The following is a 57,671-nucleotide window of genomic DNA, read 5'->3' as shown; positions in this document are numbered from 1 at the left end:
ACACCGTCGACACCACCACGATCGCCGCCGAGCTGACCTACCGCTTCGACGGGGTGTTCAGCCGCGACCAGATCCTGGCCGCCGTCGACCGCGCCCGTACCGCGATGGAACCGCACGCGACAGTCCGCACCTACCTGCCGGTGCTGATCAGCCGGTACGCCACCGAACTGCTGACCGCGGCCGCCCAGGCCGCCGGCACCGTCGCCAAGACCGTCCCGGAAATCCTGTTCGTCTGCGTACACAACGCCGGCCGCTCCCAGATGGTCGCCGCGATCGCCGCCCACCTCGCCCCCGGGAAAGTCCACTTCCGCTCCGCCGGATCCCACCCCACCGGCGACATCAACCCCGAAGCGATCCAGGCACTCGCCGAACGTGGCATCGGCCTCACCGACGCCTACCCCAAACCGTTGGCGAACGACCTGGTGAACGCCGCCGACGTCATCGTCACCATGGGTTGCGGCGACAGTTGCCCGTACTACCCCGGCAAGCGTTACCTGGACTGGGACGTCGCCGACCCCGCTGGCCAACCACTGTCGGTGGTCCGGGACATCCGCGACGACATCCAGGCCCGCGTCACCGCCCTGCTCCGCGAACTCACCCTCTGACCGCCCCCTGCCAGGAGTCACCCATCGTGTCCAAACCCAGTGTGCTGTTCGTCTGTGTCCACAACGCCGGCCGCTCCCAGATGGCCGCCGGCTACCTCACCCACCTGACCGGCGACCAGATCGAGGTCCGCTCCGCCGGCTCCCAACCCGCCGACCAGATCAACCCGATCGCCGTCGCAGTCATGGCCGAAGACGGCATCGACATCACCACCGAGCACCCCAAGATCCTCACCACCGACGCCGTCCAGGCCTCCGACGTCGTGATCACCATGGGCTGCGGCGACACCTGCCCCGTCTTCCCCGGAAAACGCTATGAGGACTGGGATCTGCCCGACCCCGCCGGCCAGAACATCGACGCCGTCCGACCGATCCGCGACCAGATCAAGGCCCGCGTCCGAGACCTCATCGCATCCCTGGGCATATCAAGCATCGAGCGCGCCGCGAGCGCCGCTCGGTCGGCGCCGTCATCTCGCAGCTCGCGCGCGAAGGCCTCACCGGAACCCGGCAACCACCGGTCGTTGACGACCTCGGGTTCGCCACGATCCCCGCGCGCGAGCTGGTGGTCTCCCCCGCGTTGGTCGACACATTGATCGAGGAATCCGGCGAGTGAGGGGGCTGCTCGATGTCAATGTGCTGCTCGCGATGCACGATGCGAGCCACACTCACCACCAGACGGCCAGGAGCTGGTACGCGCAGCACCGCGATGCAGGTTGGGCCAGCTGCCCCATCACCCAGAACGGGTTCGTCCGCATCCTCAGCCAACCTCAATACCCGGCGAACATCACCACAGCCGCCGCTATCGAGTTGCTGGCCAGCTCGTGCGCATCGGATGATCATCAGTTCTGGGCCGACGATGTCAGCATCCTCGATCCGGAACTTGTTGCACCGCAACGTATCCTCGGACCACGACAGCTGACGGGCGTCCACCTGTTGTCCCTGGCAGTTCGGCACGGCGGCCGGCTGGTGACCTTAGACTCCAGCATCCCGACCAGCGCGGTGCCATCCGCGGAACGCGAGCAATTGATGGTGATCGGCTGAGCCGTGCCGGCGCTCATCCTGCCAGCGAGTCGTCGTAGCTCGCAGTGAGCTCGCCGCCGGCGTCGCCGGTGTTCACCACGCCGGCCGGCTCGATCAGCATGGCTAGCACCTCACCGTCGGCCTTGGGGCAGTGCCGCACCCCGCGCGGCACCACGTACAGCTGGCCGGCGCGCAGCTCGACGGCACCACCGTCGGCCGGTTCCAACTGGATGGTGAGGTTGCCGGCGATCACCAGGAACAGCTCGTCGGTGTCGGCGTGGCTGTGCCAGACGAACTCACCGTCCAGCCGCGCCAGCTTGATCTCGTAGTCGTTGAGCCGGGCGATCACCTTGGGCGACCAGGTGTCGGAGAACTGCGCGAATTTTTCCTGCAGGTCGATCGGCTGGGCGGACGATGCGGCTGTTGGCTCCATGCCCACCACGCTATGCCGATACTGCAGTCCTGGCGCCGCGGCACCCCAGCGGGCCCCCGCAGACACTGCTCGGCGCGACACCGGGCGCGGTGAGTAGCGTGACCATGCTGCGCGCCTGACGCCCACCGCACCGCACCGCACCGCACCGCACCGGACCGGATGAGCGCACCACAGCAGCGCCCGCCATCCCACCGCGCACTCTCACCGCAGACAGGAGCACACCGTGACGCAGGACGATACCGCCGCCGCACCGACCGCTGATCCGTCCGTAGGGAGCCTGCAGGGCAAGGTCGCGGTGGTGACCGGCGCTGCCCGCGGAATCGGCGCGGCGACGGCCGCCGCGTTGCTCGCCGCCGGCGCCGGCGTCGCCGGGCTGGACCGCGAGTTCGACGCCGAGCCACTTCCCGGCATGCTGGCCGTCACCTGCGACATCACCGATCGCGCTTCGGTGGCAACGGCTTTCGCGACGGTGGCCAGCGAGCTGGGCCAGGTGAGCGTGCTGGTCAACAACGCCGGGGTGAACGCCAACTTCGACCCGGTGGCGATGACGGACGACGACTGGGACAACTTCTTCGCCGTCGATCTGCGCGGCGCCTGGTTGTGTTGCCAGCAGGTGCTGCCTGCCATGCAGCAGGCTCGCTCCGGCGCGATCGTCAACGTCACCTCGATCCACGCCAAGCTCACCTACGAAGGTTATTTCCCTTACGCCGCAGCGAAATCCGGGTTGGAGGGCCTCACCCGCTCGCTCGCCCTCGACGTCGGCAAGTTCGGCATCAGGGTCAATGCGGTGGCCCCCGGCTACACCAACACCAGGCTGGTGGAGAAGTGGCTGGCCGAGCAGGCCGCCGCCGGTGGCCCCAGCGCCGAGTCGCTCAGCGCCCAGCACGCGCTGCGCCGCATGGTCGAACCCGCCGAGGTGGCGGCGGCGATCTGCTTCCTGGCCGGCCCGGCAGCCACTGCCATCACCGGCACCACCCTCGCGGTCGACTGCGGCCTGTCTGCCCGGTTCGCATCCTGAGAGCTGTCTGGGCAGCAGCGCCTCAGCATCAGCGCCGCGGTTGTCGGTTCAGGGGAAGGCGGCTAAGCAGTTGTGGCAGTTGACTTTTCCCGCACCTGCCGCTGGATGCGGGCCAGCATGCCCGACATGCCGCGCAGCCGCAGCGGGCTGACCGCCGATTCCAGCGACAACCGCAGCGGGAAGTCCGGCGGCACCGCAAGTACCTCCTCGGCGCTCAGCCCGTCCAGCCCCTCGTGCAGAATGCCTGCGAATCCTCTGGTGGTCGGGGCTTCTTCCGGCGCCGAGAAGTACAGGCGCACAACGGCTTCCGGCCCGGTGCCGGCGACCTCGGTGAGCAGGAAGATCGGCGACTGGCATTCCGGAACCGGCTCAAGCAGCTGAGGGTGGTCGGCGTAGCGCTGCGGCAGCGCCGGCAGCTCCCGGCTGAAATCGAGCAGCAGCTGCAGCCTGTCGTTGTTGCCCAGCGCCGCGAAATCGTCCGCGATCTCCTGCAGGCCGGCGGGAACGCTCACCGGCGGGCCGCCGCCGGATCACCCGGTTCGTCGCCGGTGACGATCGGCACCCGCACCGCGTTCCCCCACTCGGTCCACGACCCGTCGTAGTTGCGCACCCGCTCGAACCCCAGCAGGTGCGACAACACGAACCAGGTGTGGCTGGAGCGCTCACCGATCCGGCAATAGGCGATGACATCGTCGCCGGGCGCCAGGCCCTTCTCGTCGGAGTAGAGCGCGGCCAGCTCCGAGCGGGACTTGAAGGTGCCGTCGTCGTTGGCGGCCTTGGCCCACGGCACCGACTGCGCGCCAGGGATATGGCCACCGCGCAGCGCCCCCTCCTCGGGGTAGTCGGGCATGTGGGTGCGCTCGCCGGTGTACTCCTGCGGGCTGCGCACATCGATCAATGGTGCCTTTTTGACCAGATGCGCCTCGACGTCGGAGCGGAACGCGCGAATCGCCGAGTCGTCCCGCTGCACCACCGGGTACTCGGTGGGCTCGACCTCCGGCTGCTCGGTGGTGAGCTCCCTGCCCTCGGCCTGCCACTTGGCCCTGCCGCCGTCCAGCAGCCGCACATCGGCATGGCCGAACAGGCTGAAAACCCAGAGTGCGTAGGCCGCCCACCAATTGGATTTGTCGCCGTAGACCACGATGGTGTCGTCGCGGCCGATCCCCTTGTCGGACATCAACTTCGCGAAGGCCGCCGAGTCCAGGTAGTCCCTCGTCACCGGATCGTTCAGCTCGGTGTGCCAGTCGACCTTGACGGCGCCGGGGATGTGCCCGGTGTCGTAGAGCAGAACGTCCTCGTCGGACTCGACCACCTTGACGGTCGGATCGTCCAGGTGCTTGGCCAGCCATTCGGTGCCGACCAGCCGCCGCGGATGGGCATACTCGGCGATCTTCGGATCGCTGTCGGTCGGGGTCGCGTTGGGTTGCGAATCCACCGGGTCTGGCTCCGGTGATCCCGCCGCCGAGCTTGCGGGCGAGCTTGACGTCGATCGTGGCGCGGTCATCTATCGGCCTCCGGAAAGTTCGCCGGCCGTTCGGCCGGTGCTGGGTGGCGCTGGTCGACACCGCCGTGCGGTGGCGCGGTGAACCTGCTCCGGCACCGCCGGTGCGGCAACGGATCGTCCACCCCAGCTATTCAACACACCCTTGCCAGGTCAACCGACGTGGGGCGCCACCTTGTTCCCTGCGTTCCCAGCCAAGTTCCCGGCGAAGTTCCCGCCGAAGTTCCCGGCCACGTTTCCGCCAACGGTCCCGGACGCCGTCTCGTAGCTGGCGCCGCGCCGACCCGCGGTGCCGTCGCCGCGGTAGCCGGTACCGCTGCCCGGCGCCGCGCCCGATCGCTGCGTCGGGATCAGCCCATGATCGACCGGGGCGGCCGACCTGAGCTGCGCGGTGATCCGCAGCATGGCGCCGGCGAGTACCGTCACCGCGCTGCTGATCCGGTCGGAGCCGATCGGCCCACGGGTCGGCGCTGCCGCTGCCGGGGTGCCCCCGAGCATGCCGTCGGTGGTCCCGTCGGGCTGGTCCAGCCCGGCAAGGGCGAGCCAGCCGACATCAGCGCGGCGCGCGAACGCGGAGACCGCCCCCTGGTCGTAACCGGCCAGCCGGATCGGCTCCTGCCCGGCCGAGGAGATCGCGTCGACGACGGCGGCCGTCAGCCAGTCGGCGCAGTCGGCCATCGGCGTCTGCGCCTGCACCCTGGTCGAGAGCCGCACCCCGCGCCGGTGCGTCACCTGGTGCCAGCGTTGCAGCAGCTGCTGCCAGCTCGCCCGCTGAGCGGCGTCGGTGCGCTCGCAGACGTCGATCAGGAAGCGCGCCCGGCCCGGCACCAGCCCGGCCGGTGGGCACGACTCCACATCGCTGACGGCGATCCGGCCGGATCCGGTGGCCCCCAGTTGCTCGGCGACCGCGATCAGCTCGGCCACCGCAGCCACCGCGTCCCTGCGGTACCCGGCCGGCGTTCCCACCGTCGAGGCGATCCCGACAACCTCCACCTCGACGGTGCTGCGGGACGCCATCAGCAGCCCGACCCCAAGGGTGTGGCCGGAGACGGCGTGCCTGAGCTGGGCGTCGATGTCGACGAAGAGGAACGCGGCCGGCGCCGGCCGCTCCACCGTGAACTGGTCGGGGTCGAGCGCGAACGCCGTTGCCGCCTCCCGCACCGTGATGCCGTCCAAGTCCTGCAGGTCCAGCCACTCGCGTTCGAACGTGCCGGACGCGGCGTGCGCGGACAGGTCGGGCCGGCCGAAGCGGGCCCCGCCCGGGTCGGCAAGGGCGATCACCCCGACGGCCGCCGGGTTCGGCAACGCAGCGCCAAGCCGGCCAATCGCCTCGATCGCCACGGCGAGCCCGAGCACCGCGTCCTGGTGCGGGTCGCCGACCTGCCCGAGGTGGGCGCCGAGCAGCAGTTGCGGCGTGCCACCGGCGCTGGGATGGCGCCCGATGACGTTGCCTAGACCATCTTCGGCGACCACCAGCCCGGCCTCTGCCATCCATTGCGCGACAAGCAGGTTGGCGGCGTTGTGCTCAGTGGTCAGGTATTCCGGACCGCCACCCGGGGCGATGGCTGCCCATTCTTCCAGTCGCCGGTGCACCGCACCGACCGCGTCCAGCGCATTCTCGGAGCGCGCATGCCTACCCATCGTTCACTCTCCGACCGGTGATTCACTTCCGCCGGACCGGCGAGCATCGTTGCGCGGCAACGAGTTTCCCGACTGCACAGCGGCTTCCACCGTCAAGCGGCCCGGCCGTGACCCAGCGTTTCGCCGGGCCCGCCGACCGTTCTTACGACATATCGGGCCGCTCGACGTTGCCCTACTCTAAGCGTCTGCAGCGCTGGTTGCCGAGTGCGCCGTACCACTTCACGCAGCGACAGAAACCGGCACGAATCAGACACGATCGGTGCTCGGTACGTCGCCTCGTTCACCCGTGTGGCGGGCGCCGTCAGCGGGTGCGGTCGAGAACGAACGGCACAAGGGCGGCGAGCGCGTCGACGGCCGGTGACGGGGGCAGCTCGTCCAGCGCCGCGCGCGCCCGGGTGGCATAGCTGCCGAGGGTTTGCCGGGTGCTGGCCATACCGGCGCCGGTGCGCAGCTGCGCCGCCGTCTCGGCCACGTCGGCGTCGTCGGTGAGCGGGCCGGCCAGCCGCTGCCGCAGCAGCGGGTCGACGTCCGGCTCGGCCAGGGTGTACAACACCGGCAGCGTCGGCACCCCGGCTCGCAGGTCGGTGCCCGGTGTCTTGCCGGAGTCCGCCGAGCCGAGATCGATGATGTCGTCGGAGATCTGGAACGCGATACCGATGGCCCGGCCGAAGCGGCGCAGCGCCGCGATCTCGGTGTCACTGCAGCCGGAGAACATGCCGGCGTACCGGCCACAGGTGTCGATCAGCGACGCGGTCTTCTCGTCGAGCACCCGCAGGTGATGCGCGATCGGGTCTTCGTCCGGACGCGGCCCGACGGTCTCCCTGGTCTGCCCGGTGACCAACTCGGCGAAGGTTTCGGCGATGATCCGCACCGCCTCGGGTCCGAGCCCCGCCACCAACCGGGAGGCGTGCGCGAACAAGAAGTCGCCGGTGAGGATGGCGATCGAGTTGTCCCAGCGCGCGTTGGCCGACTTCGCGCCGCGGCGGACGTCGGCCTCGTCCATCACGTCGTCGTGGTACAGCGTCGCCAGGTGGATCAGCTCCACCACGGTGGCGGCGGTGATCACGTCGTCGCTGTCCGGTTTCGGGCCGACGCCGGCAGCGACCAGAGTGAGCATCGGCCGGAATCGCTTGCCGCCGGCCTGCATCAGGTGCGACGCCGCCTCGGTGACGAACCCGAACTCGCTGGCCACCTCGCGATGCAGCAGCTCCTCCACCCGGGCAAGCCCCGACGTCACCCGCGCGGTGAGGTCGGGGTCGGTCAGCTCGATGCCGGCCAGTGCGACAGGGGCGTTCACGCCCCTCACTGTAATGGTCGACACCCGGCCGCCTTTCCCCGCAAGCGCGGGTGAGCAGGGCCGCAGCCGACCCGCGGGCAGAGTGTCCGAAATGGCCGGGGCGGCGGCCCGACGAGTCCGGTCGCCAGCACCCGACCAGCCTTCGGCGGCACCCGATCAGCCTTCGGCAACCCGCCGCGGCCGCGGCAACAGCAGGGCCATCACGGGTGTCGCGACGGCGGGTCAGTACAGGAAGCCGGAGGTGATCTCGGTCAGGTCCAGACCCCAACTCGGCACGATGCCGAGCGCCAGCGTCAGGATCACGCAGACCGTGATCACCGCGGCGGTCAGCGCGCCGGGCGCGATCACCACCGTGCGGGCCTGGGTGCGAGTCGCGGTCAGGACGCCGGCGGCGGACTCCCCCGCGGCGCCGGATCCATCGCCGCCGGCCGCTCCGGACGGCAGCGTGACCGTGCCGGACGGAGGGTCGGAGAAGTACATCAGCACAACGATGCGCAGGTAGAAGAAGGCGGTGATCGCGGTGGCCACCATGGCCACCACCACCAGTGCGCCCATTCCCTCGGCCGCGGCCGCCGAGAACACGCTCAGCTTGCCGATGAAGCCGCTGGTGAGCGGAATCCCGGCGAACGACAACAGGAAAAGGCTCATCGACGCAGCGAGCAGCGGCGACCGCTTGGCCAGGCCAGCCCAGTCGGCAACGGAGCCGGCCTCGGGGCCGACGCCGCCGGGTCCGTCCGGATCGGCGCCGGGGCTGGCGCGCCGGACGATGGTCAAGATGGCGAAGGCGCCGATGGTGGCGACGCCGTAGGTGAGCAGATAGAACAGTGTCGCCGATGCACCCTTGTCCGACACCGCCATCACGCCGAGCAACAGGAAGCCGGCGTGCGCGATCGACGAGTACGCCAGCATCCGCTTGAAGTCGGTCTGGGTGATGCCCATGATCGCGCCGATCGCCATCGAGGCGATGGCCACCCACCACAACACCGGACGCCAGGTCCACGTCATCGGCTCGAGCGCGACGATCAGGATCCGCATCATGGCGGCGAACGCAGCGGCCTTGGTGCAGGCGGCCATGAAAGCCGTCACCGGAGTCGGCGCGCCCTGGTACACGTCCGGCGTCCAGAGATGGAACGGACCGACCGACGCCTTGAACAACAATCCGACGAACAGCAGCGCAATCCCGGCCAGCAGCAACACATCCGAGCCGGTGCCGAGCTGCGCCACCCTGCGGATGTCGGAGAAGCCGATGCCGCCGGCGTAGCCGTACAGCAGCGCGATGCCGTACAACATGATCGCCGAGGCGAAAGCGCCGAGCAGGAAGTACTTGACCGCCGCCTCCTGGCTGATCAGCCTGCGCCGCCGGGCCATTCCGCTCATTAGGTACAGCGGCAGGCTGAGCACCTCGAGCGCCACGAACAGCGTCAGCAGGTCCGAGGCCGCCGGGAACACCAGCATGCCGCCGATGGCGAACAGGGTCAGCGGGAACACCTCGGTGTGCATCGGCAGCACCCGCCGGGCCGCCGCCGCTTCCTGTTTCGAGCCGACCCGCACCGCGGCCTGGGCGACGATGGCCCCGCCGGGCTCGGACACCCGGTCGGCGATCAACAGCACCGACAGCACCGCGAGCACCAGGATCACTCCCCAGCTGACGTAGCTGGCCTGGTCGACGGCGATGGACCCGGCGAACGTCACCGCGTAGTGCCTGTCCACCGCGCCCCAGACGACGGCCACCGCGGCCGCCACCAGCGTCGCGAGGGTGACGAAAAGCTGGACGGGGTAACGGGTCCGGCGCTGGAACACGGCCTCGACCAGCACCCCGAGGCAGGCCCCGCCGAGGACGATCAGCACCGGAAGCACCGCGCGCAGGTCGACGGTGGGCGCGTCGATCTTCTGCACCGTGTCGGCCGCGGCCGCGGTGACCAGACCGGCGGCGTTGTTCACGGCGGCGATCATTTGCCCTCCTGCTGTGCTCGGTCGGCGGTCACGTCCAGGCCGGTGCCGACGGTGTGCCCTGAGTCGATCACGGTCCGGTCGGCGGTCGGATTGATCACGTCAAGGACGGGCTTGGGGTAGACGCCGAGGAAGATAATGAGCACCACCAGCGGGCTCAGTACCGCGATCTCCCGCTTGCTCAGATCACCGAACCGCAGCCGTCGTCCCGGCGCCGCAACGGGTTCGGCCCGCGCGGCCGGGTCCGCCTCGGTGATGACGTCGGTGGACAGGCTGACCGTGCGGGCAGCAGGGTCGACCCCGGTGGTGACGCTGGTGCTGGTCACCGTCACCGTGCTGGCGGGCTGGGGGCCGACGGCGGGGATGCCGTGCGGGTCGGTGCGGACCTCACCGAGCGACGGCGCCGGGGCCAGGTGATCGTCGCCAGGGTCGGTCGCGACCACCGCCCGCCCGCGGATCGGGCCGGTGAACACCTGCTGGAAGATCCACAGCATGTACACCGCGGCCAACACGATGCCGCAGGTGGCGATGATCGCCCACACCGGCTGGGTGCGGAAACTGCCGAGCAGCACAAGGAATTCGGAGATGAACGAGTTGGTGCCCGGCACCGCGATGGTCGCCATCGAAGCCACCAGAAACAGCCCGGTGAGAATCGGCGCCACCTTCCACACCCCGCCGTAATCCTTGACGTTGACCGAACCGCCGCGGGCCGCGAGCATGCCGACCAGCAGGAACAGCAGCCCGGTGGCCAGGCCGTGGTTGACCATGTACAGCACCGCACCGGACACCGCCTGCGTGGTGAACACGAAGCAGCCCATCGCGATGAAGCCGAAGTGTGCGATCGATGTATAGGTGACGAAACGTTTCAGGTTGGTCTGGCCGGCCGCGACGATGGCGCCGTAGATGATGCCGATGCTTGCCAGCAGCAGCACCAGCCAGGCCAGTTTGGTCGACGCGGCCGGCAGCAACGGCAGACAGATCCGCAGAAAGCCGAAGGTGCCGACCTTGTCGAGGACACCGACCAGCAGCGTGCCGGCACCCACCGGCGCCTCGGCGCCGGCGTCCGGCAGCCAGGTGTGCAGTGGCACCAGCGGCGCCTTGATGGCGAACGCGATGAAGAAGCCGAAGAAGATCCAGATCTGGGTGCCGACCGGGATCTGGTCGGCGATGCTGCGCAGCGTCGCCCAGTCCAGCGTGCCGCCCTCCGGGCGGATATCGGCGCTGGCCACGTACAGCCCGATCAGGCTGGCCAGCATCATCAAACCGCCGAGCAGCGAGTACAGGAAAAACTTGGTGGCGGCATAGGTTCGCCTGGCCCCGCCGTACGCCCCGATGAGGAAGTACATCGGGATCAGCATGACCTCGAACATCACGTAGAACAGGAAGACATCGGTGGCGGCGAAGACGCCGATCATCGCCGATTCCAGGGCCAGCAGCAGGCCGAGATAGCCGGCGACGCTGCGCCCGGCCGGCAGCTTCTCCTCCCACGAAGCGCCGATGACGATCGGCACCAGCAGCGCGATCAGCGCGATCATCACCAGCGAGATGCCGTCGACGCCGAGCGAGAAGCGGATCCCGAATGCGGGGATCCAATCGACCGAGAACACTTGGGAGAACAGCGGAACCACACTGTCCACCGGAGTGGCCGTCGGCGTCGGATTGACCGCAGGGGTCGGCTGGTAGTCGTGCGCCTTGAAGTTGACCCACAGCAGCACCGCCAGCGCCAGCGGCACCAGCGAGAACAGCAGCGCGATCAGCTTGGTGGTGCGCACCGGCAGATTCTTGGCGAACATCATGCCGATGGCGCCGACCAGCGGGACACCGATCAGCAGCAACAACAACGGGTTGTAGCTGTTGGTCATCGCCCTGCCCTCCTGCCGTTGTTGTTGACTGCCGCCCCGCCGGTGCTGGTGCTGGTCATGCGGCGTTCACCGCCAACAGCGCAAGGAACAGCAGCAGGGCTCCGCCGAGCATGCTCAGCGCATAGGAACGCACGAATCCGTTCTGCCAGAAGCGGCCAGCCCTGGCCAGGCCGGCAAGACCGGCCGCCGCGCCGGTGACGCCGCCGTCGATGCCGCGGTCGTCGGTGAACACCGCCGCCTTGGTGGCGGTGATTCCTGGCCTGGCGAACAGCGCCTCGTTGACGGCGTTGCCGCCGACATCGTTGCGGGCCAGGCGGATCAACGGGTTGACCCGCTCCGGGGCGGTCACCGGTACCGGCTTGGAACCGACGAACACCCAGGCGATCAGGATGCCGGCCGCCACCAGGACGAGGGTCAGGATGGTGATCACGATGGCCGGCATCGGCAGATGCCCTGCCACCGCTTCCTCGTCGAACTCGCCGAGGCTGGAACTGCCGAGGAACTCCACCAGCCGGTCGCCGATGGCAAGGAAGGCGCCGGCGCCGAGCGCGCCGATCGCCAGCACGATCATCGGCAGGGTCATCACCAGCGGCGCCTCGTGCGGGTGGTACTCGCGGCCGGCCGGTTCCGCCACCGAACGCAGTTTCTTCCAACGACTCTCGCCGAAGAACGTCATCAGCATCAGCCTGGTCATGTAGAAGGCGGTGATGCCGGCGCCGATCAACGCGGCAAGCCCGAGGATCCAGCCCTTGGCCCCGCCGGCGTTGAACGCCGCCTCGATGATCGGGTCCTTGGAGTAGAAGCCGGACAGGAACGGGAAGCCGATGATGGCGAGGTACCCGCAGAACATCACGCCGAAGGTGATCGGCATATACCTGGCAAGCCCGCCCATCCTGCGCATGTCCACGTCGTCGTTCATGGCGTGCATCACGCTGCCGGCGCCGAGGAACAGCGCGGCCTTGAAGAATCCGTGGGTGAGCAGGTGCACGATGGCCAGCCCGTAAACGCCGGCGCCCAGACCGGCGGCAAGGAACATGTAGCCGATCTGCGAGACCGTCGAGTAGGCAAGCACTTTCTTGATGTCGTCGTTGGCGCAGCCGCCGATACAGCCGACCAAAATGGTGACGGCGCCGACGATGCAGACCAGCAGCTGGCCGCTGGTCGAGGCGTTGTAGATGGGCGCCGCACGGCAGATCAGATAGACGCCGGCGGTGACCATGGTGGCGGCGTGGATCAGCGCCGACACCGGCGTCGGGCCCTCCATCGCGTCCGGCAGCCAGGCCTGCAGCGGCACCTGCCCCGACTTGCCGCAGGCGCCGAGCAGCAACAGCAGTGCTGCGGCCGTCAGGCTGCCGGGCGAGCGGGTTGCCCACTCCCCGACCGAGGCGAAAACCCCTGCGTACGAGGTGGTTCCGACCTCTTTGAAGATGATGAAGATGCCGATCGCCAGGCCGACGTCACCGACCCGGTTCATGATGAAGGCCTTCTTGGCAGCCGTCGCCGCGGACCTCTTGTACGACCAGAAACCGATCAGCAGGTACGACGCGAGACCGACACCCTCCCAGCCGGCATACAGCGTCACGAAGCCGTCACCGAGCACCAGCAGCAGCATGGCGCCGACAAACAGGTTGAGGTAGGCGAAGAATCGGCGCCGGTCCGGGTCGTGGCTCATATAGCCGATCGAGTAGATGTGGATCAGCGAGCCGACCCCGGTGATCAGCAGCACGAACGTCATCGACAACGGGTCGAGCACCAGCCCGAGGTCTACCCGCAGGTCGCCGACCGAGATCCAGTCGAACAGCTGCACGTGCGAGGTGCGCTCGTCCGCCGGCAGGTTGAGCCGGTCGAGAAAGATCAGCAGGCCGAGAACGAACGAGGCAATGACGGTGGCGCAGCCCAGCAACGGCCCGGCCTTGTTGAGCACCTTGCCCCCCACCAGCAGCACGACGGCGCCGGCCAGCGGCAGCACCAGCAGCAACCAGGCGAGTTCGGAGATGCCGGTGGCCGGCGGGTATCCAGTCATCGCAGCCCCTAGAACTTGAGCAGGTTGGCGTCGTCGACGCTCGCCGAGCGTCGACTGCGGAAGATGGACATGATGATCGCCAGCCCGACGACCACCTCAGCGGCGGCGACCACCATCACGAAGAAGGCCATCACCATGCCGTCGAGGTTGCCGTGCATGCGGGAGAAGGTGACCAGCGACAGGTTCACCGCGTTGAGCATCAGCTCTACGCACATGAACACCACGATCGCGTTGCGGCGCACCAGCACTCCGACGGCGCCGATGCCGAACAGCAGCGCCGACAGCACCAGGTAGTGGGCCGGGGTCATCGCCGCACCCCCCGCGCCGTCGGGTCGTCCTGGCCGCCGGGGTCGTCCTTGCCGCCGGGGGCGTCCGGGTCTGGCCGGTCGTCACGGACATCGAGCGCGTCGGGGTCGTCAGGAGCCGCAGCGGTCAGCTGCTGCAGGTGCACCGACTCGGCCTCGACATGCGGAGCGTCGCCGGCTTCGATCACCGTCAGACTGCGTCCGCTGGCGAACCGGCGTGCCACCCGCTCCGACTCGCTGCGTTCCACCAACGCCGACACCGATTCCTTGGCAATGGATCCGTCCGGCAGCAACGCCGGGGTGGCGTTGGACGACGAGGTGGCGAACACACCCGGCCCGGGCAGCGGCGTCATCCGGCCGGAGCGCATCCTGGCCAGCACCCGCTGCGGCTGGGTGCGGCGTTCCTTGGCCGGACGCCGCACGTGGGCCAGCACCATCGCCCCCACCGCCGCCGTGATCAGCAGCGCCGAGGTGAGTTCGAACGGGAAAAGGTAGTCGGTGAACAGCACGGCGGCGATCGACCCGATCGGCCCGCGGCCGGCCAGCGCCTGCGTCAGGCCGGTGCTCTCCGGAGCCACCTGCATGGCCCGCAGCAACCCGGTCACCAGCAACGCGACGAAGCCGATGCCGAGCACCACGGAGGCAACCCGTTGTCCCCGAAGCGGTTCGATCACCGAGTCGCCGGCGTCCCGGCCGGTGAGCATCAGCACGAAAAGGAACAGCATCATGATCGCGCCGGTGTAGACGATCATCTGCGCGAAGCCGAGGAACTCCGCACCGTTGAGGATGTACATCGCCCCGAGGCACATCATGGTCAGCACCAGCCACAGCGCCGAGTGCACAGCAACTCTGGCCAACACCATGCCGACCGCGCCGATCAGGGCCAGCGGGCCGAGAATCCAGAAGGCAACAAGTTCGCCACCGTTGCCGGTGGCCGCCGCTGCCGCGGTGGGATCCATCAGGCGTCCCCCTCCTGCCGCTGCCCGGCCGTGCCCTGCTGTCCGGCAGCTCCCGGCTCGCCGGCGGCGCCGGACTCGGCAGGCCCTGATCCCTGCTGCGCCAACAGCTCTGGGCCGCGCGCGTAGTAATCCTTGCTGTCGCCGAGCCGCAGCGGATGCGGTGGCGCCTCCATCCCGGGCTGCAGCGGGGCGAGCAGCATGTCCTTGGTGTAGATCAACCGCTGCCTGTCGTCGTCGGCCAGCTCGTACTCGTTGGTCATGCTGAGCGCGCGGGTCGGGCAGGCCTCGATGCACAGCCCGCACCCGATGCAGCGCAGGTAGTTGATCTGGTAGTTCTTGCCGTAGCGCTCACCGGGCGAGTACCGCTCCTGCTCGGTGTTGTCGGCGCCCTCGACGAAGATCGCATCCGCCGGGCACGCCCAGGCGCACAGCTCGCAGCCGACGCACTTCTCCAGCCCGTCAGGGTGCCGGTTGAGCTGGTGCCGGCCGTGGTACCTGGTGGCCGGGGCCGCCGGTTTGCGCGGGTAGTCGTCGGTCACCACCGGCTTGAACATGGTGGCGAAGGTGACGCCGAAACCCTTGACCGGGTCGAGAAACGACATGGTCACTGCCCTCCTTCCGGCGGGGACTGCCATGAGTCTTGGGACTGGGCACCGCTGCCTGTGGCCTTGACCGTTTGCCCGCCGGGCGGGGCGGCTGCGGCGCCGACCGGTACCGCCAGGTCCAGTGGCGGAATGGGGTACCGGCCCAGCGCCGGGGCCACCACCCGTCCGGCATCGATGCCGTGCCCGGCCGGCTGCAGCCCGGGGCCGATGGCCTGGGTGGCGGTCAGGTCGATCTGGGTGAGCTGCCCGGAATCGACCAGCACCGCTCTGCCGTCGGCATCGACATAGCTGCCCGCTGCTTCCAGCTCGTCCACCTCATCCAGCTCACTGTCGAGGTCTTCGGAATCGGCAAAGCTGGTGCCACCGGGGCGTTCTCGGCGCGGCCAGAACGACACCACCAGCAGCACCACAAGCACCGGGATGCCGATCCACATGATCACCTGGGCGGTGGTCAGGTTGGTGGTGCGGCCCAGCACCCTTGCGGTGCCGACCAGCGCGATCCAGGCCAGCGACACCGGCACCAGCACCTTCCAGCCCATCGCCATGAACTGGTCGTAGCGCAGCCGCGGCAGCGTTCCGCGCAGCCACACGAAGACGAACATGAACAGCAGCACCTTGATGAAGAACCACACAAGGGTGATCCAGCCGCTGTTCGCGCCGCTCCACAACGAGATCGGCCACGGCGCCCGCCAGCCGCCGAGGAACAGCGTGGTGGCGATGGCGGAGACGTTGATCAGGTTGATGTACTCGGCCAGGAAGAACAGCCCGAACCGCATCGAGGAGTACTCGGTGTTGTAGCCGCCGACCAGTTCGCCCTCGGCCTCGGCCAGGTCGAACGGGGCCCTGTTGGTCTCGCCGACCATCGCGATGCAGTAGACGATGAAGCTCACCGGCAGCAGCCAGAAGTACCAGCCGCCCTGCTGTCCGGCGACGATGCCGGACATGCTGAGCGTCCCTGAGTAGATGAACACCGCGACGAACGACAGCCCCATCGCGATCTCGTAGCTGATCACCTGCGCGGCCGACCGCAGGCCGCCGAGCAGCGGGTAGGTGGACCCGGACGCCCAGCCGCCGAGCACCAGGCCGTAGACGCCGAACGAGGCGAACGCCAGCGCGGCCAGCACGCCGACCGGCAGATCCACCAGTTGCAAAGCCGTTTGCTCACCGAAGATCGACACGGTGCTGCCCATCGGGATGATGGAGAACACCAGGAAGGCGGGTATCGCGCACATCACCGGGGCGGCGATGTAGACGAACTTGTCCGCGTTCTTGGGGATGATGCCCTCTTTGAAGTGCAGCTTGAGCGCGTCGGCCAGCGACTGCAGCAACCCGAACGGGCCGTTCCAGTTCGGTCCGGGGCGGTGCTGCATGCGTCCCACCACCCTGCGCTCGAACCAGATCGCGAACAGCGTCAGCAACAGCAGCAGGGCGAACACCGCGACCACCTTGATGAGCACCAGCCACCACGGGTCGTCGGACAGGATCGGTTGATTCACCGCGGGCCTCCCGGTTGTGCTTGCTGTGCAGCGGGTTCCACGTGCACCTGCGCACCGACCGTGGCGCCGAGCCGGACGCTGGTCGATACGCCGTCGACCCGGCCGGGCAGCCACACCACATCGGTGAGCATCTCGGTGTCCGGCAGAATCTGTGCCGGCAACGTCAGTGACCCGGCCGGCCCGGTGACGCTGACCTGCTGCCCGGCCTCGATGCCGCGCTCGGCGGCGGCGCCGGCGGCCAGCAGCACCACATCGGGTTTGGCGGTGCCGGCCAGGTGCGGCTCGCCGATCAGCAGGGTGCCGCCGTCGAGCAACATCCGCCAGGACGCCAGCGTCAGACCGCGGTGCCGGCCCGGCAGTTTGTCGAGCAGCTGGCGCACCGCCTCGGCGCCCTTGGCCAGCACACCCTCGTGCCGGCCGGCCGGAAGTGCCTGCGCCGGACGGGCAATCGCCCGCCACACGCGTTCCAGTTCGGTCTGCGCCGCCAGCGCCGACTGGGTGTAGAGGTCGACGTCCATCTCGACGCCGATGGTGTCCAGCACCCTGCCGTCCTCCATCGCGCCGGTCTTGCCCAGCGCGGCGTCGAACGGACGGACGCGTCCCTCCCAGTCGACGAACGCGCCGGATTTCTCCGGGACGGCGGCGATCGGCAGCACCACGTCGGCGCGGTCGGTGACGGCGGTGAGCCGTTGTTCCAGGCTGACGACGAAGTCGGCCGCCTCCAGCGCCGCGAGCGCCTTCGCCGGGTCGGGCAGGTCGCCTGGGTCGACGCCGCCGACAACGACGCCGGACAGTTCACCCCCGACCAGGGCGTCGATGATCTGCTCACCGTTGCGGCCGGGCCGGTCGGGAACCGGTGCGCCCCAATGTTTTTCCAACTCTTCCCTGGCGGCCGGGTCGGCGACGAGGCGACCACCGGGGAGCAGTGTCGGCGCGGCACCTGCCAGCGCCGAGCCGACCTCCCCGGCGCGGCGCGGGATCCACGCCAGCCTTGCGCCGCGGCGCCGGGCCAGCTCGGCGACGGCGGTCAGCAGGCCGGGGCTCTGCGCGGCCCGCTCACCGACCAGCACGATGGCGGTCTCGTCCAGCTCCGGCAGTTGGTCAAGCGCGCCGGCCTCGTCGCCGGGGAGCGCCTTGACCAGGGTGCCGGACAGCTTGCCCAGCCCGCGGGACCGCAGCGGCGCCACCGCATGCACGGCGGTGCCGTTCTTGCGGACGGCCTTGCGCAGCCGCAGGAAGACCGTTGGGCTTTCCTCCTCGGGCTCGAATGCCACCAGCACAACGGTCGGCGCCGACTCCAGGTCGGCGTAGCGCACCGCGTTCGGTCCGGTGAGGGTGGGCAGATAACCGGCAAGGAACGCCAGCTCCTCGTCGCTGCCGTACCTGGCCCTGAAGTCGATGTCGTTGCTGCGCAACGCCACCCTGGCGAACTTGGCGTAGGCGTAGGCGTCCGAGGCGGTGAGCCGGCCACCGGCGAGGACGCCGACGCCACGGGCGTCACGGGCCTTCTCCAGACCGGCGGCCGCCGCGGTGACGGCGTCGGTCCACGACGCCGGCGCCAGCACGCCGTCGCGGCGCACCAGCGGTGTGGTCAGCCGGTCGGTGGTGACGTAGGTGAAGGCGAATCGGCACTTGTCGCTGATCCACTCCTCGTTGACCTCCGGGTCGTTCCACGCCAACCGCCGCATGATCTCGCCGCGCCGGTGGTCGGTACGGACGGCGTCGCCGCCGGCGCAGTGCTCGCAGACGCTGCGGCTGCTGACCAGGTCGAAAGGCCTTGCCCTGAAACGGTAATCGGCCGAGGTGAGCGCGCCGACCGGGCAGATCTGGATGGTGTTGCCGGAGAAGTAGCTCTGGAACGGCACCTCGCCGGCGGCGTCAACCCCGATCCCGATCTGCTGACCGCTGCCGCGCTCCAGCAGGTCGATGAACTTGTCGCCGGCGATCTGGTCGGAGAACCGGGTGCAGCGCTGGCACAGCACGCAGCGTTCCCGGTCGAGCAGGATCTCGGTGGAGATGGCGATCGGCTTCTCGAACAGTCGCTTCTCGTCGATCAGCCGGGAGCTGGCCGAACCGTCTGCCATGGTCTGGTTCTGCAGTGGGCACTCGCCGCCCTTGTCGCAGACCGGGCAGTCCAGCGGGTGGTTGAGCAGCAGGAACTCAAGGTTGCCGCGCTGGGCCTTCTCGGCGACCGGCGAGGTGAGCTGGGTCTTCACCACCATCCCGTCGGCGACGGTCTGGGTGCACGATGCCTGCGGTTTGGGCATCGGCTTGCCGCCCATCTCGACCTCGACAAGGCACTGCCGACAGGCGCCGACCGGTTCGAGCAGCGGGTGGTCGCAGAACCGGGGAATGGCGATCCCCAGCCGTTCGGCGGCGCGGATCACCAGCTCGCCCTTCGGCGCGATCACCTCGATGCCGTCGATGGTCAGCCGGACGTGGCCTTCCGGCACCGGTGGCTGCTCGGGTTCGGCAGCATTGTCGGGGCCGGATGCGGGTTTGTTCGCCAGAGTCATCGCTAGTGCGCTCCCACCAGTTCGCGGGCGTCGATCACCGGCGCCGCCCGGCCGGAGATCAGGTCTTCGAACTCACTCCTGAAGTACTTGAACGAGCTGAGGATCGGGGTGGCCGCGGCGTCGCCGAGCGCACAGAACGATCGGCCTTGAATGTTTTCCGCTGCATCCGCGAGCACGTCGAGATCGGCGGGCACGCCGGCGCCGCTGACCACCCGGCGCAGGATCTGGGTGAGCCAGCCGGTGCCCTCGCGGCACGGCGTGCACTTGCCGCAGGACTCGTGCTTGTAGAACTCCAGCCACTTCCACACCGCCCACGGCACCGACACCGTCTCGTTGAAGATCATCAGGGCGGTGGTGCCGAGCATCGACCCGGCAGCGGCGACATTGTCGAAATCCAGTGGTACGTCAAGATGCTCGGGAGTGAAGATCGGGGTGGACGACCCGCCAGGGGTGAAGAACTTGAGCGGGATCCCGTCCTTCATGCCGCCGGCCGCGGCCAGCAGCTGCCGCAGCGTCGTACCCATCGGCGCCTCGTACTGCCCCGGCCGTTCGACGTGGCCGGACAGGCTGTAGATCTTCGGGCCGGGCGACTTCTCGGTGCCCATGCTGCGGAACCAGTCGCTGCCGCCGGAAACGATGTCGGGCACCGATGCGATGGTCTCGACGTTGTTCACCACGGTGGGCCTGGCGTAAAGGCCGGCCACCGCCGGGAACGGCGGCTTGAGTCGCGGCTGGCCCCGCAGGCCCTCAAGCGAATCCAGCAGCGCGGTCTCCTCGCCGCAGATGTAGGCGCCGGCGCCGGCGTGGACGACGATGTCGCAGTCGAATCCGCTGCCCTGGATGTTCTTCCCGATCAGACCGGCGGCGCGGGCCTGCTCGACGGCGTTGGTGAGCCGGCGGATGGCCTGCACCGCCTCGCCGCGCACGTAGATCGCGCAGAACGAGCTGCCAATGGCGTAGCAGGTGATCAGGCAACCCTCGATCAGCAGGTGCGGATCGGCCATCATGAACGGAATGTCTTTGCAGGTACCGGGTTCGCCCTCGTCGGCGTTCACCACCAGATAGCGCGGCTTCCCGTCCGGCGGCGGCAGGAAGCTCCACTTCATGCCGGTCGGGAAGCCCGCACCGCCGCGCCCGCGCAGGCCGGAAGCCTTGACCAGCTCGGTGATCTGCGCCGGGTCGACGGCCAGCGCCTTGGGTAGCGCGGTGTATCCGTCCAGTCGCCGGTAGGTGTCGATGTCCCACGATCGCGGCGCCGACCAGCGTCTGGTGAGCACCGGGCTGAGCACCGCCGGCTGATCGCCGGTCGAGGGTGGTCGCGGCTGCTGTGCTGCCCGGTCTTCCCCGGACGCCCCGGCCTGGCCTGCTGGCGTACTCATGATTTCGGCTCCGGTTTGTCTGGCATCTGGTAGCTGTCCGGCATGGCCGGCGCGACCTGGGCGTGCTCGCCGGCATAGGTATTACCGCGCAAGGTTTGTTCGCTGGCCGTCGGCACCGCGACCTCGGCGCTGAGCTGCTCGCCGGTGAAGATGCCGGCCAGCTCCAACTCGGTCTGCTTGAACGAGCTGAGCGCCGCGCCTCTGGTGGGAGCGGGTCGCCTGCCGGCCTGCAATTCGTCGACCAGTTCGGCGGCCGACTCGACGGTCTGCCTGTCGTAGAACTCGTAGTTGACGGTCACCACCGGTGCGTGGTCGCAAGCCGCGAGGCACTCTGCGCTCTCGATGGTCACCGACCCCGGCTCGCCCGGCGTGCCGGCCGTTTCCTGGTCGGCCACACCGAGTTTGGCGCGCAGCGAGGTGTAGATCGCGTCACCGCCGAGAGCCGCGCACAGGGTGTTGGTGCAGACGCTGACCAGATGCTCACCGCACGGGGTGCGCTTGTACATGGTGTAGAACGTCGCCACCGCCTCGACCTCGGCGGCCGTCAGGCCGAGCTGCTCGGCGCAGAACTCGATGCCGTCGGCACTGACGCAGCCGTCCACCGATTGCACCAGGTGCAGCAGCGGCAGCAACGCCGAGCGCGATTGCGGGTACTTGGCGATCAGCTGCGCTGCACGCTGCCTGGTGAGCTCGTCGTACACGGTGCCGAGGCGGAGGAACTTGGGCGTGCTGATCCGCGGATTGTGCTTGCCCTGCAACGGTTCACCCGGGATGGGCTCCGCCTGCGGCGGGGCTTGCTGCGGCACGTCGAGCTCGATCGGCTCGGTGGCGTCCCAGCCGGTCGGCGCTGGGCTGTTCATCGGTCCACTCCTCCCATCACCGGGTCGATCGAGGCGACAGCCGCCACCACGTCGGCGATCATCGATCCCTCGGTCAGCGCCGGCAGCGCCTGCAGGTTGACGAATCCGGGATCACGCAGGTGGACCCGCCACGGCCGGGTGCCGCCGGTGGACACCACATGGCAGCCCAGCTCACCCCGCGGGTTCTCGATGCCGACGTACGCCTGCCCGGCCGGCACCGTGAAGCCCTCGGTGACCAGCTTGAAGTGGTGGATCAGCGCCTCCATGGACTGTCCCATGATGGTGCGGATGTGTTCGAGTGAATTACCCATGCCGTCGGCGCCGATGGACAGCTGCGCCGGCCAGGCAATCTTCTTGTCCCCCACCATCACCGGGCCGGGCTCCCGCAGTCGCTCAAGGGTCTGCCGCATGATCTTCAGCGACTCGTGCATCTCGGCGATGCGCAGCTTGAACCGGGCGTAACAATCGGCCTCGGTGAGCGTCGGCACCTCGAAGTCGTAGGTCTCGTAGCCGCAGTAGGGCATGGTTTTGCGCAGGTCCCACGGCAACCCTGCGGACCGCAGCATCGGCCCGGTGATGCCCAGCTGCATGCAGCCTTCCAGCGGCAGCACCCCGACGCCCTCCATGCGGGCCTTCCAGATCGGTTGCCCGGTAAGGAGTTTGTCGTACTCGGGTAGCCGGGCGTCCATCACCTTGATGAACTCGGTGATCCGGTCGATGCTGCCTTCTGGCAGATCCTGTTGCACCCCACCCGGCCGGATGAACGCCATGTTCATCCGCAGGCCGGTGAGGTACTCCATCAGGTGCAGGGCCTCCTCGCGCTCGCGGAACGCCGCCGTCATGCCGGTGAGCGCGCCCAGCTCCATGCCGCCGGTGCCCAGCGCCACCAGATGCGACGAGATGCGGGTGAGCTCCATCAGCAGCACCCGGATCACGTCGGCGCGCGGCGGAACCGTGATGCCGAGCGCCTTTTCGACGGCAAGGCAGTAGGCGGCCTCGTTGAATGCCGGGGAGAGATAGTCGGCCCTTGTCACAAAGGTGACGCCCTGGGTCCAGGTGCGGAACTCGGTGTTCTTCTCGATGCCGGTGTGCAGGTAGCCGATCACGCAGCGGGCCTGCACCACCGTCTCGCCCTCGAGCTCGAGAATCAGCCGCAGCACGCCGTGGGTGGACGGGTGCTGCGGACCCATGTTGACGATGATGCGTTCGTCGCTCTCGACGTCCGATCCGGAGTCGGTGGGGTCGAACGGCTCGTTGTCCGGCATCACCAGGCCGGTGCCGTCCGCGCCGTCACCGCCGCGCTGCACCGTTCTGGCGCGGTCGGCGTTGATGGTGTCGACCAGCTCGGACCAGTCGCCACCGGAAACGGTGTAGGTGGAACTCACGAGTAGACCCTCCGTTCGTCCGGGGGTGGAATCTCGGCACCCTTGTACTCCACCGGAATGCCGCCGAGCGGATAACTCTTGCGCTGGGGATGCCCTTCCCAGTCGTCCGGCATCAGAATGCGGGTCAGCGCCGGATGCCCGGTGAAGACGATGCCGTACATGTCGTAGGTCTCCCGCTCGTGCCAGTCGGCGGTGGGATACACCGGAACCGCGCTCGGCACATAGGGTTCGCTCTCGGCCACGGCCACCTCGAGCCGGATCCGCCTGCGGTAGGTCATCGACAGCAGCTCGTACACCACGTGCAGCGAGCGCGGTACCGGTTGCGGGTCGGGGTCGCCGTGCAACGGGCCGTAGTCGACGCCGGACAGCGACGACAGCATCTCGAAGCGCAGCGCCGGCTCGTCCCGCACCGCCCAGAGCACCGCCTGCAGGTTCTCCGGGCGCAGATAGAAGGTGATCTCACCGTTGGCGACGGTGGTCAGCTCCAGCGTCGACGCGTCGATGGAACGCGCGGCCATTGCAGCCACCAGCGCGTCGGCCACTTCGTCGAAGTACCCGCCGTAGGGCCGTTCGGCCGGTTTCGGCTGCACCGCGGCGCGCTGCAGCAGGCCGTACCCGGAGGTGTCGCCGGAGCCGCGGACACCGAACATGCCGTGGCGCTCCGGCGTCAGGGTCAGCGGCGGCCCGGCGTCCGCCGGTGCAGCAGTGGTGACCGACTCCGAGGCGGCCAGTGAGCCGGGGGCGCTGCCCGGGGTGGCAATGTCGGGCGCCGCGGCACCGGATGCTGCCCCGGCCGCCGCAGCCGACTCGGCTGCGCGCTCCGCCCGTTCGCCGCCGGCGCCGCGCTGGTCGCCGCCGGGCTCTGCACTGTCGGTGGTGCCGGCCGGAGATTCCGCCGGGCTGTCCACCGAGGTCTGCGGCGGCCGGCCGGCCGGATCGTTCCCGGCCCGTGGCGCGGTGCCGGCGTTGTCGTTCTCCGGTTCCGGCGTGTGCTGGCTCACCACTTCACCCCCACGTCGACACCCGGCTCGGCGCCGGGCCGGCCGATCGGTTGGGTGCGGTCCTTGCCGTAGCGCACAGAGCTGGCAACCAGATCGGTGCGCTGACCCTCGAACTCCTTGGCGCGCACCGCATTGATCGGGTCGTCCATCACCTTCGCGTGCAGCTTGAGGATGGCGTCGATCAGCATCTCCGGACGGGGCGGGCAACCGGGCAGGTACATGTCGACCGGGACGACATGGTCAACGCCCTGCACCACCGCGTAGTTGTTGAACATGCCGCCGGAGCTGGCGCACACACCCATCGCGAGCACCCACTTGGGCTCCGGCATCTGGTCGTAGATCTGCCGCAGCACCGGCGCCATCTTCTGCGTCACCCGGCCGGCGACGATCATCAGATCGGCCTGCCGCGGCGACGCCCTGAACACCTCCATGCCGAACCTGCCAAGGTCGTACCTCGGGGCACCGGTCGTCATCATCTCGATGGCGCAGCACGCCAACCCGAAGGTGGCAGGGAACATCGACGCCTTGCGGGTCCAGTTGACCAGCTTCTCGACGCTGGTCAGCACGATGCCATTGGGAAGTTTCTCTTCCAATCCCATGTGGCCTCAACGCCTTTCGTCCTTGAAACGCTTGTACCGCCCATGCTCTGCCGCGTTCGTGCGGTGCGCAGGTACCCGCCCGCCGCGGCCGGATCAGCTCACTCCCAGTCCAATCCGCCGCGCCGCCAGACATAGATGTAGGCGATGAAAACCGTGCCGATGAAAAGGCCCATCTCGATCAGCCCGAAGACCCCGAGCGCTTCCGCCGACTGCGCCCACGGGTAGAGAAAAATGATCTCGATGTCGAAGACGATGAACAGCATCGCGGTCAGATAGAACTTGATCGGGAACCGCCCAGAGCTGCCGGCCGGCAGCGGGGTCGGCTCGATCCCGCACTCGTAGGCGTCCAGCTTGGCCCGGTTGAATCGCCGTGGCCCCAAGAGATCCGACACCACCGTGGCCATCGTCACCGCGAATCCCCCGGCGACGATGACGAGGAGCACGATGGGCAGGTAGGCGTCGAGCATGGCGGTTACCTATCCCTTCCCTGAAGTTCTGCAGGAGCCGACGGGATCGGCGGAACCATCGGTGGCCGCCGGTGCCGGCTACACACTTGGCACCGCCCGCTGCAGCGCCCGCACCACGTGATCGGCCCAGTCGCCGCGGCGCCCGTCGTACAGGCCGGCGAGCAGCTTCAGCACCAGGTACATCAGGTGCTTGCGGGGCAACCCGAGTTTGGTGGCGGTCCGCATCACCCGCGGGTTACCGATGAGCGCGGAGAACATGCCGCCCAATCGGTAGTACTTGCCGAGGTGCAATTGCATGGCGGTGGCATATCCGGCCAGTGCCGCCTCCCTGGCGGCACCGCTGCGGCCCTGCGCCTGCAGCACCGCGTCGGCGGCGATCCCGGCCGATTCCATGGCGTAGGCGATGCCCTCGCCGTTGAACGGGTTCACCACTCCGCCGGCGTCGCCGATCAGCAGCAACCCGTCGGCGTAGTGCGGGGTCCGGTTGAAGCCCATCGGCAGTGCGGCGCCGCCGATGCCGCCGATGGCGTTCTCCTCGCGCAGCCCCCATTCCTCCGGCGTCCCGGCCAGCCAGCTGCGCAGCAGCGCCCGGTAGTCGGTCTTGCCGAAAGCCTTGGAGGAGTTGAGCATTCCCAGCCCGACGTTGACGGTGCCGTCGCCGAGACCGAAGATCCAGCCGTAGCCGGGCAGCAGCCGCGGGTGGTCGGGATCGGCCCGGTCCCACAGCTCAAGGTGTGATTCCAGATAGTCGTCGTCGGCGCGCGGGCTGGTGTAGTAGCGGCGGACCGCGACGCCGAGCGGTCGGTCGTCCCGCTTGTTGACGCCCATGCCGAGTGCCACCCGCGCGGAAACCCCGTCGGCGCCGATCACCAGCGGCGCCGCGTACCGCACCGGCCCGTTCTCGGACTTGGCGACCACGCCGGTGATCCGCCCGGTGGCGTCGTCGGTGACGGGGCCGGTGACGGTGGTCGCGGTGCGCAGCCTGGCGCCGGCCTTCACCGCCATGGTGGCGAGCATGTCGTCGAAGTCGCGCCGCGGCCGCACCACCCCGAAGTTCGGGTAGTCCGCCAGCGTCGGCCAGTCCAACTCGATGGTGGTGCCGCCGCCGACCACCCGCAGGCCCTTGTTCTTGATCCAGTCGCCGCCGGCGGTGTCGGAGGTGTCGATGCCCAACGCGTGAAGCTGCTTGACCCCGCGCGGGGTGAGCCCGTCGCCGCACACCTTCTCGCGCGGGAACGTCGACTTCTCCAGCAGCAGCACATCAAGGCCGGCTCTGGCCAGGTGGACGGCCGCGGTGGAGCCGGCCGGGCCGGCACCGACGACGATCACGTCAGCGCTTTCGGCGACGCGTTCACTGCTGGGCACGCATCCACCTTCCTCCACCGGGCGCGCGCTGGGAATCCCGCCGCGCCGAGCTTGTGAAATCGTTCACGAAGTCCTGGTGCGGCCAGTGTAGGACCGGTCACAGCGCCCCGTTTTCTCAGGGTTGCCTCACCCCGCCGCCAGTACCACCGGCGTGGCAGCTCGGGTACCGACGGCCGCTGCCCTGACCTTGCCCTGACCTCGGTGCGTCGGTGACGTCCCGGCAGCGGATCAGCGCGTTACCGCGCGACGCGACGGCATGGACGGGGCCGGCCCGGCGAGAGGCTGGTCCGGCGAGAGGCTGGTCCGGCGCGAACCTGGTCCGGCAGGACTCAGCGGGTCGGGGCGGCGAGCGGGCAGGCGATCAGGCCGACCCGCTGGTCGCTGCCGGTCTGCTGGGCCTGAGATTGCTGGTTCTGAGTCGGCTGGGCCGCATCGGCGCGGAACCGATCGACGCCGGTCACCGGCGCCGACGGCGGCCCGGCGGACGCCCGCACCGCTGAGCTGACCGGGATCCGCACCGGCGGCTTCGGCGGGCCGGCACTGGCCCTGACGGTGCTGTGCTCGAACGTCGCCGGCGGGCCGGCGCTGGCCTTGTCGGTTGACCCCGGTGTGGTCGGATTGCCGGTCTTGCCCGGCTTGTTGGTCAGCGGCAGCGACGGGCGGATCAGCGTCGGCCGCGACGGGCAGCTGCTCGGCGGGGCCGTCACGGTCGTGGTGGTGACGACGGTGCTCGGCACCGGTTCGGGGCCTTCGGTCGGCCGGACGGTGAGGGTCACCGTGCTCGGCGCGATCTCGTTCGGCGCGGTGGTGCCGGTGGCCGGGCCGCCGGTGGACCCTGGGGCGGTGACCTGCGAGTAGCGGGTGGCGGTGACGGTGTGCTGCTGCGTGACGGTGTTCTGCTGGGTCACCGTGTTCTGCTGGGTGACGACGCTGGGCCGGCCGTTCTCGGTGACGGTGACGACCACCGGGTCGGCCGGCATCGGTTCGCCCGCAACGGTTTCGGTGACGGTGACCACCTGCGGCTGGCCGGCCTCGGTGACCACCTGCACCGCGCCGGGGACGGTGACAACCGTCGGCTCGCCCGGCACCGTGACGATCTGCGTCTCACCCTTCTCGGTGACGGTCTGCACCACCGGCTCTCCCGGCACGGTGATGGTCTGGCCCGGCGCGGTGGTGGTGACGTTGGCGGTCACGGTTTTGGTGACCAGCCGGGTGCTGGGCGCCGGCTGCGACGACTTCGACGATTTCGAAGATTTCGGGGCCGACCGAGTGCTGGGTGGTGGCGACGAGCTGCTGGTCGGCGTGGGGTCGCTGGGCTGGCTGACCGAGGTCGTGGCGCCGTTCAGGCCGGCGAGCGCGACATCGGCGTTGTCGCCGGAAGCACTGAGCGAGGCGCCGACCGTCACGCCGGCGACCGCGACGACGGCACCGACGAGCAGCCCGAGCGTCCGCAACCGGCCGTTGCCCTCGGCCGGCGCGGCGATGACGCCGCCGGCGGGCCGGGCCGATGCGCTCCTTGCGGTGGCACTGCGCGGCGCGGCGCCGGGGTGGTGTGCGTTGAGCGGAACGTTCAGGGGCTGGTTGAGGTACTCGCTGCCGGGACGACCGGCCGGCGGCGGGACGGGCTGCGCGGCGGCCTGATGCCGCGGCCGCTGCTGGCCGAACCTCGAGGTCGGCTCCGGCGAGCGCATCGGCCTTGGCTGTGCCGAGTTGATCGGTTGGTTGGGTGCCTGGTGGCGGGCGGGCTCAGGTCTCACAGCACTGCGATGCGCGGCGGGGCCCATCTGGTTCCCGAAAAGTGGGCGCGCCGGATTCGGCTGCCCCGATGCCGGGTGCTGTGGTTGGTTCTGCGGCTCGGTCATCGCCCGTTCGTCACCGTGTTCTGGTCCGTCGTTCTGGTGGGTGGCACTGGTCCCTGGCGATCCGCGGCTGTGATGCCCCGCGGCGCCGGCGCACCGGCCGACCGGCCCAGTACCTGCGTTGCTAGCGACTATCAGGGTCGCCGAGCCGGCGGCGCAGCGAAATGGGCAAACCTGCACGGTGAGAACTCCCCATGGCGCGGCGCGCAGTTAGCTGCATCCGGGTCAGCGGTATGTGGGTCAGCGGTATGTGGGGGTCAGCTGGATGCCGGGTCTGCTGGATGCCGGGTCTGCTGGATGCCGGGCAGCACCCGGGTTGCGGCGGGTGCCGTCAGTCGCGGATCGCGTGATGCAGGGCGACCGTGCCGAAGGTGAGGTTGCGCCAGGCGACGTCGTGCCAGCCGTTGGCGGCGATGGTGCCGGCGAGCTCGGCCTGCGCCGGCCACGCGTCGATCGACTCGACCAGGTAGTGATAGGCCTCCGGATTGCTGGCGACCTTCTTGGCCAGCCGGGGCAGCACGGTGTTGCGGTGGAAGCGGTAGAACGGCCGGACCAACCGGTACGGCTGGGAGAACTCGCAGACCACCAGTTGCCCACCGGGTTTGGTGATTCGGGCGAACTCGGCGAGCGCCGCGCCCGGGTCGACAACGTTGCGCAGCCCGAACGAGATCGTCACCGCGTCGACGCTGGCGTCGGCGAACGGCAGGTGCAGGGCGTCACCGACCACCTTGGGTACCTCTCCGCGCTTGCGGGCACCGGCCCGCAGCATGCCCTCGGAGAAGTCGACGGCAACGCTCCAGGCACCGGATTTCGCCAGCGCCGCGGTCGAGATCGCCGTCCCGGCAGCAACATCGACCACCCGCATGTCCGGTACAACGGTCAGCGCCGCCACCATCGCGCGCCGCCACCGGCGGTCGAGCCCGAACGAGATGAGCGTGTCGGTACGGTCGTAGCCGTCGGCGACCTCGTCGAACATGGCGGCGACGGTCTGCGGCTGCTTGGCCAGATCGGCACGTCCCATGATCATTCAGTTTACGGTCACCGACTGGACACGATGCCGTGGCAAGCCCGTCACCCACCGGGCGGAATCTGGCGGACATGCCAGCCACCGCTGAGCGTCGGCCTACCCCCGGCGCGGCCTCGGGGAGCGCGGCCGGTTCGGCCGCGTTGTTGTCCCGCGCGCTGGAAGTAGCCGGGCGACTGGCCAACGACGCCGCCGAGGTGATCACCGCGACGGCCGGCCGCGGCGCCGACCCGCACACCAAGACCTCGCCGTACGACTGGGTGACCGACACCGACCGCACTCTGGAGCGGCACACCCGCAGGGTGCTCACCGGCGAGTTCCCCGGCGTTCCAGTGCTCGGCGAGGAGTACGGCGGGCCGGACGGCTTCGGGCCGATGCCGATGCCTGGCTCCGACGGCGCCGCCGAGCTGCTCTGGGTTGTCGACCCGGTGGACGGCACCGCCAACTACGTCGCCGGGTTGCCGTGGTGCGGCTATTCGCTGGCGCTGGTGGACGCCCGCGGCCCACTGGTGGGGGTGATCGCCGACCCGTACCAGGCCCAGATCTATGCCGCCGCCCGCGGTCGCGGACTGCGCGCCAACGGGCGGGTGGTTGAGCCCTCGACCACCGCGCCGGCCGGCGATCAGCCCCCGCTGTCCGGCACCTTGCTGTGCACGGAGGTGTCGTCACCTGCGGTGTGGGGGTCGGTGTCTGCGTTGATGCAGCACTGCCGCGGCGAGCGGGTCGGGGTGCGGGTGCTGGGCTCGTCGGCGCTGGCGGTGACCCAGGTGGCGCTCGGCCGCGCCGCCGCTGCGGTGCTGCACGAGTACGAGGTGTGGGACGTGGCCGGGGCACTGGCGCTCGCGGCCGAGGCGGGAATGTGGATCGGCAGTCTGGACGGCTCGCCCACCCCGCTGCCGCTGGAGGGTTTGGTGGTGGCGAACGCGTCGCTGGCACCGGCCGTGCTCGAACTGGTTGGCCGCGGCTGACTTGCCCTCCGCCTCTCCGGCCGCCTCTCCCGCCGTCTCTCCCGCCGCCGATGTCGTCAATCCGGGTCGCCTGCAGTTCTCCACGGCGTCGTGCGGGCTTTCAGCCCCACTGGACCCGGATCGGCGACATCGGTCGCATTTAACGGCTGGTCTCAACCGATGCTCCCGCGCAGCCGGATCCGCGGCGCCGCCCGCGAGAGCCACCACCACAGGCCGCCGGCCACCAGCCACACAAGGGCGAGCGCGCCGCCGATCATCACCAGACCGTTCACGGCGCTGCGTCCGACCACCCGCACCTGCTGCGGATTCTGGGTGTTGTACTCGACCAAGAACTCCTGCCCCACCCGGAGCAGCCCGGGGTACAGCACCCCGCCGGCCGGCCGCACGGTGACACCGGCGGCGTCGACGAACTCGATGCCGGTCCGCAGCGGCGTCACCGACAGCACGGTGGCCGCGGCCCTGGCCCGGTGCGAGGTGATCTCGCGGTCGTTCACCACCATCGCCACCACCAGCGCCAGCAGCATCACCGTCAGCGCGCCGGCGATCAGCAGTGTCACCAGCCGCATCCACCGATGCACCCTGGACAGCCGAACGGCACTCACGACCGCTGATCCTAGGCAGCTACGCTTCGTCTTTGTGACGCTCACCCCGGCCGCCGACCCCGCACGCGGGGTGGTGTCCAGGACGCTGGCCGAGCCGCCGAGTGACCTGATCGAGTTGCTCACCCACCCGACAAAGACGCTGAGTTTTCTGCACAAGGGTGACGGGATTGTCGCCGAGGGCGAGTTCGCCCGATTCGTCACCACCGGCGCGGACGCTGCCGCCGACATTCAGCGCTGGTTCAGCGATCTCACTGCCGGCTGGTTCGGCCGGCCGCTGATGTTCGTGTCGCTCGGCTTCTCAGCGGCCGACGAATCAGTCGCGGTGGTGCCGTTGCGCTGGTGGCAGCGCGGCGGCATCAACACCACCGGCCACCCGTGGACCGAACACCGGTTGTTCGGTGCCGGGCAGGTGGAGCCGGACGGCCAGCACGCGTCCGAACCGGTCGGCGCACCGGGCGCCGTCCGATTTGCCGACGATGCCGCGTCCGTGGCCGCCTACCGCGCGGGTGTGGTCGAGTTGTCCCGCCGCATCGCCAACGGCGAGCTGGTCAAGGCCGTGCTCAGCCGCACCGCGGTGGCACACACCGAGCGTCCGATCGACGAACGTTTCCTGCTGGGGCGGCTGGCCGCCCGTAACCCGTCGTCGTACACCTACAGTGTCGCCGGCCTGGTCGGGGCGAGCCCGGAACTGCTGGTGCGGCGCAACGGGTCCGAGGTGTTCTCCCGAGTACTGGCCGGCACCGCGTGGCGCACCGGGTCCGGGCCGGCCGGCGCAGCGGGCGCCGACGCCGACGCCGCTGCGGTGGCCCGGCTGCAGGCCTCGGCCAAGGAACACGCGGAGCACCACTGGGCTGTCGAATCGGCGCAGCGGGCCCTGCAGCCGTACTGCCGGTTGCTGACGGTGCCGGAGGAACCCAGCGCCCTGCAACTGGCCGATCTTGTGCACCTGGCGACCGATCTGCACGGCATGCTGAGTGAACCGGCGCCGACCGCGCTGGCACTTGCCGCCAGTCTGCATCCGACGGCGGCCGTCGGCGGCACCCCGGAAGACGTTGCGTTGCAAGCGATCGCGGAGCTCGAGCCCGAACCGCGCGGGCGCTACGCCGGGGCGGTCGGTTGGCAGGACGGAACCGGAGACGGCGAGTTCGCGCTGGCCCTGCGCTGTGCGGAGATCGACGGCAACACGGCCGTGCTGCACGCCGGCGGCGGCATCGTGGCCGGTTCCGACCCCGAGGTGGAAGCCAGCGAGGCGGCGGTCAAGATGCTGGCGATCCGGCACGCCCTCACCGGCTGACTTCTGGCAACCCGCGTCCCACCCGGCTCCGGCCGGTTACCGCGCCAGCGCGGCGGCGACGTCGGCCCCGGCGGCGGCGAGCCAGCCCCGCAGCTCGCTGCGCACCGTCGGTACCTCGAGCACCCTGATCCCCGACCAGACCTGCAGCTCGGCGCGCAGTTGACCTGCGTCGGTCACCAGCACGTGATCGGCGCCGACAGCCTGGCAGGCAGCGGCAAGATCAACGCCGTGCGGAGTTCCGAACACTCGCTCGAACGCCCTGGCGTGCAACGGATCTCCCGGCTCCAGGGTGCCGAAAATGGCGCCGCCGTCGTTGTTGGACACCACCAGCGTGAGGTCGGGAACCGGCTCGTGCGGGCCGATCACCAGGCCGTTCAGATCGTGCACGAAGGTGAGGTCGCCGAGCAGCGCCGCGGTGCGACCGGCGCCGGCGAGCGCGGCGCCGACCGCGGTGCTGACGATGCCGTCGATGCCGGCAACGCCGCGGTTGGCGATGATCCGGACACCGTCCCGGGGCGCGGCGAACCGCCCGACGTCGCGGGGCACCTGTGACGACCCGAGCACCAGCGTCGCCGGGTCGGCAAGCGCCTGCAGCACGGCCGCGGCCAGCGCGGGCGAGTGTGCGATATCCGTGCCCCGCAACCGGTTCTGCACCGCGCTGCCGGCCAACTGGTCGGCTCGCGCCCAGGCCAGCCGGAAGGCAGCCGGCGCCGGATGGGTGATCGGGCCGAGGCCGGGCGCGACGCGGCGGGCCCTGCCGGTCGGGTCGGCGACCGGCCCCACCGGGCCGACGACGTCGACGGTGGGAGCGGCCGCCAGCAACCTGGTCACCGATCGGTACAGGGTGGGCCGGCCGAGCACCACCACCCGATCGGGCGCACAGGCGGACCAGGGTGACGGTTGCGCGGCAGCATCTTCCTCCGCTGCGTCGGCGGCGGCTTCGGCGTCCGCTTCGGCGACTGGTTCGGTGGCTGGTTCACGCGTCGGGAAGCCGATTCCGTTGTCCAGCAACCACACTCCGGCGCCGAGCACGCGGCTGCCGGCGGCTCCCCCGGCCTCGCTGATCACCGGATGCCCGGCGGCCGCGACCGCGGCGGCTGCCGGGTGCGTCAGGTCGGCGACGAACAACACCTTCTCGTCCGGGTTGCTCACCTCGATGACGTCGTTCGCCGGGGCCGCGCCGCTCGCGGTTGATCCCGGCCCGGCGAGCGCCGGCGCACCGGCAGCGGTCTCGGGTGCGGTCTCGGCTGTGTTCTCGACTGTGATCTCGGCTGCGGCCGTTGCAGCATGGGCGGGCCACGTGCCGAGCGGGTCATTGTCGTTGGGCAGCAACGGTTCTTTGAGCGGCACGTTCAGCTGGGCAGGTCCTGGCGGCGATGCGGGCGCCCCGGTGGCGGCGCGAAGCGCCTGCCGGATCATCTCCCGCCAGCGGTCCGGATTGTCACCGCTGCCGGTCGGGGTGTCGAGTTCGGCGAAGAAGCGCAGTGCCGGCTGGAACACTTGCTGCTGGTCGATCACCTGGTTGGCGCCGAGCGCACGCAGCTCAGGTGGCCGATCGGCGGTCAGCACCAGCATCGGCACGCCGCCGTGGTGCGCCTCCAGCACCGCAGGGACGAGGTTGCCGACCGCCGTCCCCGAAGTGGTGCACACCAGTGCCGGACGTCCACTGGCCCGGGCCAGCCCCAGCGCGACAAAACCCGCCGAGCGCTCGTCCACCCGCACGTGCAGCCGCAGGCGTCCGGAGGCGTCGGCGTCGAACAGGGCCATCGACAGCGGGGCGTTGCGCGATCCGGGTGCGAGCACCGCGTCGGTCACCCCGCCGGCGATCGCGGCATCGACCAGGGCGGTCGCCAACGCGACGGACGGGGGTGGTGGCACGTCCTTCAGTCTGCCGGGCGGCAGGTGCGCGGCCGCCGCCGGGCCGGTGTAGTGCCACCCTGAATGAGCGCCTCGCCAGCGTTGATCGCCCGTCAGGGCAGCAGCGCGGCCACCCGGTGCAGCCGTTGCAGCCAGTGCGCCGTCGTCGCCCGGTCTGCCTGAACGTGTTGCAGCAGAGCCGGATCCACCCGGACGCGTCCCGGCGTGAGCTCGCCACCGCGCGCCACCAGCGGCTCGGCGGTGACGTCCGCGGTGAGCATGGCGCCGGTACCCAAGCCACAGGCGTACGGCAGCTCCGGCAGCGCCGCGGCGGCGGCGATCCCGGCGGCCAAGCCCACCGAGGTGTCCACCGCCGACGAGATGACCACCGCCATGCCGGCCTCGTCGCGAATCTGCCTGGCGATGTCGAGGGTGGCCCCTACCCCGCCCAGCGGGGGGACCTTGAGCACCGCGACGGACGCCGCCCGCCGCCGCGCCACCTGCAGCGGGTCGGCGGCCAGCCGGATGGATTCGTCCGCCGCCACCGGAACCGGTTGCCGGCGCTGTACCTCGGCGAGTTCGTCGATGCTCGCGCAGGGTTGTTCGACGTACTCAAGGTCGCCGGCGGCCGCCCGCAGCCTCGGCAACTCGCGCAGCGCTTCCGGCACGGTCCACATCGCGTTGGCGTCCACTCTGATGTTGCCCACCGGCCCGAGCGCCTCCCGGACAGCGGCGACCCGCTCCACATCGGCGTCCGGGGTGGTGCCGGCGCCGGCCACCTTGACCTTGACGGTGTGGCAGCCGGCCGCTCTGACGATCTGCTGCGCTCGCTGCGGCCCGACGGCCGGCACGGTGGCATTCACCGCAACGACGGCCCGTACCGGATCCGGCCATGGCCGCACCGCGGAATCCAGCGCGGCCTGCAACCACGTCACGCACTGCGCGTCGGTGTAGTTGTCGAACGGGGCGAACTCCGACCAACCCGCCGGCCCGCGCAGCAGAACACCGTCCCGACGTGTCACTCCGCGGAACCGATCGCGCAGCGGAACGGCGAAAACCGCTGCGGTGCTGAGAATGTCGGCCGTTGTCGGTTTCATGCCGGACCCGCCGGTCCAAGCAGATCCCAGTGGTTGCCGGCGATATCGGCGAACACCGCGACCCAGCCGTAGGGCTCATCGCGCGGCGGCCGGACTATCGGCACGGCGTTGTCCAGCAGTCTCCGGTATGCCGCGTCGAAGTCGGGCACCCGCAGGAACAGCCCGACCCGGCCGGCGAACTGACGGCCCACCGCTTGCTGTTGGTCCGGCCCGTCGGCCTTGGCCAGCAGCAGACCGGCGCCGCCGCGCGGCGGGCGCAGCACCACCCAGCGCTTCGGCCGGCCGTCGGTGGTGGTCGCCGGACGGTCATCGGCCAGTGCAAACCCGAGTACCTCGGTATAGAAGCGGATCGCCTCGTCGTAGTCGGTGACGATCAGCGTGATCAGATCGATGCCAGGCCCGGCGCCGGCACCGCCGGGGTTGCGTGGTGCGTCCACACCCCGACGGTACCGGCCGGTCAATCGCCCTTGACGTTCACCAGCTGGTGCAGCGTGTGCTCGATGCTGACCAGCTCGGCGGCGTCGGACATCACCGTGTCGATGTCCTTGTAGGCGGCGGGGATCTCGTCGACGAACGCGTCGGTGTCCCGATACTCGATACCGACCATGGCCGCCCGCAGATCGTCCCCGCTGAACGTCTTGCGGGCCCGGCTGCGAGAGTACTGCCGCCCAGCGCCGTGCGGCGCTGACTTGAGCGCCGGCTCGTTCCCCTTGCCGCGCACCACATACGACGCGGTGCCCATCGAGCCGGGGATCAGGCCGGGGGTACCGGCCTCGGCGTTGATCGCGCCCTTGCGGGAGATCCACAGCTCGGTGTCGACACCATCCACCCGGTGGGTCTCCCGCACCGAATAGTTGTGGTGGCAACCGATGTCGGCCGTTACGGCCAGCTCGTCCATCTGCATGAAGTGCCGCAGGCTGGAGCGCACCCTTGCCATCATCTCGTCGCGGTTCAGGGCGGCGAAGTGCTGTGCCCAGGTGAGCTCGGCCAGGTAGCCGGCGAACTCGTCGGTGCCCTCGGTCAGGTAGGCCAGATCCGGGTCGGGCAGCGTCAGCCCGCGCTCGGCGGCCAGCCGCCGGGCGACACCGATGTGGTGCTGCGCGATGCGGTTGCCGACGCCCCTCGACCCTGAGTGCAGGAACAGCCACACCCGGTCGGCCTGGTCGACACTCACCTCGATGAAGTGGTTGCCCGATCCGAGCGATCCCAAATGCAGCCGCCAGTTCTTGCTCCTGGCCGGCACGCTCTCGGCAACTCCGAGCCGATCGGCCAATGCCTCCAGCTCGGCGATCCGAGGCTCGGCCGTCGGCTCGACCCGGCGGTTGTGGTGTCCCGCAGACAGCGGAATACCCCGCTCGATCGACTGCCGCAACTCACGCAGGCCACCCCGAGACTCCGCCTGCCGCAGCACATCGGCCTTGCTCAGCTCGGTCCGCACCGCACGCATACCGCAGCCGATGTCGACGCCGACGGCCGCCGGAATGATCGCCTCGCGGGTCGGGATCACCGATCCGACGGTCGCCCCCTTGCCGAGGTGCGCATCTGGCATCAGCGCCAGGTAGGGCTGCACGATGTCCAGTTCGGACGTCATCAGCGCCTGCTCCCGCGTCTTGTCGTCAAGCACCGAGGCCCAGCTTGCCAGCTTGGCGGTGATCCACTGCATGATGTCGTCCTCCCTCCGAGGCTCGCCGCCGGTCGGCGGCCGAGTAGCGGCGGCCGCCGGACCATCGATCTGGTCGGCGAGCGCCGCCCAGCGACACTAGGCGCGAAACTCCGTTCGGCACAGCGATTATCGATCCACAGGCGGACAGCGCAGTGAAATGTGGTTGCGGCCGGCAGCAGCAACCCGCAGGGTGGCGGGCATGCGATCACTGGTGTGGGACAGCGAAACGGCTCGGCGTTACGACGAGTCGTCCGCGGCCATGTTCGAACCTGCGGTGCTGGACCCTGCGGTGGAGTTCCTGGCCGACCGGGCGGATGGCGGCCCGGTGCTCGAGTTCGCGATCGGTACCGGAAGGGTCGCGATTCCCTTGCACGGCAAGGGCATCGAGGTCAGCGGCATCGAACTGTCAGAGCCGATGGTGGCGGCGCTCCGTGGCAAGCCGGAGGCCGCCGACATCGCGGTGACTGTCGGCGACATGTCCACCGTGCGGGTGCCAGGCGAGTTCACGCTGGTGTACCTGGTGTTCAACACCATCAGCAACCTGCTCACCCAGGACGCTCAGGTCGACTGCTTTGTCAACGCCGCAAGGCACCTGCGTCCCGGCGGGCGATTCGTGATCGAGACGTTCGTGCCGGAGTTGCGGCGGCTGCCGCCCGGGCAGTCACTGATTCCGTTCTACCTCTCCTCCGGCGGCGACGGCACCGGCGCCGCCGGGGTGGACAGCTACGACACCGTGACGCAGCGCTGCACCTCGCACCACGTGCAGGTAACCGATCAGGGGGCGCGCTGGTTCGACTCGCTGCACCGCTACGTCTTCCCGTCGGAGCTGGACCTGATGGCCAGGATCGCTGGGCTGGAGCCGGCCGAGCGGTACGCGGACTTTTCCGGCGTGCCGTTCGAGCACGAGAGCACCAGTCACGTGTCGGTCTGGCGTAAACCAGGCTGAGCGGCCACCATGGGCCGATGAGCGCCAAGCCGGAGAGCTTCGTCATCGACACCCCCGACGGCACCCAGCTGCACGTGAACCGCTGGCTGCCGGACGGCAAACCCAAGGCGGTGGTGCAGATTGCGCACGGCATGGCCGAACACTCCGGCAGGTATCAGCGCTTCGCCGACCGGCTCACCGGCACGGGTTACGCGGTGTACGCCAGCGACCATCGCGGGCACGGCAAGACCGCGCAATCGCAGGCGGACAAGGGGTACTTCACCGACCGGGACGGATTCGCGACGGTGGTGGCTGACCTTGGCCTGGTGGGTGAGCGAGCCCGCGCCGACCACCCCGGCCTGCCGTTCATTCTGTTCGGCCACAGCATGGGGTCGTTTCTGAGCCGCGGCTACGCCATCGCCAACGGCGACAAACTCGACGCGTTGGTGCTTTCCGGTACCGCCGCTTCGCCGGGATTGTTGGGCAAGGTGGGCCGATTCATCGCGAGCGTGCAGGCCCGGCTGCGCGGCCGCCGCCACCCGAGCAAGTTGATGAACGCTCTCTCGTTCGGCCAATACAACAAGGCATTCAAACCCAACCGCACCGAGTTCGACTGGCTCACGCGTGACCCTGCCGAGGTCGACGCCTACATCGCCGACCCCGACGCCGGTGGCATCTTCACCGCCGGCTTCTACGCCGATCTGCTCGGCGGGCTGGCCGCGGTGAACGACGATGCTCAGGTGGCGAAGATTCCGAAAAGCCTGCCCATCTACGTGGTTTCGGGTTCGCTCGACCCGGTCGGTGGCAACTCCAAGGGTGTGCGGCAGGTAGCTGACCAGCTGGCGCGCGCCGGCGTCAGGGACGTTTCGCTGAAGCTCTGGCCGGGCGGTCGGCACGAGATGCTCAACGAGACCAATCGCGACGAAGTGATGGACGACCTGGTGCGGTGGATGGATGAGCACCTTCCTGCAGAGTCCGGAGCCGACCGCGACGAGCCGCCGGCGCGCGGCTAACGCCCGACCAGCTGGCGACGGCCGCGGGCGTGGTGGTGTTGATGCTGGCGATCCACCGGTCGGCGGTGGTGATTGCGGCGATCGTGTTTCTCTTTGGGGTGGCGGCATTCTCGATCTCCGCTGCGCTGAGCGGCAGGGTGTTCGCGTTGGCCGGCGATGCGCCGACGCTGGCATCCGGCGTCAACATCTCGATGCTGAACCTCGGCAACGCGATCGGGCCGGCCGTCGCCGGCGCGCTGATCACCGCGCAGCCGGAGCACTACCCGCTCGCACCGCTGTGCTCCCTCGCCTTTCTCGGGCTGGCTTTGGCCGGGGTCGCGGCGGCGGCACTGTTGGAGCGTTCGCGACTGTCGGAGCGTCCGCGGTCGCGGAATCAGTGGCGCCGGACAGGGCGACATCTTCCGGACGCTGAGCGCGTGGTTGAACTCGGCTTCCGATGCGTGGACCGAGTCACCCCAAGGTGGACCAAGTGACCTCAGCAGGCGTCCACGTCGTGCCGACCGCTGCTCGAACATTGATTCGAAAAAGTTCGGATTGGCTGTTGCGTAGTGCCGAACGGGCGTACTAGTATTGATAGATGAGCACAGTCGTCAGTGGTGACGGGCCGGCCGGGTCGGCCGATCCGCTGCGCCGGTTGTGCGAAGAGGTCATCGTGGCACTCGACTCCGGCGACGCTGTCCGCGATGCGGCGGCGGGCATCGACCGCATCGCAGCGTTGGAACAACTGTGCGGCGCCGCCGCAGGGATGATCGCGGCCCAGTCGCTCGCGTTCGAACGCGCGGAACGGGCTCGGCAACGGGCCGCCGGCGTGCGCCCGCGCGAGGTAGGGCGCGGCGCCGCCGAGCAGATCGGCTTTGCCCGGCGCATGTCACCCGCCGGAAGCGCTCGTCAACTCGGTGTCGCCCGATCACTGTCGACGCGCTGGCCGATACTGTTCGCCCAACTGCGCGCGGGACGGGTGTCGTGGACGCAATGCCAGATCGTCTGCCGCGAGTCGCGCCACCTCGACGACGATCAGGCGCGGCTGCTCGACACCGGCATGTCGGAACGGGTGTGCGGCTGGAGCCCAGCCGACACCGAACGGGCCGTCCGCAAGGCGGTGTACACCATCGACCCACACGGCTCGATCGACAAGCGCGCCCACGCCGAGTCCGAACGCCGGGTCACCCTGCGTCCCCTGCCCGACGCGATGGCCATGGTGTCCGCCCTACTCCCGGTCGAACAGGGCGTCGCGATCTACACCACGCTCACCAACGCCGCCAAGAACACCAAAACGATCGGCGACCAGCGCACCCTCGACCAACTCCGCGCCGACGCGCTGATTCACCGACTGAGCCCAGCCGACCCGCACTCAGCTGATCCGCGCTCAGCTGATCCGCGCGGCGCTGCACCGCCGGCAACAAACGCGTTAGGCGCAGAATCTGCCGACCCCGCAACGCATCCGGTGCCGTCATCGCCTTCCGACCCAACAACCCCGGATACGGAAAGCGCCGGCCTGGTGCCCCACCCGGCGCCCCCACCGATCCTGGTGAACATGACGATCTCTGCGGACACGTTGCTGGCCAACAGCAACGAGCCCGCGATACTGGCCGGCTACGGCCCGATCCCCGCCGAGCTCGGCCGTGCGCTGGCCGCGGGTGAACCGCTCACCCGGCCCGAACCAGCACCGCCAGATCCGCTCAGCGAGGTAGCACCACCACATCGGACAGCCGACCCAATCCCCAAGTCAGCCCTGCCCGGCGAGCCCGCTTTGCCAGGCTGGTCGGGCGAGCCGAGCCCGTCATCAGAGCTGCTCTGCGAACAACGCTCAACTGCCGGCCGCGCGCTTGGCGACAGCGCTGACCCGGTATCCGATGGTGGCCTGATCGTCAGCGGCCGCCTGCGGGGCAGTCCCGCCGAGCCTGCTGGCCGGCTCCCAGATCAGGCCGCCGCACACCGCAACACCACCAGCGAAGACCCCGACAAACACCACAACACCACCAGCAATGAGGCCGCCGAACACCACAACACCATCGATGAGGCCAACAAGGCCACCCTCGCCCCAGCGCGTCGGCCAAACCGAGCCGTCCTCAATCCGAAACGCGCAAGGGTCTGGCTGCAACGACTGCTGGTCCACCCCGTCACCGGGATACCCACCAACATCGACCCACGCCGACGCGAGTTCACCGGGTGCTGCGGCAACTGCTGCTGGCACGCGACCCGCACTGCACCCAACCGTTCTGCAGCGCACCGACCCGGCACGCCGACCACATCAGGCCATACGCGGTCGGCGGCGACACCACACTGCCCAACGGCCAAGGCCTATGCGCCTCCGGCAACTACGCCAAGGAGATCCCCGGCTGGAAACTCCGCACCACCGGCGACTCATTCACCATCACCACACCCACCGGACACCGCTACCGCACCAACCGAAGCGACCCACTAGGACTGCCAGCCATCACCACACCGATCTAAGCCCGCACCGCCAACGTCGACGAAACACCAACAGCATCAAGGACTGCCCGAGTTCGCAGGTTCGATCAACTCGGCAAGCACTGCTGGCCCCGACCGGCGCTGCCGGCGACCTACCCTCCCTCACCCCACCGTCACCAACGTCATGACCCGCAACAGCTAGCGCCCGACGAGCGCTGCCGGCACGTTGTCGCGGTCAGCGCGAACGCAGGCCGGAGGCGCGCAGCACCGGCCGGGAGATCGCGGCCCTGACCGCCGATTCGGTGCCGATGATGCGCACCTGTTTGCTGGCGCGCGTGGCCGCGGTGTAGAGCAGCTCCCGGGTGAGCAGCGGAGAAGCGCTGGGCGGCAAGATGATCGTCACCGCGCGGAACTGGCTGCCCTGACTCTTGTGCACCGTCATGGCGTACACCTGTTGCACGCCCCCGAGCCGGCCGGGGCGCACCAGCGTCGGTGCCTGCGGGTCGCCGAAAGCGGCGAGCACCGAGCCGGGGCGGGCATCCGGCGCCGGGTCGACGATCACCACGCCGGTGTCGCCGTTGTACAGCTCGAGGTCGCGGTCGTTCTCGGTGATCATCAGCGGCCGGCCCGGCACCCACAGCCCGCGGCCGGCGTGCTCGGCCACCTGACCGGGGAGCGGGCGCTTGCGCAGATCATCGCTGATCCACCCGGACACCGTCGCTGCCCAGTAGCCGGCGCCGAACGGCCCGGCGCGGTGGGCGCACAGCAGCCGGTGCTGGTCCATGGCGTGCAGTGCCTGCGCGGCGTCACCGGCCAGCGCCGCGGCGGCGATGTCCCGGGCGGCGCCGACAGCCTGCTCCCGCAAGCCGGCCAGCGCTGGGCTGTCCCGGACCGCCTCGGCCGCAACGAATTCCACCGTCGACTCCGGCCCCTGCCGATCGGGTGGCGTTGCCAGCAGGTCGAGTGCGCGGTCGGCGTCGCCGGTGCGGACCGCATCGGCCAGCTCGGCGATGGCACCGCCGAACCGGAACCGATGCACCAGCCTGGTGACGCCGCCGGCGAGCTCGGCGCGCGCGGTGGCATCCAGCGCGGCCACGTCCTCGGGCACCAGCTGTTGCACGAAACTCAGTGCGGCAGGCACGTTCTCGTCGGGTGCGGTCGCCGGTTGCGGCGACGCCGGGGGGTGCGCCCGATCCGGTCTGGCGGCGCGCGCCACGATGTCGCCGAGCACCGCCCCGGCCTCCACCGACGCCAGCTGGTCAGGGTCGCCGACCAGCACCAGGTGCGCGTCCGGACGCAGCGCCTCCAGCAGTCGAGCCATCATGGTGAGGGACACCATCGAGGTCTCGTCCACCACCACGACGTCGTGCGGCAGTCGATGGTGCCGGTCCTGCCAGAAGCGCATGCTGGAGCCGGGTTTCCAGCCCAACAGCCGGTGCAGGGTCGCGGCGCTGAGGGCGCCCAGCCGGTCGCGGTCGGCGGCCGGGAACCGCTCCACCTGTTCGCGCACGGCCTGGCCCAGCCGGGCCGCCGCCTTCCCGGTCGGCGCGGCCAACGCCACTTTCGGTGGCCGCGCCGCCCCGGCCGCCAGCGCCGCCAGCAGCTGGGCGACGGTGGTGGTCTTGCCGGTACCGGGGCCGCCCGCGATCACCGAGAGTCGACGACCTGCCGCCATCGCGGCGGCGATCCGCTGCCGGCTGCTGTGCGCCCCGTCGATCAGCCGGTCGATGGCCGCGGCCAGCACCTCGACGTCGGTACCGGCGCGGACCGCGATCGCCGAGCGTTCGTCCAGTTCGCCGGCGACCTGGCGTTCTTGCCGCCAGTACCTGTCCAGGTACAGCAATCCACCGTCGTAGCGCAGTGGTGTTGCGGTGCCTGGCATCTCATGGACGGCGGAGGATGACGCCGCCGTGCCGCCGGGCAGCGCCGGGTCGCCGGGCAGCGCCGGGTCGCCGGGCAGCGCCGTGTCGTCGGGCAGAGACTGGTCGGCCACCAAGGGGCTGGCCAGGCACGCCGCGATCCAGTCAGCGGGTTCCGGCCAGTCCAACGCCGCCTTGGCCGCCAACCGTGCCAGCTCCTCGTCCTCAGCGATGCGTGCAGGGTCGGTGGTGGTGGTGGGTTCGCCGCTGGCGTCGGCCGCCCCGGCCGCGTCGCTCACGGCGCCAAGCACGCTGTCTCTGACGGTGCGCAGGTCGAGGCACACCGAACCGGTGCGGACCGCGCGGACGGTGAGTGCCACCGCCAGCAGCACCCGCGGATCGCGTTCTCCGCCAAGCGATCCGAGTTGGCGGGCGACGTGCAGATCGGCCGCCGACAGCACCTCTGCTTTATTGAAGTCGGCGAGCAGACCGGTGAAGGCCTTGGCCTGATCGCGTCCGTCCGGGTCGACCAGGTCCCTGGCAGCCTCGCCGGGCCGATCGGCGGCTGCCGCCGCCGTGCTGTGCGCCGTCATCACGGTTCCCTCCCGGCGAGAATGTCGGAGGTCAGCAGCACCAGCTCGGCGGGCGGCTGCCAGCTGAACACGCCGCAGGGAATGCCGCCGACCGCGGGGGTGTCCGGTCCGCTCATCCCGCGGACGAACAGGTACAGCACTCCCCCCAAGTGGGTCTGTGGCCGGTAGCCGGGGATCCGCCAGCGCAGATAACGGTGCAGCGCCACCTGGTACAGCAGCGCCTGCAACGGGTAGTGGCTGCCCATCATCGCCTGGGCCATCGCCTCCGGCCGGTAGTCCCAGGCGCTGAGCGGCTGCACATAGTCGCCGAGCCGGTTGGTCTTGTAGTCCACCACCAGGTAGCGCTCGGCCGCGTCGGCGGGCTCCCGGCCGGCCGTCGCCGCCGCCGGCGCGTCCGGTAGCCGAAACACCGCGTCGATGCTGCCGGTGAGGTACCCGCGGAGCTGCTGTTCGGCGATCACGTTGTCCCGCAACAGCTGTGGGTACTCGGCCAGCGGATCGCCGCCGGGCAGGGTGGCAGCCAACGCGTCGGCGATGGCGCCGAGCGTGCTGGCGCTGACGCCATCGTCGGCCACGTCGCCGCCCGCCAGCGGCAGCTCGAACTCCAGCTCGGCGAGCCGGTCGGCCGGTGCGAAGTCGGCAAGGGTGCGTCCGGCGGCCAGCGGGCCGAGCGGGGTCGCGAACACCGCGGTGAGCGCCGCCGTCAACAACTGCGGATCAAGGTCGGGCTGATCTCCTTGCCAGGCAAGGGCTTTGTCGACGTGGCTGCGCACCTCGGCAGCCAGGTCGGTGCTGGCGGTGTCCAGGTACTCGAGAATCTCGTGCACAACGGTGCCGAACCCGGTGCCGCCCGGCAGGTCGCGCATCGGGGAGAGCACCGCCTTCAGCTGTGCCGCGACCGGATCGGCCTCGGCCGGGTCGGCGGTACCCCCGGGCGCCGCGGCAGCGTTGCCGGTTAGCGTCACCGTGCCCAGCGGCACCGCCGCCAGCGGTTCGTCCTGCACCCCAGCGGATTCCGGCTCGCTGGTCGAGGCGATAATGCCGGAACCGGCAACCGCGGCGACTGCCTCGGCCCCATCGGCAGCGTCGTCGCCGGCGCCGGAGTTGCCGGCAAGGGCGGCAACGGCGAGCAGTTCGTCGTGCGCGTCCTTGGTGAGCCGCGAGTACGAGGTGCGGTGGAAGGTCCTGTCCAGGTCTCTGGTGAAGCTGCGGGCGGCGAGCTCCGCGTTGCTCTCGACGGCCGGGACGTAGCGGGCCGAACGACGCGGCTCGGCGGGTTCGACGGACAATCCGGCGGTGCCGGCGGACAGCTCGGCGAACCGTTCGGAAACCGCGTCGTCACTGCCGATCTCAATCTTGTTGGGCAGTGCGGTGGCCGTCCGATCCGGTGCCAGCAGCAACCGGGACAGCGGCGCGTACCTGCTGTTGTGGGTGGGCGCCCACCACAGCACCAGCAGGCTGCGGGCCCGGGTGAACGCCACGTACATCACCCGAAGGTCTTCACCGAGATCCTCGGCCAGGTGCGTTTCGCGTCTGTCGCGGTAGCCGGAGCCGTCCGGGCCGCCGACATCGAGCAGCTGTTGGCCAGCGGAATCGTGCAGCCGCAACGGGTCCGGTGTGTCTTGCACGTGCTTGTCCCAGGCGAACGGCACGAACACCGCCCCGAATTCGAGGCCCTTGCTGCGGTGCACGGTGATCACCTGTACGGCGGCGTGTTCGGCGGCCAGCCTGCGGCTGAGCTCGTCCGTTGCCTCGCGGCTGGTGGCCTGCTCGATACGGCGGCGCAGCCGTTCGGTGATGGCGGCCGCGCCGAGATGCTCCTGCCTGGCCTGGGCGTGCAGCGCGTCGGCGACGTGCCGCAGATCGGTGAGCAACCGTTCGCCGTCGTCACGGGCCAGCAGCCGCGCGGCCAGATCACCTTGCACCGTAACGGTTTCCAGCAGTTCGGCCATGCCGCCGGCGGCGAACCGACGGGCCCAGTCGCGAATCTGATCGCCCAGCTCCCCCAGTTCGGCGTCGTCGGCCGTGGCCAGCCGCTCCGGCGTCCAGCCCACGAAAGGGGTGAGCGCTGCGGCCCTGGCCAGCCCGCTCCGGTTCGGAGACTCCAGCGCGGTCAGCAGGGTGAGCCACTGCTGGGCCGCATCGGTGGCGAACACGCTGGAGGTGGCCGTCAGGACAACGGGAACGCCGACCTTGCGCAACGCATCCCGCACCATGGTGCCCTGCTTGTTGGTGTGCACCAACACCGCGATGTCTGACGGCGACAGCGGGCGCCGCGCAGGGCCGTCGGCGCCCTGCTCGGTGATGGTGGCGCCGGACTGCAGCAGCTGCACAACCTCGACCGCGAGGTCAGCCACCACCGCGGCGCGCGCCTCACCCGTTGCCGCCAGGCCCGAGGAGGTCTGTGGAACCTGGTGCCTGCGCAGCTGCCGCAGCCGGATGACGGCGGGTTCGCCCGGTACCGAGATCCGCTGCTGTTGGTGGTGCGCCTGTACGCCACGAACAGTGATCCTGTTGTCGCCCAGCGCTTTCCCACCCCACAGCGAGTCGAGCGCGTCGACCAGCGGTCGGTCGCTGCGCCAGTTGGTGCCGAGGGTGGCGTGCCGGTCGGCGGCCTGGGAGGCCGCCAGGTAGGTGAATACGTCGGCGCCGCGGAAAGCGTAGATCGCCTGCTTGGGGTCTCCGATCAGCACCAGCGTGCAAGCGCCGTGGAAGGCGGCCCGCAGGATCTCCCACTGCACCGGGTCGGTGTCCTGGAACTCGTCGATCAGCACTACTCGGTACGCCGATTGCAGGCTCTGCCGGGCGATCTCGCCGGTGGTGGGGTCGGTGAGCGCCTGGGCCAGCCGTAGCTGCAGATCGTCGAAGTCGAGCACCCCGGCCCGGCGCTTGCGCAGGTCGAAGGCCTCGCGGACGGCGCGGGCGAAGGCGACGCGGTGGCCGGCCTCCGACCGCGGGTCGGCGTCCACCGGCTGCAGCACCGCTCGCGGCAAACCCACTGCGTCGACGGCGATTCGCTGTGCGTCGTCAAGGCTGAGCGGCGGTGCCTGCTCGTCCGCATAGCGGGCGAGGTAGACGTCCCGCGCCACCTGGTTCAACAGCTCCAGCCCACCCTCGGCCAGCGCGGCGCCCGGCTCGGTGTCGGCGGCGATCCCGAGGCGGCCGAGCATCCGTTGGCAGAACGAATGGGTGGTGGCGATGGTGGCTTCGTCGAATGAGGCAAGCGCCCCGGCCAGCCGGGCCCGCCGGAGCTCGATCTGGTCGGCCTCGCCGGCCAGCAGCGCCACCACCGGGTCGGAGCTGGTGGCTGCGGCCCGCGGATGCGCCAGCGCCTGCTCCACCTCGGCGATACGGGCCCGCACCCGGTCGCGCAGTTCCTGGCTGGCCATCCGGCCGAATGTCACCAGCATCATGTCGGGCAGGCTGGCCATCCCTTCGGCCAGGTAGCGCACCGTCAGCGAGGCGATGGTGTACGTCTTGCCGGTGCCGGCGCTGGCCTCCAGCACCGTTGTGGTGCGGTCGGCCGGCAACGGGTCGGTGACGGAGAAGGTTTCGGACAGCACATCCTGGCGCTGCGACATACCTTGCGGGTTCGACCGGGGCATCAGCTCAGCTCCTCGGCGTCCAGCAGCGGCCGGTAGCTGCGCACCGCGGCGTCGCCGACCAACAGGGGTTCGGCATCGCTCGAGTCGTCGGCGTTGGCGGCGTTAGTCGTGTTGGCGGCGTTGGTGAGGGTGGACGGGCCGAGCTGCTGAACGATCTCCGACCACGGACGTGACCCCCAGATCCGTTGGTGGGCAGCCTGTCCAGCGCCGTCGAAGTCATCCTTCCAGATCTGGTTGATCCGCTCGCAGACGCGTTCCACCGACATCTGTCGCAGCCGTCGCAACCGGGCGTATTCGCTGCCTACCTGCGGAGTCAGCGGCAGCGGCCCGCGCAACCCGCGGTCGCGGATGCCTACCAGCTCGCCGAGCAGTTCCCTTGCCCGTTCGCCGGGCGGTGCGGTGAGCTCTGCGGCGGCGGATCCGGCGCCACGGCCACCAACGGTGACGGCCCGCCATTGCCGTTGTCCCGCACCGACATCGGTCGGATCGGATGATGCGGCCGCGGCGAGCAAGGTGATCCACGACCGCATCCTGCTGCGGGCGGACAGCTTGGAGAAGGATTCGGAGAGCAGCGTGCCGGTGGTGGCGGTGGTGATCACCGGCCCGACGGTACCGATCAACAGCCGTCCGTCCGGCAAGCGCACCGAGATGTCTTGCTGGGCAGCCGAAAGACCGCTGGTCTGACCGCGCAGCCGTTCCGCATGCTCAGCGATGGCGGCGGCGGTGCGGCTGACCCGTTGCAGCACCTGTGCGCCGGCGGCGCCCGGCGGCAGGGACCCTCTGCGGTACTCGGCCTGTTGCAGCTGAACCAGCGGGATGCCCTCGCGCAGCCCGCGCAGGAAGCGGTCGCCGATCTGCCACCGCTGCAGACCGTCGACGGCAACGGCAAGCTCGTCGTCGACGTCGGGGTCATCGAAGCCGCCGGTGATGCCGAGCCGGTCCCGCAGCAGCGCCTTCACCGGATGGTCGAAGAACCGCACCAGGTCGGCCAACTCCAGCGGCGCCGGCGGTGCCGGCGGCAGCAGACCGCTTGTCAGCACAGCGATGTCGCCGCCGCCGTCCAGCTGTTCGGCAGGCTCGGAGGTGCCGTCGGGGTTTGATCGGGTGCCGCCGGGCTCGGTATGGGCGGGTTGGGCACCGGCAGGTTGGGCACCGGCAGATTGGGCACCGGCAGGTTGGGCACCGGCAGATTGGGCACCGGCAGGTTGGGTACCGGCTGGTTGGGTGCCGGCTGGTTGGGTACGGCGGGCCACGGCCCGCGCCCCGGCCAACGCGGCACGGTCGAAGCTGAACGGCTGCGGTGATCCAAGAGCGTCCGCAAGAAAGTTGCGGGAATCGAAGGGCTGCAAGGGATGTCGGACGACGACCTGATCGGTTGCCGGACGCCCGTCGGCACCGACCGCGGTGCGGTCGACCACATCGAGGATCTCGCCGAGGGCGGCGGCCGGCGGACGAATGGCGCCGGTGCGCTCGTCGGCACCGGAGTAGAGCAGCACCAGGTGTTCGGTGGCGGCGTCGATGGCGTCCAGCAGCAGTTGCCGATCTTCACTGCTGCGGTCCCGTTCGCCGACCACCGGGTCGACCGCGAGCACGTCGTCGCCGTCGATCTGGTTGGCGCGCGGGAACTCTCCGTCGTCCAGACCCAGCAGGCACACCACCCGGTGCGGCACCGACCGCATCGGCACCATCGAGCAGATGGTGAGTTCTCCGGTGCGGAAGTTGGCTCGGGTGGGGCGCCCGCGCAGGGTGTCGGCGAGCATCGCCCTGACATCACTGAGCCGGAGTTCAGGGTCGGCGCCACCGGGCACGGCATGGGCCTCCGCCGCGGTGTCGGTGAGCAGCTGCAACGCCTGCTCCAGCTGCCAGCCGTCGGCATCCGGCACCTTGGCCAGCCCACGCAGCGCTGTTCCCAAGCTGGATACCCAGTGCCGCAACGGATGCGCGCCGGTGAGCTGCCGAGCCGCCAATGCCAGCCGGTCCACCAGCTCGGCGAGCCGTCCGGCCAGGTCGATGTCGGAGGACTCAACGTCGTCTAGCGGCGCCGCCAGCCCGAGATACTCGGAGTTCTCGTCAGACATGGTGACGCCCAACAGGATCCGGTCCAACCCGGCCCGCCAGGTGTTCTGCCGCAGCTGCCCGAGACCGTACGACTCGCGCCCGGTGGCGTTCAAGCCCCACCGCACGCCGGACTCCACCACCCAGTCCCTGAGCCGGTCGAGCGCATCAGCGTCGAAACCGAACCGCCTGCTCACCGGGCCGAGCGCGGCGAAGTCGAGCACTTCGGAGGCCGTCATCCTGGAATCGGCCAGCTCCAGCAACCGATCCAGCACGTCCAGCACCGGGTTGGTCTGGCGCAGCGCCCGGTCGGCCAGCCGCACCCTGATGCCAGTGCCTGGATGGCTCGGCCGCTGCTCTGCGCCGGCGGCGGTCAGGTCGTCGGCGGTGCCAACACCGAACGCCGCAAGTACCAGTGGCGCATAGCTTTCAATGTCTGGGCACATCACCACGATGTCGCGGGGCTGCAGCGTCGGATCGTCGGCGAGCAACCCGACCAGCACATCCCTGAGCACCTCGACCTGCCTGGCCTTGCCGTGGCAGGCGTGCACCTGGATGCTGCGGTCGTCGGGATCGAGAATGCGGCGCGGGTCGGCTTCGGTTCCCACCGGTGCACCGGGCGGGGCGGTGTCGGCCGCGATGTCCGCCTGCAGCGCGCCGAGCAACCCAGGACCAGGCGCCGATGCGACAGCGGTGTCGGCGGCCGGTGCGCCGATCACGGCCAGCCGTTGCTGGAACTCCCTGCTGTCGCGGCCGAGTGAACGCAGCAGCGGATGCCGCGGCTCGCCGGCCAGCGGATCGTCCGAGCGCCTGGGCAGTTGCTCCGTCAACCGCGGTTGCCAGCGCTGCCAGCCGGCCGGCGAGGGCTGCGGGATCCACAGGTGAACGTCGCGGTGGGCGGCCAGTGCCGCCAGCACGGTGAGCTCGGCGGTGGACATCCGGGTAGCCCCGAAGATGGACAGCCGCTGCGGCAGCTCGACGGCCCGCGGGTCGGAGCGCAGCCGCTCGTCCACCTGCTGCAGCCGCTCGGCCGGTGACGGCAGCGGCATGCTCTCACGTACCCGGCGGAGCAGCTCCGCCTGCCATTGCCGTTGCGGCGCAAGGGGTTTTCCGGCCCCGTCGGTGTTGTTGCCGGCCGCCCAGTCGATCAGTAGCTGCGGCCGGTCGGTGGCATAGGCATCCAGCAGCGCGGCGGTGCGCTGGGCGACGGCGAACCGGCGGCCGCGACGCAGTTGGCCGAGCAGCTCCGCGTTGCCGGCAACTGGGCCGGTCGGTTTGCCGGAGGGGCCGCTGGTCGTCTGTGGTTGTGCCACTGCGCCGGCCCCCAGATGCACGGCCAGCGGCGAGGTCGGGTCGTCTGCGACGATCCGGTCGATCTCCGCCAGCACATGCCAGACCAGCGCGGCGGGCCGCCACGGGTCGGCGTCCGGCTCCACCCCGCTGACCCTGCTGATCACCCCGCGCACCAACGACGACGGCGAGGAGAAGTCGACGTTGGCGCACACCCCGTCGCCGACCGCGGGATCGGTGCCCAGCCGGTGCGACAGTCGCTGCGCCAACCAGCGCTCGATGCCGCGGGCAGGCACGGCCACGATCTCCGTCACCATCGGGTCGGGCAGCGGGTCGGCCAGCAACTCCCCCAAGGCACGCACCAGCGCATCGCTGCGCTGCGCGCGATGAAGGTAGACCGGCACGACCATGCAGCCTACGGGCGGCCTCCGACACGCAGCCCAACCGCCGAAAGTACAAACCACCCGCCGCGGAGCGGCCCAGCTCGGCGATATCCTGCGGGCATGGTGAGCGAGCTCTTCGACCCGTCCCGCTGGCGCGAGGTTGAGGGCCCGGGTTTCGCGGACTTCACCGACATCACGTACCACCGCCAGGTCGGCGAGCGCCGGGACGGCAGCACCGGCGACCTGCCGACGGTGCGGATCGCGTTCAACCGGCCCGAGGTGCGCAACGCGTTCCGGCCGAAGACGGTCGACGAGCTGTACACGGCACTCGATCACGCCAGGATGACCTCGGACGTCGGCTGCGTGCTGCTGACCGGCAACGGTCCATCGCCAAAGGACGGTGGCTGGGCCTTCTGCTCCGGCGGCGACCAGCGCATTCGCGGCCGCTCCGGCTATCAGTACGCCGAGGGAGACACCGCGGAGACCGTCGATCCGGCGCGGGCCGGGCGGCTGCACATTCTCGAGGTGCAGCGGCTGATCCGGATGATGCCCAAGGTGGTGATCGCGGTGGTGCCGGGTTGGGCGGCGGGCGGCGGCCACTCGCTGCACGTGGTGTGCGACCTGACGCTGGCCTCGGCCGAGCACGCCTGGTTCAAGCAGACCGACGCCGACGTCGGCTCGTTCGACGGCGGCTACGGCAGCGCCTACCTGGCCAAGATGGTCGGCCAGAAGTTCGCGAGGGAGATCTTCTTCCTCGGCCGCGAGTACTCCGCCGAGCAGATGCACGCGATGGGCGCCGTCAACGAGGTGGTGCCGCACGCCGAGCTGGAAAACGTTGCGCTGCAATGGTCCGCCGCCATCAACGCCAAATCGCCGACGGCCCAGCGGATGCTGAAGTTCGCCTTCAACCTGACCGATGACGGCATGGTCGGCCAGCAGGTCTTCGCCGGTGAGGCGACCCGGCTGGCCTACGCCGCCGACGAGGCCGTTGAGGGTCGCGACGCCTTCTTGGAAAAGCGCGACCCCGACTTCTCCCCGTTCCCCTGGGCGTACTGACGCCGCAGGCGCATTGCGCTCCGCTCGGCCCTCGTATGGTCGATGGGTGGCATCCAGCAGCAGTCTCACGGTGACCGGGGTCGATACCAGCGCGGTCAACGACCCGGCGGCCCGCCAGGCGTTGGTGGACCGGCTGCGCGCGGTGCTGGACGGGGCGGAAACCATTGCGCCGCTACCGGCACCGGGGTCAGCACCGGCCCCGACACCGGTGCGGCTGGACGAACGTGACCTGGCCGCCGGGCGTCCCGCGGTGGTGCTGCCGACGTCGGGGTCGACGGGCGAGCCGAAGCAGGTGATGCTGTCGGCCGCGGCGTTGCGGGCGTCCGCGGCGGCGACGCACGCCAGGCTCGGCGGCGCGGGTGGCTGGCTGCTGGCGCTGCCGCCGTGGCACGTCGCCGGGTTGCAGGTGCTGCTGCGGGCAGCGGGTTCCGGCCAGCCGGTGGCCGTCACCGAGCCGGGACCGTTCACCGCGCAGAGCTTCGTCACCGGTGCCGGGCGGCTGCACAGCGGCCGACGGTACGTCTCGCTGGTGCCTACCCAACTGCGCCGGCTGGTGGACGACGCGAGCGCCGTGGCGGCACTGCGGGATTTCGACATGGTGCTGCTGGGCGGTGCCGCAGCCGATCCAGCTCTGCTCGCGTCAGCGGCCGACGCCGGCGTGCGGATCATGCTCACCTACGGGATGAGTGAGACCTGCGGTGGGTGCGTCTACAACGGCGTCGCACTCGACGGCGTTTCGGTGGAACTGCTTGACGGGCAACGCATTCGACTCACCGGCCCGGTGGTGGCCAACGGCTACGCCGGTCGCCCGGACGATCCGGCTTTCGCCCGGCCGGGCAGCTTTCTCACCAACGACCTTGGGGTGTTGGAGGGTGACATCCTGACGGTGCTGGGCCGCGCCGACGACGTGATCGTCACCGGCGGAATGAAGGTTGCACCGGCCCGACTGGAACACGCCCTCGGCGCTGTGCCGGGAATCGGCGAGGTGCTCGCGGTGGGCATCCCCGACGACGAATGGGGCGAGGCCGTCACCGCGCTGCACACCGGCGCCCAGCTGCCGGAATCCGCGGTGCGGCAAGCCCTGTCGGCCCTTCCCGGCTACTACCGTCCGCGCCGTTGGCTGGCGGTGCCCCGCCTGCCGGTGCGCGGCCCAGGCAAACCCGACCGGCGGGCCGCTGCCGAGCTGGCGCGCCGGGCCGCGCGGGCGCTCCCGCCCGAGGCCGAACCCTCCCATCCCGATACCTCGTAAACCAACACATGCCGCCGTGCGCTGCGCTGCGGATGCCGGCTGGCGCGACAGGTTCAGGGCAGCCGGCCGGCCAGTACCATCGCACCGGACTCGTCGTCGCGGTGCTCTGCGACCACAAACCCGTTGTGCCGCAACAGTTCGACGTGAGCGCGCTGCTGGGCGTTGCTGGATTCGACCACCAGCGCACCGCCAGGCATCAACCAGTCAGGGGCCGCGGCGGCGATCCTGCGGTGCACCTCCAGACCGTCCGGGCCGCCGTCCAGCGCGGCGCGCGCCTCGTGGTCGCGCGCCTCCGCAGGCATCAGCGCGATGGCATCGGTCGGCACGTACGGCGCGTTGGCGGTGATCACGGCGATCCGGCCGCGCAGGGCGGCCGGTACCGGTGCGAACAGATTACCGGTGACGACCGTCGCCCCCGCGAGGTTACGCTCGGCACACGCGGTGGCCGCCGGATCGCTGTCGGCAGCGACGACCCGCAGTCCGGGCACCCGCCGGACGAGCGCGGCGGCCACAGCGCCTGCGCCGCAACACATATCGAGCACGGTGTCGCCGGATTGCAGCAGCCGTGCGGCGACCCGAGCCAGCAGCTCGGTGCGCCGTCGCGGGACAAACACTCCTGGACGCACCGCAACCCGCAACCCGTCGAACTCGGCCCAGCCCAGCAGATACTCCAGCGGCTCACCGGCACAGCGGCGTCGCACCGCATGTTCCAACTCGGCCCCGGCGAACTGCTCGCGCAGCAACCTGGCCTCGTCCTCGGCAAAGACGCAGCCGGCGGCCCGCAGCGTCTGCACCACTGCTTGCGTCGCCGCCGTCTCGGACACGGACAACAGTGTGCCCCGCCCCGCCGGCGATGAACGGCCCTGCGGTCGGATCGCCAGCGATCCCGGCGCGCCCGCTACCGACCCGGGTGCGACGAACGGAGAGTGCGCCGGCCCGGAACCGGGACCTCTCGCACTGCCGTCCCGCCGTCCGGGTGCCTAAGCTGGGCGCAGCTGCCGTCGGCGACCAAGCTGCGCCGGCACCGATGGGTTGGGGGTCTGGTTGCAGGTGTCGCAGCAACCGCCGCCCTCGCCGCCGCAGTCGAGTGCGGCCGGCGAGCCGGGCCGACCGCTCGCCCGCCGCAGCACCCGCTGGATGTGGTTCCTGGCCGGCTGCCTGGCGGTGGGCCTCGGCCTGATCGGCATCGCCTTGCCGGTGATTCCCACCACCGGGCCGATGGTGCTGGCGGCCTACTGCTTCGCCCGATCCAGCCCCCGGGCGGAGGCCTGGGTGCTGCGGCTGCCGGGCGTCGGACGGATGATCACCGATTTCCGTGCCGGACTCGGCATGCCCCGGCGCGCGAAAATCATTGCCTGCAGCATGATCTGCCTGGCCTGCACCATCAGCGCGGTGCTCACCGGCTCGTGGTGGGTGCGGATTGCAGTGCTGGCGCTCGGCGCGATCGGCGTCGCCTACATCGTCTGGAAGGTGCCGACCCGGGAGACGGTGCTGGCGGCCCGCGCGGCCCGCTGAAGGCGTCGGCGACCGGCCCGCGCTCGGCGGCTGGCGTTGTCCGTGCCCTGCAGGGCCGCCCGGCGGGCCAGCACCAGCGGGACTGCACGTCGGGTGAGCGGAAAAATCGGCTGCTCGAATCGCGTCGCCGCAGGTCGGATTCTGCTTCACCCCATCGAGACGCGATTTTTTCCCCTGACGGCGCTCCGGCGCGGAGCCCGGCACGGCAATATGGCGGCGGCGCCGTTGGACCGCCGCCCGGCAGCGAGGAGAATTATCGGCGCCTCGACGCGTCCTCGGCGAAACTCACCTGGGCAAACGTAGTTCGAGCAGCCGATTTTTCCGCCGACCAGCGCCGGAGCGGTGACGCACCGTCAGCCCGATAGCCTTGGGCCCTGTGGCCACCGCAGCAGACTGGATCTCCGCCGCCCGACCGCGCACCCTCCCCGCGGCGATCGCACCGGTCATCGCCGGCACCGGCGTCGCCATCGCCCTCAACTCGTTCGTCTGGTGGAAGGCGCTGCTGGCGCTGGTGGTGAGCCTGGCGCTGCAGGTCGGCGTCAACTACGCCAACGACTACTCGGACGGCATCCGCGGCACCGACGCCGACCGGGTCGGACCGATGCGGCTAGTCGGCTCCGGCGCCGCCGAACCGGGTGTGGTCAAGCGCGCCGCGTTCGCCGCCTTCGGCGTTGCCGGGTTGGCCGGGCTGGTGTTGGCCGCGACCTCGGGTTGGTGGCTGGTGATTCCCGGCGTGCTGGCCGTGGTCGCGGCCTGGTTCTACACCGGCGGCCCGAAACCGTACGGCTACTCGGGCTGGGGCGAGGTTTTCGTCTTCGTCTTCTTCGGCCTGTTCGCGGTGAACGGCACCACCTACGTGCAGGCCGGCCGCATCTCGTACGGGTCGGTGGCGCTGAGCATCGGCATCGGGCTGTTGGCCTGCGCGCTGCTGATCGCGAACAACCTGCGCGACGTCCCGACAGATGCGGCGACCGGCAAGCGCACCCTCGCGGTGATCCTCGGCGAGCAGATGAACCGGCGCATCTACCTGCTGATGGTGGGCGGCGCGCTGCTGGCGCCTGTGGTGATCGGGCTGCGGCGGCCGTGGGTGTTGCTCGGCCTGCTGTCCATCGTGCTGGCCATCCCGCCGGCGAAGGCCGTCTGGAACGGCGCCCGCGGCCCCAAGCTGATCGGGGTGCTCGCCGCGACCGGGCGCCTGGAGTTCGGCTACGCGGTGCTGTGCGCAGTCGGCATGGCGTTGGAGCGGGCCACCTGAGTGGTCTCGGTGCCGGCCGGGAATCACGGAATGAAATCTTCTTCCAGATTCCCGGCCGCGTCTGTTAACTTCTTGCCACCGCTCGCTTTCGTCCCCGGCAGATCCCTACCCGTCTCGTCGCGGCGAAGCGTCTCGACCGGTTCCCGGTCGCTACCCACCTTCACCGGCCTGCTGCCGCAGCGCGGGTACGCCGAGTCGGCTGTGCCCGGACACCGCTGCATCTGCGGCGCGAGCACGCCTTCCAGCGACGCGCCACGGCGGTCGGCCGGCTCGACCTTGTTAAGGCGATGATCAGATGACGGACTCAGCAGCACCTACCGAACCCGCCCCCGAAACCCACGGGCCGGACGCCGGCCGAGCGCTTTCCGCGCGGTCGATCTCGCGCCGCACCCTGCTCGCCACCAGCGCCATCGCACCGCTGGGCCTGGCGCTCGGCACCGGTCGGGCGGACGCCGCGATCGCTCCACCGACGATCAAGATCGTCCAGGAGCCGGACCCCGACGAGGCCAGGATCCCGGACATCCTGCGCCACCCGAACGGCACCATCATCGCGGTGTGGCACAAGGGCCCAGGACACTTCGACCCCGGGCGTCATCAGGGTGGCGTACAGCACCAATGCGACCACCTGGTCGACCCCGCACAACGCCCTCTACAGCAGCGCGCCGGTGGCCGGGCGCGACACCCGCGACCCGAAGCTCGGCCTGCTCAACGACGGCACCGTCATCCTCACCTTCTTCACCAAGCCGGGCAACAACCAGGGTTACCAGGTCTGGTACTCGGTGTGGCGCCCTGGCTGGGAGTACTTCACCGAGCCGAAGTTGTTCTCCGCGGCCGGACCCGCCGGCATGCTGGAGCACGGCGGTGTGCTGGCGCTGCGGGACAACGGCAGCTTCGTCAACGAGGTGTCGTTCCCATCTACTACGGCAGGGCCTGGTTCGTGCGGGCTCAGTGGAACAGCAGCAGCCAGACGCTCACCGCGAAAGCGCCTGCGCGCCAACTCATCGCCAACACCAGCACCGTCGAGTACACCGAGCCGAGCTTCGTCCAGATCGGCGATTGGGTCGTCTGCATGGTGCGCAGCGACGTGATCGGCGACCCGCACGGCCGATTGCCCTCCATCCACTACTGGTGGCGGGCGTACGAGACCAATCCCACCATCTACAAGCAGACGCTGAACATCAAGGCGAGCTCGCATCATCTGCTGAAAACCTCAGACGGAAAGGTGCTGCTCACCTACGGCGACGGGGCGATCACCACTCGTCCCACCAAGGGGTTGCTGATCTCCAATCCTGCGGACGTGTGGAACCTGGGAACGCCAACCCCCATCTACGATCTCGGCACCGAAGACTCGGCCAATCCCTCGAGCATCGAGATGCCGAACGGCACCTTCTACACCACCGGGATCAACACCAAGACCCGCGCCGAGTCCCCTTACGGCGGCACCCTGTGGCTGATCTCCAGCACCAGAGCCGATTACCAGTAGCGGCGCCGCGCTAAGCTGATCCGGTCGGGCCACGACGGGGAGTGACGCCCCTACCAGCCCGGCCGGGTTCGGCGCCCGCACCGGCACCTGCCGGTAGAAGCGGCCGATTCAGTTGAGGCCGACCACATTCCAGGTCGGCGAAGGTGTGGTGGCACCGCGAGCCTCCCGATCGCCCACACCTCCCGGGGACCGTCATCCCAGGAGGTGAACAGCTTGTCCAGCACCACATCCACCGCGCCGGCGCGGTCAGCACGCACGCTTGCCGCCGTTCTTCACCACCAGCCACCGGGCGCCGACGTGCGCCTTGCGGGCTGGGTGCACCGCAGGCGC

General features: G+C 70.0%; 49 protein-coding genes and 1 pseudogene (2 of these 50 running past the window's edge). 17 read left to right on the top strand and 33 right to left on the bottom strand.

Annotated features, from left to right (window positions below; genetic code table 11):
• The 3 genes and pseudogenes from HKD39_RS05035 to HKD39_RS05025 all read left to right on the top strand — a co-directional run.
• Positions 1 to 605: the 3' portion of an arsenate reductase ArsC gene (locus tag HKD39_RS05035; protein ID WP_171198716.1), read on the top strand. 22 nt of this gene lie to the left of the window's left edge; only the last 605 of its 627 coding nucleotides appear in the window; its start codon lies beyond the left edge, outside the window; the stop codon is at positions 603 to 605.
• 23 nt (positions 606 to 628) lie between these two features.
• Positions 629 to 1,021, top strand: a pseudogene (locus HKD39_RS20315) (arsenate reductase ArsC); the annotation flags it as partial.
• Between the two features lie 190 nt (positions 1,022 to 1,211).
• A complete protein-coding gene (locus HKD39_RS05025) occupies positions 1,212 to 1,643 on the top strand; it encodes a TA system VapC family ribonuclease toxin (RefSeq protein ID WP_171198715.1) in 432 nt (143 codons plus the stop codon).
• A 13-nt stretch (positions 1,644 to 1,656) separates the two neighbouring features.
• On the opposite strand, the gene HKD39_RS05020 is transcribed toward HKD39_RS05025, so the two are convergent.
• Positions 1,657 to 2,055: a cupin domain-containing protein gene (locus tag HKD39_RS05020; RefSeq protein WP_171198714.1), complete on the bottom strand. Its 399-nt coding sequence runs from the start codon at positions 2,053 to 2,055 to the stop codon at positions 1,657 to 1,659.
• Positions 2,056 to 2,278: 223 nt separating this feature from the next.
• Between HKD39_RS05020 and HKD39_RS05015 the strand changes: the two genes are divergently transcribed.
• Complete coding sequence (locus tag HKD39_RS05015; RefSeq protein WP_171198713.1) at positions 2,279 to 3,073, top strand: SDR family oxidoreductase; 795 nt, start codon at positions 2,279 to 2,281, stop codon at positions 3,071 to 3,073.
• Positions 3,074 to 3,135: 62 nt separating this feature from the next.
• Here HKD39_RS05015 and HKD39_RS05010 read toward each other — a convergent pair whose 3' ends face one another.
• The 21 genes from HKD39_RS05010 to HKD39_RS04910 all read right to left on the bottom strand — a co-directional run bounded on the left by HKD39_RS05010 (position 3,136) and on the right by HKD39_RS04910 (position 29,164).
• Entirely contained in the window at positions 3,136 to 3,585 is a 450-nt protein-coding gene (locus tag HKD39_RS05010; RefSeq protein ID WP_171198712.1) for a SufE family protein, read from the bottom strand.
• Entirely contained in the window at positions 3,582 to 4,508 is a 927-nt protein-coding gene (locus tag HKD39_RS05005) for a sulfurtransferase (protein ID WP_343074601.1), read from the bottom strand. The genes HKD39_RS05010 and HKD39_RS05005 overlap by 4 nt, the downstream gene beginning before the upstream one ends.
• Positions 4,509 to 4,727: 219 nt before the next feature.
• Positions 4,728 to 6,215: a zinc-binding metallopeptidase family protein gene (locus tag HKD39_RS05000; RefSeq protein WP_171198710.1), complete on the bottom strand. Its 1,488-nt coding sequence runs from the start codon at positions 6,213 to 6,215 to the stop codon at positions 4,728 to 4,730.
• Positions 6,216 to 6,516: 301 nt separating this feature from the next.
• Positions 6,517 to 7,494 (bottom strand): polyprenyl synthetase family protein, encoded by a 978-nt coding sequence (locus tag HKD39_RS04995; protein WP_212754085.1) that lies wholly within the window; start codon positions 7,492 to 7,494, stop codon positions 6,517 to 6,519.
• Between the two features lie 240 nt (positions 7,495 to 7,734).
• A complete protein-coding gene (gene nuoN, locus HKD39_RS04990; protein WP_171198708.1) occupies positions 7,735 to 9,465 on the bottom strand; it encodes an NADH-quinone oxidoreductase subunit NuoN in 1,731 nt (576 codons plus the stop codon).
• A complete protein-coding gene (locus HKD39_RS04985; RefSeq protein WP_171198707.1) occupies positions 9,462 to 11,324 on the bottom strand; it encodes a complex I subunit 4 family protein in 1,863 nt (620 codons plus the stop codon). The genes nuoN and HKD39_RS04985 overlap by 4 nt, the downstream gene beginning before the upstream one ends.
• A 55-nt stretch (positions 11,325 to 11,379) precedes the next feature.
• The gene (nuoL, locus tag HKD39_RS04980) at positions 11,380 to 13,347 is read right to left on the bottom strand and encodes an NADH-quinone oxidoreductase subunit L (RefSeq protein WP_171198706.1); all 1,968 of its coding nucleotides are present in this window, start codon (positions 13,345 to 13,347) and stop codon (positions 11,380 to 11,382) included.
• Between the two features lie 8 nt (positions 13,348 to 13,355).
• Complete coding sequence (gene nuoK, locus HKD39_RS04975) at positions 13,356 to 13,655, bottom strand: NADH-quinone oxidoreductase subunit NuoK (RefSeq protein ID WP_171198705.1); 300 nt, start codon at positions 13,653 to 13,655, stop codon at positions 13,356 to 13,358.
• The gene (locus HKD39_RS04970; protein ID WP_171198704.1) at positions 13,652 to 14,611 is read right to left on the bottom strand and encodes an NADH-quinone oxidoreductase subunit J; all 960 of its coding nucleotides are present in this window, start codon (positions 14,609 to 14,611) and stop codon (positions 13,652 to 13,654) included. Before HKD39_RS04970 ends, nuoK begins: the two co-directional genes overlap by 4 nt.
• Complete coding sequence (gene nuoI, locus HKD39_RS04965; protein WP_171198703.1) at positions 14,611 to 15,213, bottom strand: NADH-quinone oxidoreductase subunit NuoI; 603 nt, start codon at positions 15,211 to 15,213, stop codon at positions 14,611 to 14,613. The genes HKD39_RS04970 and nuoI overlap by 1 nt, the downstream gene beginning before the upstream one ends.
• 2 nt (positions 15,214 to 15,215) lie before the next feature.
• Positions 15,216 to 16,712 carry an NADH-quinone oxidoreductase subunit NuoH gene (nuoH, locus tag HKD39_RS04960; protein WP_171198702.1) on the bottom strand — a complete coding sequence of 499 codons (1,497 nt, stop codon included), beginning with the start codon at positions 16,710 to 16,712 and terminating at the stop codon, positions 15,216 to 15,218.
• Complete coding sequence (locus HKD39_RS04955; protein ID WP_171198701.1) at positions 16,709 to 19,228, bottom strand: NADH-quinone oxidoreductase subunit G; 2,520 nt, start codon at positions 19,226 to 19,228, stop codon at positions 16,709 to 16,711. Before HKD39_RS04955 ends, nuoH begins: the two co-directional genes overlap by 4 nt.
• A gap of 2 nt (positions 19,229 to 19,230) precedes the next feature.
• The gene (nuoF, locus tag HKD39_RS04950) at positions 19,231 to 20,607 is read right to left on the bottom strand and encodes an NADH-quinone oxidoreductase subunit NuoF (RefSeq protein ID WP_171198700.1); all 1,377 of its coding nucleotides are present in this window, start codon (positions 20,605 to 20,607) and stop codon (positions 19,231 to 19,233) included.
• On the bottom strand, positions 20,604 to 21,467 hold the full coding sequence (gene nuoE, locus HKD39_RS04945) for an NADH-quinone oxidoreductase subunit NuoE (RefSeq protein ID WP_171198699.1): 864 nt from the start codon (positions 21,465 to 21,467) through the stop codon (positions 20,604 to 20,606). The genes nuoF and nuoE overlap by 4 nt, the downstream gene beginning before the upstream one ends.
• A complete protein-coding gene (locus HKD39_RS04940; protein WP_343074600.1) occupies positions 21,464 to 22,852 on the bottom strand; it encodes an NADH-quinone oxidoreductase subunit D in 1,389 nt (462 codons plus the stop codon). The genes nuoE and HKD39_RS04940 overlap by 4 nt, the downstream gene beginning before the upstream one ends.
• Entirely contained in the window at positions 22,849 to 23,613 is a 765-nt protein-coding gene (locus tag HKD39_RS04935; protein ID WP_425488422.1) for an NADH-quinone oxidoreductase subunit C, read from the bottom strand. Before HKD39_RS04935 ends, HKD39_RS04940 begins: the two co-directional genes overlap by 4 nt.
• A 236-nt stretch (positions 23,614 to 23,849) precedes the next feature.
• Positions 23,850 to 24,452 (bottom strand): NuoB/complex I 20 kDa subunit family protein, encoded by a 603-nt coding sequence (locus HKD39_RS04930; RefSeq protein WP_171198698.1) that lies wholly within the window; start codon positions 24,450 to 24,452, stop codon positions 23,850 to 23,852.
• Between the two features lie 98 nt (positions 24,453 to 24,550).
• Complete coding sequence (locus tag HKD39_RS04925) at positions 24,551 to 24,919, bottom strand: NADH-quinone oxidoreductase subunit A (protein ID WP_171198697.1); 369 nt, start codon at positions 24,917 to 24,919, stop codon at positions 24,551 to 24,553.
• A gap of 78 nt (positions 24,920 to 24,997) precedes the next feature.
• Positions 24,998 to 26,284, bottom strand: a complete 1,287-nt coding sequence (locus HKD39_RS04920; RefSeq protein ID WP_171198696.1) for a geranylgeranyl reductase family protein — start codon at positions 26,282 to 26,284, stop codon at positions 24,998 to 25,000.
• 329 nt (positions 26,285 to 26,613) lie between these two features.
• Positions 26,614 to 27,975 carry a hypothetical protein gene (locus HKD39_RS04915; RefSeq protein WP_171198695.1) on the bottom strand — a complete coding sequence of 454 codons (1,362 nt, stop codon included), beginning with the start codon at positions 27,973 to 27,975 and terminating at the stop codon, positions 26,614 to 26,616.
• 499 nt (positions 27,976 to 28,474) lie between these two features.
• Positions 28,475 to 29,164: a class I SAM-dependent methyltransferase gene (locus tag HKD39_RS04910; protein ID WP_171198694.1), complete on the bottom strand. Its 690-nt coding sequence runs from the start codon at positions 29,162 to 29,164 to the stop codon at positions 28,475 to 28,477.
• Between the two features lie 77 nt (positions 29,165 to 29,241).
• Between HKD39_RS04910 and HKD39_RS04905 the strand changes: the two genes are divergently transcribed.
• Positions 29,242 to 30,135 (top strand): inositol monophosphatase family protein, encoded by an 894-nt coding sequence (locus tag HKD39_RS04905; protein ID WP_171198693.1) that lies wholly within the window; start codon positions 29,242 to 29,244, stop codon positions 30,133 to 30,135.
• Positions 30,136 to 30,287: 152 nt separating this feature from the next.
• On the opposite strand, the gene HKD39_RS04900 is transcribed toward HKD39_RS04905, so the two are convergent.
• The gene (locus tag HKD39_RS04900; RefSeq protein WP_171198692.1) at positions 30,288 to 30,737 is read right to left on the bottom strand and encodes a DUF3592 domain-containing protein; all 450 of its coding nucleotides are present in this window, start codon (positions 30,735 to 30,737) and stop codon (positions 30,288 to 30,290) included.
• Positions 30,738 to 30,771: 34 nt separating this feature from the next.
• Between HKD39_RS04900 and HKD39_RS04895 the strand changes: the two genes are divergently transcribed.
• Positions 30,772 to 32,031: a chorismate-binding protein gene (locus HKD39_RS04895; protein WP_171198691.1), complete on the top strand. Its 1,260-nt coding sequence runs from the start codon at positions 30,772 to 30,774 to the stop codon at positions 32,029 to 32,031.
• A 36-nt stretch (positions 32,032 to 32,067) separates the two neighbouring features.
• Here HKD39_RS04895 and menD read toward each other — a convergent pair whose 3' ends face one another.
• The 4 genes from menD to HKD39_RS04875 all read right to left on the bottom strand — a co-directional run bounded on the left by menD (position 32,068) and on the right by HKD39_RS04875 (position 36,648).
• Positions 32,068 to 33,909: a thiamine pyrophosphate-binding protein gene (menD, locus tag HKD39_RS04890; protein ID WP_171198690.1), complete on the bottom strand. Its 1,842-nt coding sequence runs from the start codon at positions 33,907 to 33,909 to the stop codon at positions 32,068 to 32,070.
• Positions 33,910 to 34,001: 92 nt separating this feature from the next.
• Entirely contained in the window at positions 34,002 to 34,985 is a 984-nt protein-coding gene (locus tag HKD39_RS04885) for an o-succinylbenzoate synthase (RefSeq protein WP_171198689.1), read from the bottom strand.
• Positions 34,982 to 35,422 (bottom strand): VOC family protein, encoded by a 441-nt coding sequence (locus HKD39_RS04880; RefSeq protein WP_212753975.1) that lies wholly within the window; start codon positions 35,420 to 35,422, stop codon positions 34,982 to 34,984. Before HKD39_RS04880 ends, HKD39_RS04885 begins: the two co-directional genes overlap by 4 nt.
• A 20-nt stretch (positions 35,423 to 35,442) precedes the next feature.
• Complete coding sequence (locus tag HKD39_RS04875; RefSeq protein ID WP_171198688.1) at positions 35,443 to 36,648, bottom strand: RtcB family protein; 1,206 nt, start codon at positions 36,646 to 36,648, stop codon at positions 35,443 to 35,445.
• Positions 36,649 to 36,847: 199 nt separating this feature from the next.
• On the opposite strand from HKD39_RS04875, the gene HKD39_RS04870 reads away from it, so the two are divergent.
• The 4 genes from HKD39_RS04870 to HKD39_RS04855 all read left to right on the top strand — a co-directional run bounded on the left by HKD39_RS04870 (position 36,848) and on the right by HKD39_RS04855 (position 41,011).
• On the top strand, positions 36,848 to 37,594 hold the full coding sequence (locus HKD39_RS04870; protein ID WP_171198687.1) for a class I SAM-dependent DNA methyltransferase: 747 nt from the start codon (positions 36,848 to 36,850) through the stop codon (positions 37,592 to 37,594).
• A 17-nt stretch (positions 37,595 to 37,611) separates the two neighbouring features.
• Complete coding sequence (locus HKD39_RS04865) at positions 37,612 to 38,586, top strand: alpha/beta hydrolase (RefSeq protein ID WP_171198686.1); 975 nt, start codon at positions 37,612 to 37,614, stop codon at positions 38,584 to 38,586.
• Between the two features lie 41 nt (positions 38,587 to 38,627).
• Positions 38,628 to 39,059, top strand: coding sequence for a hypothetical protein (locus HKD39_RS04860; RefSeq protein ID WP_171198685.1), 432 nt, complete (start codon positions 38,628 to 38,630; stop codon positions 39,057 to 39,059).
• Between the two features lie 104 nt (positions 39,060 to 39,163).
• Entirely contained in the window at positions 39,164 to 41,011 is a 1,848-nt protein-coding gene (locus tag HKD39_RS04855; protein WP_171198684.1) for a DUF222 domain-containing protein, read from the top strand.
• Between the two features lie 222 nt (positions 41,012 to 41,233).
• Here the strand turns inward: HKD39_RS04855 and recD are convergent, their stop codons facing one another.
• The 3 genes from recD to recC are packed head-to-tail and all read right to left on the bottom strand — an operon-like array spanning position 41,234 to position 50,804.
• The gene (recD, locus tag HKD39_RS04850; RefSeq protein WP_171198683.1) at positions 41,234 to 43,450 is read right to left on the bottom strand and encodes an exodeoxyribonuclease V subunit alpha; all 2,217 of its coding nucleotides are present in this window, start codon (positions 43,448 to 43,450) and stop codon (positions 41,234 to 41,236) included.
• Complete coding sequence (locus HKD39_RS04845) at positions 43,450 to 47,031, bottom strand: UvrD-helicase domain-containing protein (protein ID WP_171198971.1); 3,582 nt, start codon at positions 47,029 to 47,031, stop codon at positions 43,450 to 43,452. The genes recD and HKD39_RS04845 overlap by 1 nt, the downstream gene beginning before the upstream one ends.
• 23 nt (positions 47,032 to 47,054) lie before the next feature.
• Positions 47,055 to 50,804, bottom strand: a complete 3,750-nt coding sequence (recC, locus tag HKD39_RS04840) for an exodeoxyribonuclease V subunit gamma (RefSeq protein ID WP_171198682.1) — start codon at positions 50,802 to 50,804, stop codon at positions 47,055 to 47,057.
• A gap of 99 nt (positions 50,805 to 50,903) precedes the next feature.
• Here recC and HKD39_RS04835 point away from each other — a divergent pair, with 99 nt between their 5' ends.
• The gene (locus tag HKD39_RS04835) at positions 50,904 to 51,839 is read left to right on the top strand and encodes a 1,4-dihydroxy-2-naphthoyl-CoA synthase (protein ID WP_171198681.1); all 936 of its coding nucleotides are present in this window, start codon (positions 50,904 to 50,906) and stop codon (positions 51,837 to 51,839) included.
• A 46-nt stretch (positions 51,840 to 51,885) separates the two neighbouring features.
• Positions 51,886 to 53,088 (top strand): o-succinylbenzoate--CoA ligase, encoded by a 1,203-nt coding sequence (gene menE, locus HKD39_RS04830; protein ID WP_212753973.1) that lies wholly within the window; start codon positions 51,886 to 51,888, stop codon positions 53,086 to 53,088.
• Positions 53,089 to 53,141: 53 nt separating this feature from the next.
• On the opposite strand, the gene HKD39_RS04825 is transcribed toward menE, so the two are convergent.
• Positions 53,142 to 53,912: a putative protein N(5)-glutamine methyltransferase gene (locus tag HKD39_RS04825; RefSeq protein WP_343074599.1), complete on the bottom strand. Its 771-nt coding sequence runs from the start codon at positions 53,910 to 53,912 to the stop codon at positions 53,142 to 53,144.
• 313 nt (positions 53,913 to 54,225) lie between these two features.
• Here HKD39_RS04825 and HKD39_RS04820 point away from each other — a divergent pair, with 313 nt between their 5' ends.
• Together HKD39_RS04820 and HKD39_RS04815 are read left to right on the top strand one after the other, a co-directional pair.
• Positions 54,226 to 54,603 (top strand): YbaN family protein, encoded by a 378-nt coding sequence (locus HKD39_RS04820; RefSeq protein WP_171198680.1) that lies wholly within the window; start codon positions 54,226 to 54,228, stop codon positions 54,601 to 54,603.
• A gap of 376 nt (positions 54,604 to 54,979) precedes the next feature.
• Positions 54,980 to 55,858: a 1,4-dihydroxy-2-naphthoate polyprenyltransferase gene (locus HKD39_RS04815; RefSeq protein ID WP_171198679.1), complete on the top strand. Its 879-nt coding sequence runs from the start codon at positions 54,980 to 54,982 to the stop codon at positions 55,856 to 55,858.
• A 23-nt stretch (positions 55,859 to 55,881) separates the two neighbouring features.
• Here HKD39_RS04815 and HKD39_RS04810 read toward each other — a convergent pair whose 3' ends face one another.
• Both HKD39_RS04810 and HKD39_RS04805 read right to left on the bottom strand, forming a co-directional pair.
• A complete protein-coding gene (locus HKD39_RS04810; RefSeq protein ID WP_171198678.1) occupies positions 55,882 to 56,172 on the bottom strand; it encodes a hypothetical protein in 291 nt (96 codons plus the stop codon).
• Positions 56,150 to 56,380, bottom strand: coding sequence for a hypothetical protein (locus HKD39_RS04805; protein WP_171198677.1), 231 nt, complete (start codon positions 56,378 to 56,380; stop codon positions 56,150 to 56,152). The genes HKD39_RS04810 and HKD39_RS04805 overlap by 23 nt, the downstream gene beginning before the upstream one ends.
• 77 nt (positions 56,381 to 56,457) lie before the next feature.
• On the opposite strand from HKD39_RS04805, the gene HKD39_RS04800 reads away from it, so the two are divergent.
• The 3 genes from HKD39_RS04800 to aspS form a co-directional block, all read left to right on the top strand.
• Complete coding sequence (locus HKD39_RS04800) at positions 56,458 to 56,946, top strand: hypothetical protein (RefSeq protein WP_171198449.1); 489 nt, start codon at positions 56,458 to 56,460, stop codon at positions 56,944 to 56,946.
• Positions 56,928 to 57,341: a hypothetical protein gene (locus HKD39_RS18640; protein WP_212753969.1), complete on the top strand. Its 414-nt coding sequence runs from the start codon at positions 56,928 to 56,930 to the stop codon at positions 57,339 to 57,341. Before HKD39_RS04800 ends, HKD39_RS18640 begins: the two co-directional genes overlap by 19 nt.
• A gap of 213 nt (positions 57,342 to 57,554) precedes the next feature.
• On the top strand, positions 57,555 to 57,671 hold the 5' end (the start) of the coding sequence (aspS, locus tag HKD39_RS04790; RefSeq protein WP_171198676.1) for an aspartate--tRNA(Asn) ligase. 1,200 nt of this gene lie beyond the right edge of the window; 117 of the gene's 1,317 nt are visible here — the first part of the coding sequence; the start codon lies at positions 57,555 to 57,557; its stop codon lies beyond the right edge, outside the window.

The organism is Nakamurella aerolata, from assembly GCF_013002705.1.
GTDB lineage: Bacteria > Actinomycetota > Actinomycetes > Mycobacteriales > Nakamurellaceae > Nakamurella > Nakamurella aerolata.
This window is presented reverse-complemented; position numbering and strand designations above follow the sequence as displayed.

What these genes read in the sequence shown, in the direction of transcription:
- HKD39_RS05020 (WP_171198714.1), bottom strand. Translation starts at nt 2,055, where the DNA reads ATGGAGCCAACAGCCGCATCGTCCGCCCAGCCGATCGACCTGCAGGAA.
- HKD39_RS05000 (WP_171198710.1), bottom strand. Translation starts at nt 6,215, where the DNA reads ATGGGTAGGCATGCGCGCTCCGAGAATGCGCTGGACGCGGTCGGTGCG.
- nuoN (WP_171198708.1), bottom strand. Translation starts at nt 9,465, where the DNA reads ATGATCGCCGCCGTGAACAACGCCGCCGGTCTGGTCACCGCGGCCGCG.
- HKD39_RS04985 (WP_171198707.1), bottom strand. Translation starts at nt 11,324, where the DNA reads ATGACCAACAGCTACAACCCGTTGTTGTTGCTGCTGATCGGTGTCCCG.
- nuoL (WP_171198706.1), bottom strand. Translation starts at nt 13,347, where the DNA reads ATGACTGGATACCCGCCGGCCACCGGCATCTCCGAACTCGCCTGGTTG.
- nuoK (WP_171198705.1), bottom strand. Translation starts at nt 13,655, where the DNA reads ATGACCCCGGCCCACTACCTGGTGCTGTCGGCGCTGCTGTTCGGCATC.
- HKD39_RS04970 (WP_171198704.1), bottom strand. Translation starts at nt 14,611, where the DNA reads ATGGATCCCACCGCGGCAGCGGCGGCCACCGGCAACGGTGGCGAACTT.
- nuoI (WP_171198703.1), bottom strand. Translation starts at nt 15,213, where the DNA reads ATGTCGTTTCTCGACCCGGTCAAGGGTTTCGGCGTCACCTTCGCCACC.
- HKD39_RS04955 (WP_171198701.1), bottom strand. Translation starts at nt 19,228, where the DNA reads ATGACTCTGGCGAACAAACCCGCATCCGGCCCCGACAATGCTGCCGAA.
- nuoF (WP_171198700.1), bottom strand. Translation starts at nt 20,607, where the DNA reads ATGAGTACGCCAGCAGGCCAGGCCGGGGCGTCCGGGGAAGACCGGGCA.
- nuoE (WP_171198699.1), bottom strand. Translation starts at nt 21,467, where the DNA reads ATGAACAGCCCAGCGCCGACCGGCTGGGACGCCACCGAGCCGATCGAG.
- HKD39_RS04930 (WP_171198698.1), bottom strand. Translation starts at nt 24,452, where the DNA reads ATGGGATTGGAAGAGAAACTTCCCAATGGCATCGTGCTGACCAGCGTC.
- HKD39_RS04925 (WP_171198697.1), bottom strand. Translation starts at nt 24,919, where the DNA reads ATGCTCGACGCCTACCTGCCCATCGTGCTCCTCGTCATCGTCGCCGGG.
- HKD39_RS04915 (WP_171198695.1), bottom strand. Translation starts at nt 27,975, where the DNA reads ATGCGCTCGCCGGAGCCGACCTCGAGGTTCGGCCAGCAGCGGCCGCGG.
- HKD39_RS04910 (WP_171198694.1), bottom strand. Translation starts at nt 29,164, where the DNA reads ATGGGACGTGCCGATCTGGCCAAGCAGCCGCAGACCGTCGCCGCCATG.
- HKD39_RS04905 (WP_171198693.1), top strand. Translation starts at nt 29,242, where the DNA reads ATGCCAGCCACCGCTGAGCGTCGGCCTACCCCCGGCGCGGCCTCGGGG.
- HKD39_RS04885 (WP_171198689.1), bottom strand. Translation starts at nt 34,985, where the DNA reads ATGAAACCGACAACGGCCGACATTCTCAGCACCGCAGCGGTTTTCGCC.
- HKD39_RS04875 (WP_171198688.1), bottom strand. Translation starts at nt 36,648, where the DNA reads ATGCAGTGGATCACCGCCAAGCTGGCAAGCTGGGCCTCGGTGCTTGAC.
- HKD39_RS04870 (WP_171198687.1), top strand. Translation starts at nt 36,848, where the DNA reads ATGCGATCACTGGTGTGGGACAGCGAAACGGCTCGGCGTTACGACGAG.
- HKD39_RS04865 (WP_171198686.1), top strand. Translation starts at nt 37,612, where the DNA reads ATGAGCGCCAAGCCGGAGAGCTTCGTCATCGACACCCCCGACGGCACC.
- HKD39_RS04860 (WP_171198685.1), top strand. Translation starts at nt 38,628, where the DNA reads ATGCTGGCGATCCACCGGTCGGCGGTGGTGATTGCGGCGATCGTGTTT.
- HKD39_RS04855 (WP_171198684.1), top strand. Translation starts at nt 39,164, where the DNA reads ATGAGCACAGTCGTCAGTGGTGACGGGCCGGCCGGGTCGGCCGATCCG.
- recD (WP_171198683.1), bottom strand. Translation starts at nt 43,450, where the DNA reads ATGACGGCGCACAGCACGGCGGCGGCAGCCGCCGATCGGCCCGGCGAG.
- HKD39_RS04845 (WP_171198971.1), bottom strand. Translation starts at nt 47,031, where the DNA reads ATGTCGCAGCGCCAGGATGTGCTGTCCGAAACCTTCTCCGTCACCGAC.
- HKD39_RS04835 (WP_171198681.1), top strand. Translation starts at nt 50,904, where the DNA reads ATGGTGAGCGAGCTCTTCGACCCGTCCCGCTGGCGCGAGGTTGAGGGC.
- HKD39_RS04820 (WP_171198680.1), top strand. Translation starts at nt 54,226, where the DNA reads ATGTGGTTCCTGGCCGGCTGCCTGGCGGTGGGCCTCGGCCTGATCGGC.
- HKD39_RS04805 (WP_171198677.1), bottom strand. Translation starts at nt 56,380, where the DNA reads ATGTCCGGGATCCTGGCCTCGTCGGGGTCCGGCTCCTGGACGATCTTG.
- HKD39_RS18640 (WP_212753969.1), top strand. Translation starts at nt 56,928, where the DNA reads ATGGTGCGCAGCGACGTGATCGGCGACCCGCACGGCCGATTGCCCTCC.